The following is a 40646-nucleotide window of genomic DNA, read 5'->3' on the forward strand; positions in this document are numbered from 1 at the left end:
CTTTTTTAAGACAGCGTTCTCCGCACGTAAATACGCCAGTTCTTCTTTTAACTCTTCCAGGGTCATCTCATCATCAGATTTGGGTGGCGTTTGCGGGGAGTTCTTCATTGGAATAATCGCTCTTTTATGTTTCTCCAACCCAATAATGCCTTGCTTTTCATATTTTCGGAGCCAACTCGTTAACGTCGTAGGGAAAGAGAGGTTTAACACCGCGCTAGTGTGTCTGACAGACCAGCCCTTTGTCCACAATCATTGCAACGCTTCCAGCTTAGCTTCCGCACTAAGAGAATGGCCATCAATTAAAAATGAATTTGTACCATGCATAGTGAACACATGAGACCAATCACGAACATGTTTTGTTGGGACAGAATATATTTCAGCGAGCTCTAGAGGAGTGAAGACATCAAGATACTTTTTAGCTACTTTGAACTTTAACTCGCGACTGTATTTGGACATAAATAAAAGACCCCCAATAATTGGTTGTCCAACTATTGGGGGTCACTTCAATATGCATTCCCACGCATGGGAACGAGGATTCTCTTAACTGATTGGCATTAGGATCAAAGACTTCCTTCTTACTAACTAACTCTGCTTCTTACCAAAAACACCACCGGTTAAATACAAACCCACCGCCGCCAGTACCGGATAACCGAATGCATCGTTGATCATCACACTGAGCGTTTGCCACTCCAGCCCGTGCATACAACCGAGAATGACACTGACATGCAAGGTGACATAAGGAATGGTAAACAACAGCACAATATAACGCTGCACCAACTTAAACGGCTCATACGCTTTAAGCAGGTTGATTTTGTATTGCGATTTTTCTTCATCAGTAAAAAACATGGCATCTCCTGTTTTGGTCAGGGTATCTAAGCTTTTTTCCATGATGGATTGGCTGCCAAACATTCGTCCGAATAGACTCATGGTTTACTCCTTTTCGGCAATATTGCGAGCTAACAAGTCACCGCTGTTGATTTTTATCACTGGGCAAGCCTTGGCTGGGTTCCACTGTGAGTGCGCGGTAACATGTTGATCATCAATGTGATACTGTTTTTGTAACTGGCTTATCAAAGCAAATAAGTTTTTGCGTTGCGCCAGAGTAAAATTGTCTTGCGCTTGCATTTGGCTATCACAACCGCCGACTAAGCCGATCCCAAGGTTGCCTCGATTGTGAGCGGTAACATGAGCACCTTGCACATGAGGCTCACGACCGAATTCAATATCGCCATTACGGCGAATCACATAGTGGTAGCCAATATCATTCCAGCCGTGTTGCAGGTGCCACTGGCGAATCTCCTCTCTGCCTATATCCATCTCCGGCGGCGTAGCGCTGCAATGCACGGTTATCCAACGTGGTTGAAGGTGTGTGGTCATAAGTTCATCCCCCCAACTTCCCAACAAACCCCTCATACTGTGCTTTCAGTTCCTCATTCAGTTGCCGCACCTTATTTACACCTGCTTCCAACAAGTCCACTTCCTTGCTATGAAACCCATAGACCTGCAAAGCGTTCTCTATCAACAGTGATTCATGTTGTTTAATCACCATATACAAACAGGTGATCGCAATAGCCGTGACCTGATGGCTGGGCAAGGAAAGGGCGGGCGAGTAACAACGCTGTTTCAGCCACTCAAGTAGCAAGGCGAAGTAATCTGGCTGCGGTTGGATGTAGCGCAAATACGCAATGGCATAACCCACGGGCTCTTGCCGTTTTGCGCTGGCAAGCAGACAAAGAAACGTTTCCCTGCTGATATTGTCATCGTGCTCTTGCTGCGGCTGCGCAAACAGCGCTTTCTGCTGACAAGTTTCAATACTGCTGGTGGTTGGGGAATAAACTGCGATAAAACGCCGAATTGTCATACACATAGACTTATCTCCAGTTAGTGAGGAAGTGAACATAACTTTCTGGTGATTCACGGTTTATTCGCCGACTAAGGGCGGTTCAACCGAGCCTAAGGTTAAAGGTCAAAGCTAAGATGGGGTTAAAAAAACTATCTGAAATAACAAAAAGATGCGCATTTTTTCGAGCCACCTCGCTTTGTTGTTAACGCCATGACTTTATTCATAATTTATGACTCTTAAATATCGGCACTGAATCGAATTTTTTGCATAAATAGTGTCCCTAATTTGTGGTTCGTTGTTTAGGTAGAGGCTGATACATCAAATAAGGAGCTTCTATGAGTCATCAGTTAATCTCATCCATCATGTCGGTGAAAACCGGTTCCCCGATTAGTAAACTTATTTTATTAAAACTCGCCCACAACGCTGACAGCTACAACCTGTGTTTTCCTTCATGTCATTATCTTGCGCTGCATTGTGAAATTTCCTTACGCACGGTTAAAAGCCATTTGAGCACGCTAGAAAAGAATGGATTCATTACCCGAATTCAACGCTTTAATGAAAAAGGTCGACAGCGAAGCAATTTGTATCAACTGCGTATTCCAGAAAATTGCCACATTGAACAGTGCAACAGCTACACCCGGGAGGGGGATCATCTTGCACCTACTGAGGGTGATCAAACCGCACACATAAATGATCAAAAAGAAAAAGATCTTCAAGAGGGGTGCAATTCATCGTCTTCTCATTCACAAATCCATCAAACAGCACAAGCGGTGATCTGTTTGCTGACCAAAGAGGGGGAATGGGCGGTTTCAACTGAATTTTATCAACAACTGCAACAAAACTACCCAAATATCAATGTGCTTGAGCAGCTACGCGCAATGCAAACCTGGCTGCTGGTGAATGAAGAAAAGCGTAAACCGATGGAGCGTATCAAGCACTTCATCTATCACTGGTTAACGCGCAGGCAAGAGGCGGACTTAAAAAGGAAAAATTACTTAGCGCAGAATTCACGCAGCAGTGAACCGTGTCGAGGCGTTGACAAAATAGTGGAAGAGTACCGCCAAAGTGGCAAGAAACACCCATTAGAAGAACGTATTCATAACATGTTGAAAAAGCATAAAGCGAAACGCTAAGGGGAAAACTATGAATCAACAGATATTACTTGAACGAGTGAAACAAATGTTAGCGGCACACATCAGCGTTTGCACTGATAGAAAGGCACGGCAAGTGTTGGACTTACTGTTAGAAAATTACCCACAAGACTCATGCATTAAAGCGATGTGTTCGCAACTTGGGATCAGTCAAACCAATTTGCTTCACAGCATATTGCGTAATGCACGTATTTTTATTGAAATTGACACCCTGTATACCAACCGCAAACCCACTCATCTGGCGATAGGCAAGCAGATTGTGAAAGCCGTTAAATGTCAGTGTTTGTTAAACATGTGTTTTTGTAATAAGCCCTCACCCGATGAGGGCGAAGACAAAAAATAGATAACCATCAATAAAACAGGTTGGGTGATGTAAACGCCGTTAGGTGGCTGCATCACACCAACCTTATTCACGGTTATTCCTCCTCCGACCGCTGCCATTTCTGAACCCACCACTGTCATTCCTGCCTCCCTCGTCACGCCATTCCAGCCCTCCCGCATCGTGTCATTCCAGCCCTCCCACGTCATTCCTGCCCTCCCACGTCATTCCTGCGAAGGCAGGAATCTAAATCCCATACCGCCTCAACCAACGAATAATTCCCAAAAAATCAACATCCAATCACACCACATAAAGCTATACTGGTTAGTAGTCGCAACAGCAACCAGTTTGATGTAAACTCAGCGCACTAAAAAATGCACAAAGTAAATAGCATTTTATAAATTTTTAGCGCTTTTAGGGGCGATACCTAAGGGCGGTAGCGTGTCTATTTGTCTTATTGAGTTTTAACTTTTATGTATTCAACACAATTTAAAAGCACATTAGAGCTTATCTGGGTTAAGGCAAGTTTAAACCTGCGCTCAGAAGCTTCGGTTAACTACCTAAGTTACGCATGGTGGGTAATTGAGCCACTATTACATATGGTGGTTTATTACGTGGTTTTCTCATTCTTATTGGCAAGAGGCGGAGAGAACTATGTGGCTTTCTTATTAACAGGCTTAATTCCTTGGCTGTGGTTCTCAAAAACTATCAGCCATACGATGGGTAGCATTTTGCACGGTAAGCAATTGATGAATCAGTTGTATATAGCGAAAGTTTTTTTTCCATTAACCTTTGTCGTGCAAGATGCGGTGAAGCAGGTAATTGTATTTATGCTATTGCTGACTTTTCTGATCTTCTATGGTATTTCTCCATCGTTAGCCTGGCTTCATGCTATCCCTATTATATTGGTTCAGTTTTTACTGATAATAGGTTGTTCGTTAATTGCGGCATTAATTGTGCCTTTCGTACGTGATATGTCTTTTGTGATACCTACCGGGCTTCAATTTATGATGTTCTGTTCGGGGATCTTCTTTAGCCATCATGATATTCCAGAAAAGGCACTTCAATATTTCTTTTTAAACCCTATGGCGGTGATTTTAGCGGCATTTCGTGATGTGCTCGTGGACAGCGTTATTCCGAATTATGAACAGTTGAGCTTTGTTGCGTTATTCAGTTTGGTATTAATCATGTTCGCTGTTTTGGCGTACAAAAAATTAGAATATGTCTTGCCTAGAGTGGTATTAGAGTAATGACAGAGCAACAAGAAAAAATTATTGAGTTAAAGAATGTTGGCGTAACTTATAGAGAGCGTAAATCATTTTTTAAATCAGAAAGCTATGAAGCATTGAAAGACATCTCTTTTGATGTCTACAAGGGTGAAACCTTAGGTATTATCGGCCGTAATGGCGCGGGTAAATCAACCTTGCTGCGTTTGCTAGCTGGTATTATTAAGCCAGATAGAGGTGAAGTGATTCACCATACGAAAAGTGTTTCTTTAATGGCGCTAGCGGCTGGTTTCGATCCGAACTTATCTGGACGTCAAAATGCGGTGGTTAGTGGTATGCTACTTGGCTATAGTAAAAAACATATTACTGATAAACTAGAAGAAATTAAAACTTTCTCTGAGCTACAAAGTTTTTTTGAGAAGCCAGTTAAGACTTATTCTTCTGGGATGAAAACTCGCCTTGGTTTTTCTGTCGCCATGTTTGTTTCTCCTGACGTATTGTTGATTGATGAAGTCTTAGCTGTTGGGGATGCGAGTTTTCGACAAAAAGCTGAGAGGGCATTAGAAGAAAAAATCGCATCGGATATAACCGTTATTATAGTGAGTCATTCTGAGCCACAAGTTAGGCGTTTGGCACAAAGAGTTGTTTGGATTGACGGTGGTAAAGTTCGTCAGCAAGGTTTACCACCAGAAATTTTCCCTAAATATAATTTAAATAGTCAATTTTCAACATTTAACTTAAGAGTTGAACAATATATTAAAAGTAATGATTATTTATTTTGGTTTGAAGATATTAAACCCATGGGCGATAAAGTAAAATTTAGAGCAGTATTAATTGATTTAAAAGATAGAAAATTAAAGCAATTTATCACTAAATGTAACAATGAAATTATTTCTGAATTAAGTGGTCCTACAGAAACTATGGGGTATCACATTCGCTATGCTAAAATTGATCAAGCAAGTCATGCGCGTTATCACAATGGATTGTTATGTGTAGGTAAAAATATGGCGTTGACTATTGAAGCTGATAGTATCGAAACCGAAATATTGAGAATTAAGTTAGAGGCAAATTAAGGTACATTATGAAATTATTAGTAACAGGCGGTGCTGGTTTTATTGGTTCTGCTGTAGTGCGTCATATTATTAACAATACTCAAAATAGTGTAATTAACGTTGATAAGTTAACTTATGCTGGTAATTTGGAGTCTTTAACCTCTGTTGCTGATAATGAGCGTTACGTATTTGAACATGCAGATATTTGCGATAAAGCCGCAATGGAACGTATTTTTACTCAGTATCAACCTGATGCAGTGATGCACTTAGCTGCTGAATCACATGTTGATCGTTCTATTGATGGCCCTACTGCATTTATTGAAACCAACATTGTCGGTACTTACACACTCCTTGAAGCTACTCGTAGCTATTGGAATGAATTAGATAGTGAGAGAAAAGCAGCATTTCGTTTCCACCATATTTCAACCGATGAAGTGTATGGTGATTTAGAAGGGACAGATGGCCTATTTACTGAGGAGACATCTTACGAGCCTTCTTCCCCATACTCAGCATCAAAAGCCTCTAGCGACCATTTAGTTCGAGCTTGGTTACGTACCTATGGTTTACCAACAATTGTTACCAACTGTTCTAATAACTATGGCCCTTTCCATTTCCCTGAAAAGCTAATTCCATTGATGATTTTAAACGCCTTGGATGGTAAACCACTGCCTGTATATGGTGATGGTATGCAGATTCGTGATTGGTTATTTGTCGAAGATCATGCTCGTGCACTATATAAAGTCGTGACGGAAGGCAACGTTGGTGAAACATACAATATTGGTGGGCACAACGAAAAAGCCAACATTGAAGTTGTACAAACCATTTGTTCATTGTTGGAAGAGTTAGTGCCGAACAAGCCAGAAGGTGTTGCACAGTATCAAGACCTTATCACTTATGTGAAAGATCGCCCTGGTCACGATGTTCGTTATGCCATTGATGCTACGAAGATTGAAGGTGAACTCGGCTGGAAACCAGAAGAGACTTTTGAAAGTGGTATTCGCAAAACAGTAGAGTGGTATTTGAATAATAAAACGTGGTGGAGCCGTGTGTTAGATGGTTCATACAGCATGCAACGTTTAGGTTCAGGAGAATAATTAATGAAAGGTATTATTCTTGCTGGTGGTTCTGGTACTCGCCTATATCCTATTACTCGTGGTGTGTCTAAGCAGTTATTACCTGTTTACGATAAACCAATGATTTATTATCCGCTTTCAACACTAATGTTAGCTGGTATTCGTGATATTTTGATTATCACGACACCAGAAGATAATGACAGCTTTAAACGCCTGCTTGGTGATGGCAGTGATTTTGGTATTAACCTGCAATATGCAATTCAGCCTAGCCCTGATGGTTTAGCACAAGCATTTCTAATTGGTGAAGAATTTATTGGTGATGATTCAGTGTGTTTGGTTTTAGGCGATAATATTTTCTATGGTCAATCATTCAGTAATATCTTAAAGAGTGCCGCTTGCCGTGAACATGGGGCTACCGTATTTGGTTATCAGGTTCGAGACCCTGAACGTTTTGGGGTTGTTGAATTTGATGAAAGTATGAAAGCTGTTTCGATTGAAGAAAAGCCCTCTAAGCCAAAATCGAATTATGCTGTAACCGGGTTATATTTTTATGATAACCATGTTGTCGATCTGGCTAAGCAGGTTAAACCTTCGCACCGTGGTGAACTTGAAATTACCACTCTAAATGAAATGTACCTTAACGACGGTTCATTAAATGTGGAACTATTAGGTCGTGGTTTTGCTTGGTTAGACACCGGTACTCACGAAAGTTTACATGAAGCTTCTTCATTTGTTCAAACTATTGAAAATGTGCAGGGCTTAAAGGTTGCCTGTTTAGAGGAAATTGCTTGGCGTAACGGTTGGTTAAGTGATTCGGAACTAAACGCTATTGCTAAGCCTATGCTGAAAAATGCTTATGGTCAGTATTTACACTCTTTAATTAAGTAACAGGAAGTAATATGAAAATTTTAATTACAGGGTGTAATGGGCAAGTTGGTTATTGCCTTACTGAACGTTTAAAAAACAAAGCCGATGTTTTAGCTCTTGATTATGACGGGTTAGATATTACTGACCAGCAAGCTGTATTTGATACAGTGACTGGTTTTAAACCTGACTACATCATTAATGCGGCGGCACATACTGCGGTGGACCGCGCGGAGCAGGAAGTTGAACTTTCTTATGCGATTAACCGCGATGGTCCCAAATATTTAGCAGAAGCAGCACAACAAGTGAATGCTGTGATGTTACATATCTCTACCGATTATGTGTTTGATGGTGAAGGTGAACGACCTTATGCAGAAACGGATAAAACTGATCCTCAAAGTGTTTATGGCCGAACAAAGCTTAAAGGTGAACAAGCGGTAGCACAAAGTTGCGAAAAGCATCTGATTTTACGTACCGCGTGGGTATTTGGTGAACACGGTAGTAACTTCGTTAAAACCATGCTTCGTCTTGCACAAACGCGTGATGAATTAAGTATTGTTGGCGATCAGTTTGGTGGTCCAACTTATGCTGGTGATATTGCGGATGCACTTATTGCAATGGTTGAGTTTGTTGAACAAGGTAATCAACCTGAATGGGGTATTTACCACTTTGCAGGAATGCCTTATGCTAGCTGGTTCGACTTTGCAGCTACGATATTTAAGTTAGCTGAAAATAAAGCAGTATTAGCTAAACAACCAACTATTTCAGCTATTCCAACATCAACTTACCCTACACCAGCTAAACGTCCTGCAAGCTCTCGCCTTGATTGCAGTAAAATCAATAATCAATTCGGCATTAAGCCAAGTGATTGGAATGCGGCATTAGAAAATATTCAAGCTTACAAGTAGAAGATTATGAAAGTCATTGATACAAAAATTCCAGATGTAAAAATTATTAAGCCAGCAGTGTTTGGTGATGAGCGTGGTTTCTTTATGGAAACATGGAACCAAAAACGTTTTGAAGAACTAGTGACGGGCAAGCCAACGACATTTGTACAAGATAATCACTCAAAGTCGAAGAAAGGCATTTTACGTGGTTTGCATTACCAAACGGAAAACACCCAAGGCAAACTAGTACGAGTCGTTTCTGGCGAAGTATTTGATGTGGCTGTAGATATCCGTAAAGATTCTCCAACTTTTGGTCAATGGGTTGGCGAATATCTTTCAGCAGAAAATAAACGCCAGCTCTGGGTTCCTGAGGGTTTTGCTCATGGTTTTTATGTGACGAGCGATGAAGCTGAATTTGTTTATAAATGTACGGATTATTATAACCCTCAAGCAGAGCATTCTATTTTATGGAATGATACCGAGATAGGGATTGAGTGGCCTGTATTAGGACTACCACAACTATCTGGCAAAGATAGTGATGGTTTATTATTAAATCAGAGTATCAAACTGTAATTAAGGTTCATTTAAATTATGCATTACTCAGCTTATCAATTTGGTACTATATTTTTTGACAATTATTATAAACCTGGAATGAAAGTTGTTGAAATCGGCTCTCAGAATGTTAATGGTAGTCTTAAAGATGCGTTAGCTGAAATTGACCCTGAGTTAGATTATACCGGGGTTGATTTTGTATCTGGTAATGGCGTTGATGTTGTTTTAGATGATCCTTACCAATTGCCGTTCGCTGATGAGTCGTTTGATATGCTAGTGAGCAGCTCTTGTTTTGAACACTCTGAACTGTTTTGGTTGTCTTTTCTTGAAATGTTACGAGTTCTCAAACCTGAAGGTGTTTTATATTTAAATGTACCGAATAATGGTTGGGTTCATCGGTATCCTGTTGATTGCTGGCGTTTTTATCCTGATGCGGGAAAAGCACTGGAAACTTGGGGAAAACGAAATAATATTTCAGTTCAGTTAGTGGAATCGTTTGTAGGTAAGCAGTTATCGACAAAAGAGCATAAACCTGAGTTATTTGGTAAAGAATCAGGGAGATGGAATGATTTTGTAGCTGTTTTTGTTAAGGATCAGAAGCATTTATCTCTTTATTCTAATCGAATGTTTAATGATCTGCGTTCATTATATACATCTTTGAGACATGAAGCTGAAGATATTACTCTTAGATTGAGCGAAAAAACAGAAGATTTCTTAATTCAAGATCAGCTAAATCAAGAATACCAAGTATCTTTGAGAGAATTATCGGATAAAAATGAGCTTATTATTGAAATAGGAAAAAAAGCCATACAACAATCTCAAAAAATTGAACAGCTGATCAATGATAAGGATGAATTAACTTACCTATTGAATAAAGAAAAACAAAAAAATAGTGAGTTATTAAATAGTAAAATTTGGCGCTGTACTAAACCAGTTAGGATATTCTTGACGTATATCAAGAAAGTATTTAGTTTGTAGATTTAAATGGATAAGTAATGAAGACTGCCTTAATTTTTCATGTGTATTATATTGATGTTTTTGAGAGTGTTATTTCTAATTATAAGCTAAGTGATTTTGATTCTATTTATTTCACTACAAGCGAAGATAAAATAGACTCAGTCAAGAGAATTGTGGAAAAATACGATTTTAATACTGTAAACTATATAGTTGTTGATAATGTTGGCTATGACATAGTTCCATTTTTAACAGTATTACCCGTAGTTTTAAACGATGGTATTGATCTTGTGTGTAAGTTACATACAAAAAAAGGAGCCGGAAATCTTGAAGAACATTATGAAAATATTGAGCGAATATGGGCGGATAATCTTTATTCATCAAATTTATTTGATTTTTCTAAAATACAAACTGTCTTTACTCAGAACCCTGAATTATCAGTATTATTCCCAGCAGAGCTATATAAGTCGTCAAAATATTTAGGTTATGGCAACGAGCATTTGGTTACGAAATTACTTTCCGAGATTGCCTATAATAGTGATCCTGCGAAAGAAGTTGGTTTCGCTGCTGGGACAATGTTTTGGGCTAAAACTGAAGCTCTTAAACCGTTGTTAAAGTTAAATATTGATAACATCATTGTTAAAGAAACTAATAAATCTAGTTGTACTGGTCAATACGCTTCCTATTGGCATGCTATTGAACGGTTGTTTGGTTATCTTCCGATTATATCAAAAAGTAAAGTTGGTTTGAGTTTTGCTACAGATCTTGAACATTCTAAATTTGATTGGTTAGCAATAAATAATGATAACATCGCTACTTATGTTAATAGATCTGGTGTGGGTATAGGTTTAGTTTCTGAGCTTTATATTAAAAAAAATTATGAATTATTAAAAAGGAATATAGACCCTAATCAAATAATTAAGTCACCTAGTAATTCAATGGAAATAGACCCGATTATTTACTATTTAAGATATGGTGTATTTTTAGGCGAAGAATTGGTTAGTTGGTTTAATTCGTATAGTTATTGGCATGATTATCCAGAATCAATAAATCAGCGATATAACCCTATGGTACATTATTTCTTATTCAATCAAACTGATAAGATTTTACCTGCAACAATAAATATAAGAAAATCAATAGATTTGATAAAAGAAACAGGAAAATTTGACCCATCTTTTTATCTGAGAGAAAATCCAGATATAGCTAATGCAGGCGTTTCTCCTCTTAGTCATTTTTGCACTCATGGTTGGAAGGAAGGTCGTGACCCTAGTACTAATTTTGAATTGGTAAAATATCATCAAGATGTATTTAAACAGAAAGATATGAATATAAATCCACTTGTACATTATGCAATTTGGCAAGGAAAGACGACATTTATATCTAAATTAAAGCGTTTAATACCATTAAGATTTAAAATAATAATTAAGAATCTATTGAAGTAAGTGAATACTGATGAAAAATAAAGTTTGTCTTTTTGCGGGCTATGATGTAGACGGGATTATTGATTCTTATGTAATTTCATATGTTAAGGAATTGGCTAAGTTTTGTGATGTCTATTATTTGGCAGACTCCAATATATCCGAAAAAGAATTATCTAGACTATCTCCTTACGTCAAAAATGCATGGTCTTGTCGCCACGGAGAGTATGACTTTGGGTCATACGCGAGATTGATCATAAACTTTGTGGGTTGGGAAAATATTTCACAATATGATGATGTTTTGTTTGTTAATGATAGTTGTTATTTAATTAGGCCACTAGATGAGCTCTTTTCTGAAATGGATAGAAGGGACGCTGATTGGTGGGGGTTACAAGCAACTAAAGGTGTTGCTAAAACTCGTTACAAATCGTCTAATCGCTATAAAGAAAAAATATTATTGTCTGAGATAAAAAATAATTATTTAGAACAATATGATAATGAATATTTTTATGATTTTCTCGTTGGTTCTTATTTTTTATCTTTTTCAAATAGAGTAGTTAAATCAGATGTTTTTAGAAGCTTTGTGGAATCTATTGGAAAAGAAAAAAATAAACTAAATATTATTAGAAAATATGAAATAGGTTTAACTAGACTATTAATTAATTCTGGATTTTCTTTTGATACATATATGAAGTATTTGTATCCCTTTCATCCTATTTTTACAAATTATCATTTTGATATGATAGAAGAAGGTTTCCCATTATTTAAACGGTTTTTTCTTACCCAAAATCACTATCATGTACCAAATTTATATCTTTGGGAAGATAAGTTAGTCCGTTCGTGTCCAGAACTCAAATTGGATGAAATAAAAGAAAATCTTGCTAGAATCAGTAATCAGGCTACGTTAGATAACAATTTACATATAGCTAAAATACAAAAGCTTTCAATTTATAGACATTTCTTTAAATCTTTAATTAAGCGATTTAAATATCATCCCGTGATAAATTTCTTATTTAGAAAACTAAAGTTAAATAAAAAAATAAATGAAGCTAAACAGATTTATAAACGCCATGACCCTATTTTTAAAATAGCAGATAAAATTACTTCTAAAGATGAAAGCTTATGGGTATTTCCTGTTTGTGCTTACGATGGAACTTTATCGGGAAATGATCTTGCTATATTTGAAACAGTAAAAAACAATAATGAAATAAAAAAGGTTATACTTTATCGTAATCATAAAATTGATATTGATGGAGTAAATATAGAACAATTCCATATATCTAGTAAACTAGCTAAAAAATCTCTGCTTCGGGCGGGGGTTGTTTTAATTAAGCATGGTGTATTTGCTAATACATTGAGACCTCTTAATGGCAAGTTACGAAAGATTATTTGTTTATGGCATGGAATCCCTTTAAAACGTATTGGCTGCGCTTCAAGAGATTTTCAACATAGATTAAAAGATATATATTATATACATAAAGATTTTTATAGTGTTATATGTTCATCTGAGATAGATAGAATGGCTATGGCATCTGCTTATGTACCTTTAACATTTGAACAAGTATGGTTAACTGGCTTACCGAGAACTGACTTTATGGTTAAGCCTAAAAAAGAGCTTCCAAATTGTATTGTTAGTGAAATAGATAAACTCAAATTGCAATTGAAAGGACGTAAATTAATATTTTTCTGCCCTACATTTAAAAATGGGCAAAGTAGTAGTTATTACCATTTTAATGAGTCAGAAGTTAATAAATTAAATTTATGGTTGAAAAAGAATAATGCTGTTCTAGGCATTCGTGAACATATGGCATCAAGAGGTGCCTGTTATGCAAATTATTTATATGATGTTGAACCATTAGATTTATCTTCAAGGTATTATAAAAATATTGAAGCGATTTATCATGTTGCTGACCTGTTAATTACAGATTATTCTAGCGCCTATATAGACTTTATGGTAACCAAAAAACCGATTATTTCATTTGCATACGATAGAAATTCTTATTTAAATGAAGAAAGAGGTCTATTTTATCAATTTGAATCTGCAATGCCTGGTCCTATATGCGAAAGCTTTAACGAGTTAATGTCAGAGCTAGATAAATTTTCTGTACATAGTCAATTAATTGATGAAGATAAATATCAATCAATTCTATCTATGTTCTATAAATATTTAGATGGAAATAATTCAACCAGAGTTATAAATAAAATTATGGAGTGATAATAGATGACAGTATCATATAAAACTTGTGGCTTAGTTATTTGGTTTAATCCTAAAGAACAGGAGGTTGAAAACTTAAGTCAACATCTAAAGTATTTTGATGATTTTGTTATTGTTGATAATTCTGATATAGATAATAAAATTTTGCTCGATAGAATTGGAACTGATTGTCGAATTAAATATATACCTTTACTTAATAATGAAGGTATAGCTTATGCTTTAAATATTGGCTGTCAATCTGCTATAGATATGAAATATGATTGGATATTAACGTTAGATCAAGATTCATATTTTGATGTAGGGCAACTAGATAAATATTTTTGTTGTATTCAGAGCAAGTTGGATGATTCCTCTATTGCTGTGTTTTCATCTTCTCGCAAAGAAGATGTTAAAGAAGGTTATCAAAGTTTAGTTATTACTTCTGGGAATATTTTATCCTTGAAAGCTTATAAGGATGTCTCAGGATTTGATAATGCTCTTTTCATTGACGAAGTCGATTTTGATATGTGTTTTAAATTACAAAAATATGGTTATAAGATATTTCAGTTTAAAGATGTGATATTAAATCATAATTTAGGTGAAAATTATAATGAACGTATGCTGTTTAATAAAAAAGTAAGAGTTATGAATCATTCTCCATTAAGGAAATATTATATATTTAGGAATAGGTTGGTTATTCGGTCTAGATATCCCCAATATAGGGAATTATATACGCGGTCAGTTATTTTATTTTTTTTGACTACTCTTTTTTTTGAAAGAAAAAAACTAGTAAGTTAGTTGCAATGTTATTGGCATGCTGGGATTTTAAACGTAATAATTTATATAGATGTAAATATAAAATTTTAGAGTGATATTTATGAAAGTAGTTATAACATATGGTACATTTGATTTATTTCATGTCGGACATGTTCGTTTATTAAAAAGATTAAGCGGGTTAGGTGATAAACTAATTGTTGGTATATCATCTGATGAGTTTAATTCTGATAAAGGAAAAAAATCTTTTTTTTCTTATCAAGAAAGAGCGGAAATTGTTTCATCTTGTCGTTATGTTGACGAAGTTTTTCCTGAACATTGTTGGGAGCAAAAAATTGAAGATATAAAAAAATATGATGCTAAAATTTTTGCGATAGGTAATGACTGGCAAGGGAAATTTGATTTTTTGAGTGAATTCTGTGAAGTTGTTTATTTGCCAAGAACTGAATCTATTTCGACTACATCAATAAAAAAACAGTTATCTCAGTACAGTTCTACAGATTTAGATAAAATTGAAAACTCACTACATGATATTATCTCTTTAGTTAAATCATTATCTGAGCAAAAAATATAGTATGAAAGTTGCTGTTCTAATTGCTACATATCAGTGTGACTATTTTTTTGTTGAGCAATTGCAATCCATAATAAAATCAGATAAAAACAAATTTATTACTGATATTATTATTTCTGATGATTCATCTGATGACTCTATACTGTTTTACTTGAAAGACTTTAGTGATAATAGAATTAAAATTGTTTCAGGCCCTAAGATGGAGAATGCCAAATTTAATTTTTTAGCTTCACTTATTGATATTGAAAGTGACTGGGTGTTTTTTTCTGATCAAGATGATATTTGGCATGAAGACAAAGTAGAAGAATTTTCGTCAGTGATTAATAAAATTAAAGATGAATACGAAGAGGACATTCCACAAATAATATTTTCTGATGCATCATTAATCGATTCAAAAGGAAACTTAATAAGTGACAGCTTTTTTCGTTACTCAAGGTTATCGCCTGATATATTTTGTAATGATGATATTCTGTTTAAAAATTGTGTTCAAGGTGCAAGTTTATGTGTAAATAAACCCTTAATTAAACTATTGAGAAGAACATTAGAAAATAAAAATATTATTGATGATATCGCGATGCACGATTGGTGGATTGCCATTTTAACTAAATATTCAGGTAAGGCTTATTTTATTAATAAACCATTGTTATTTTATAGACAACATGAAAATAATTTAGTAGGAGCAAAAAAAAAGAGTGTTTTTAATTATTTTTTTAATATTCGAAGATATTATTATAGTTTGAAAATAATTAGAAAACAATATAAGGTATGGTGTAGTGTTAGTAAAAAAATCGATGTTAGTTTTGATAAGAAATCTTTGTCACTGTCTCCTATCGGACAATTGAAAAGGCTACTATCTAAATTTATTAGATGAATAATATTTTAAATAGCTATTTAAATAATAAAATACTTCCAATGAAAATAGGCTTCTATTTTTATGTTGCGCTAAATGTATTCCTTTAATTAAAGGAATATAGTATAAGTGATAATTGTTTCTTATTATTCTTTTACATATATCCACATCTTCAAAATACATGAAATATTTTTCATCGAAGCCATTAAGCTGTTTGTAAACATCATATTTAAATAGTAAAAATGAGCCAGCAGCCCAATCAACGGTTGTTGGTTCATTAATTTCATTTTTATCATAATGATCTGTGCGTTTTATTTTTAGTAAGCTCTTTATTGGATTCCATATTGATGGGAAGCGACGAATAGAGTTGTCATATTCGGTCAATTCTCTGTTTTTAAATAGATTAATTGTCGAGGTAGTATAATCATTAGTTTTTACAGTATCTAAAAGTTGATTAATAGATTCTAAAGAAACGTCTACATCAGGGTTTAGAACTAAGAAGTAATCATTCTGGCTAAGTTCTAGGTGCTGTTCAGCATAATGGAATACTTCGTTATTGTTTGTTCCGAATCCTTTTCTCTCCTTTCCCTGTATTAAAATAATTCCGTTATCTTTACAGTAATCCTGAAGTTTCGAGGTTGCTTGGGTATTCGATTTTAATAAAACAGTATGCTCTGTAGCTAGTTCTTTTAATGTTGAGTTGGTACAGATCATATCATCGTGATTATGATTAATTACAGAGACAAACAGAGCCATTAGTAGGCCCCTTTTTTATTTGGTTTATACCCAGCAGGCGCATTCAATATCGCCTGTTGGATGCTTTCAATATCATACTGGTGACAGCTACTATCTAATTCTTCCAATAGCTGCTCCATCTCTTCCCTGTTAAGCTTTTCTTCACAAGCTGTCATAATCTTTTGATGGCTTGTGCCTTGAACATTCTCACCAATCAATAACTCTTCATACAGTTTTTCACCAGGTCGTAATCCGGTGAATTTAATCTCAATATCACCGTCATCACTTTTTCCATCATAAAACTCTTTCATTCCCATCAAGTGAACCATGCGTAGCGCCAAATCAACGATTTTGACTGGTTCGCCCATATCTAATACGAAAACCTGTCCGTTTTTACTCATGGCTCCTGCCTGAATCACGAGCTGAGCTGCTTCGGGGATCAACATAAAGTAGCGAGTAATATCCTGGTGAGTGACCGTTACTGGGCCGCCATTACGAATTTGGTTTTTAAATAGAGGAACCACAGAACCGGACGAGCCTAACACATTACCGAAGCGTACCATGGTAAACGTTATATCGTTATTTTCGTCAGCTAAAGCCTGAAGTACTAATTCTGCTAGTCTTTTTGTCGCACCCATGATGTTGGTTGGTCGTACGGCTTTATCGGTGGAGATTAAAGTAAAGTTTTTAGCGCCGGAACGAATGGCGGCTTTCGCGCAGGCCAGAGTACCGAAAACGTTATTACGTACCCCCTCTACAATGTTGTCTTCGACAATAGGAACATGCTTATAAGCTGCTGCATGAAAAATGGTTTCAACTTTATGGGTGGTCATAATGTTGAACAAACGGTTTTCGTTTTGTACCGATCCTAATGCTGTGACAATCTCTGTTTTACTTTTGGTTTTCGTTTTGATGTTTCTGAGTTCCTGGTCAATCTTGTAGAGGTTATATTCATTTAGCTCAAACAAAACCAATTTGTTCGGCTTTTGTGACAGGATTTGACGGCAGAGCTCGGAACCAATAGAGCCACCGGCCCCGGTTACCAGAATGTTTTTACCTGCAATATTTTTTGCTAATAATTCTTTGTCCGGATCAACCGGAGCTCTGCCTAATAAATCTGCAACATCCAGATCCTGTACATCCGTTGCCTGAGCTCTGCCTGCAGCAATATCTTCTACTGAAGGCACCGATTGCACTTCTATCGGCCAACTTGAGAGTTTTTCAACCAAGCGTAATCGCTTACCTTTGTTAATGTTGTTTATTGCCAGTAGCAGTTTTACGGGTTGATACAGTGATTGAACGCGTTCAAATTCACTGGAGTGATGCACCCTGATACCGAACATGATTTGACCGACTTTGTTGGTGTCATCGTCCAGAATGGCGACGGGGTGATATTCTCCCCCCTGAATTAATGAATATGTTAAATCTCTGCCTGTTGAGCCTGCGCCATAAATCAGAACGTTGGGTTTTTGTCTTTTGTAATAATGATAATAAATGGTGCGGATAAAAATTCTTGGACCGCCGAGGGTTAAGGTGGCTAATCCGGCATAAATGAAAGGGACACTACGCGGAATGAATGCCTGAAAAAAGAAACCGTTGATCGTCAGTGCTAAAGCGGAGATAAGCACGGAAAGGAAAATATAACCAATGGCTGGTAGCGTCATGTAACGCAGAACAGCGCGATACATCCCAAGCTTAATGAAACAGACAAGAGTAATTAGAGTGGTGGTACCCATGGCTAGTAATTCCGGCGTACCCAGCTTAAAACTTATGGTATCTAAGCGCAGTGCATGCGCGGCAAGCAGTGAAGCAAAAATAGCTAAAGTGTCATAAATCAATGTAATCAGGCGTTTGTTGCGCCGGTTGGCGTTGAGAAGAATTTGGATTGGTGTAAACATCGCGCGATTGCTTGCCTTATAATTAATTGCCAATTATTTATTGTTATTTTTGATTATTCTTTTATATCGTCCAGATTGTAGAACTCTTGAGGGCTATAAGCCAGACTTGTGTGTGATAGACTTGCCATCAATGTGTAAATTTTCTCAACCTATTCACTTTTGATTTTATTGCGAGAATGACTTTGAAATTATTAATAACGGGGGCTTCGGGTTTAGTTGGTCATTCAGTGGCCAAAAAAGCATTAGAATGCGGTTTTGATGTTGTAGGGCAAACGCGTGAACAAGATCTTGGTTTTGTTGTTACGTGTAAAAGTGAAATAACCAGCAATAGTGATTGGAGCGCCGCGCTTGGCGGTGTTGACTGCGTTGTTCACTGCGCGGCACGGGTGCACCAAATGAATGAAGATGTACATTTAGCGACGGATGCTTATCGCGAAGTGAATACTTTTGGCACTCTTAATTTAGCGCGCCAAGCGGCAAAGCATGGCGTAAAGCGAATGGTTTTTATTAGTTCAATCAAAGTGAATGGTGAATTTACACCGCCTGGTAGCCCTTTTGTTCCCCAAATGGAACATATTCCTACAGATCCTTACGGCTTAAGTAAATATGAAGCGGAGCAAGGTTTATGGCAAATCGCTGCGGAAACTGGGTTGGAAGTCGTGGTTATACGCCCACCTTTGGTTTACGGACCCGGTGTAAAGGCTAACTTTGAGTCGATGATGCGCTGGGTGAAGAAGGGGATACCTTTGCCTTTGGGGGCAATCCATAACCGTCGAAGTTTGGTGTTTTTGGATAACTTGGTTGATTTGATCTTGACCTGCTGTACGCATCCGAATGCTAAAGGCGAAACGTCTAAAGGCGAAACGTTTCTAGTCTCTGATGGTTATGATGTGTCGACTTCTCAGCTTCTTGATAGCGTCGCGAAAGCTATGGGTAGATCAAATCGAATGTTACCAATTCCAATGTCATGGATAAATTTTGCTGCTCGATTGATTGGAAAACCCCAAATATCTCAAAAAATATGCGGAAACCTGCAAGTTGATATATCACATACCGAAGAAACACTAGGTTGGAAGCCACCTTATTCATTTGAGTATGGAATTCAGAAAACGGTGGATGCTTATTTAAAAAGCAATACAATATGAAACCGTTTAAGAATCTATCGATACCAGATTATTTTCCGTTTGGGGTTTAAATTTTGATCCGTATTTTTGACTTTTTGTTTTCTTTTTTTGGTTTACTGTTTCTTTGGCCGATTTTATTAATTATTTTCGTTCTGGGTTATTTTGACACCGGATCTCCAATATTTAGGCAAGAGCGAGTAGGTAAAAATCAGAAGCCGTTTACGCTTATTAAATTTCGTACAATGCCGGTAAATACTCAGTCGGTCGCTACGCACTTGGTTGGTGCTAGCTCTGTAACAAAACTAGGCAGCTTTTTACGCAAAACCAAATTGGACGAGCTTCCTCAATTAATTAATGTGGTTAAAGGCGAAATGAGCTTGGTTGGTCCTAGACCATGTCTTTTTAATCAAAAAGAGCTTATTGATGCCAGACAGGCTAGAGGTGTCTTTCAGGTACTTCCCGGTGTCACTGGCTTAGCTCAGGTTAATGAAATCGATATGTCTACTCCTGAGAAGTTGGCTGAATGGGATGAGAAGATGATTCAAACCATGTCATTGAAGAACTATTTCACTTATTTGATTCAAACCGCAACGGGCAAAGGGGCAGGCGATAGGGTTTAGTTTTTCCTCCGTTTGCTTTGAAGAACGATATCTAGGTGCTAAATCCGTTCTCAGTTCTCCTGCAATGTTGCGATTGCTTTGCTGGCAAACGCGCTTAATTCCAGCATGTTAGGTGTAGCCATTATGCTGATCCGCTTTGCGTTTCGTAAAGAAGAAGAGTAATTCTTTACAGAAGGTTCTTGCCGTTCTTTAGCGGTGGGCACCTTCATGCTTTTGCCCTGCATCGCCTGATAAGGCGGTGAGTAGTCACCGTCTATTCTTGATGCAAATGGATTGTTATGTGATGCCCAGATCATTGCGCAAAATGCGGTAGGAACCACAATAGGTATGAACACTATTAAACAGCGTCGACTCAACGAGTTAACGTTGGATAGTCATCCTGGTTTACATGTTGGACAATGTGTACCATTTTATTTCTGTCCACGCTCCATCATGTTGTATGTGATTTATCGAGCAGACAGTGATGAACTGGCTTACAAAGGCGGACAGGGACCAATAATTCACCTACAAGCTGATCTTCATGCAACCGTACAATGGGCGCAGCAGCAAGGGCATCGTTGGGCATTTACTCTTTCAAATGCGGGGTCGTACTTTTTTGAGGATAGGAACGATCTGGCTTTATTACATGAACTAAATTGACCAGCTATTCACTTATCAAAGGTGTTCATTCTTGGAACACAAGAAAGCAGCAATTTACCCCTCTAGAATCGCACTAAGAATCGCCAGAGCTTCGTTAACTACATCAACTGGAGCCTTTTCAACTTTCTTAGCTTTATGTGCGTTTAAATCAACAGAGCGAATAGCATTAGTTAAAATAACGCCTTGTGTTTCTGTTCCCGTTCCCATTAAAGGTACTGTGAACCCCTGAAATCGAGCGTAATTACCACCCTGAGAGATTGGAGCAATAAACGCTGACCCCAATTTATTAAATGCCTTTGGTGACAGTACAAGGCAAGGACGCATATCGCCTTGAATTTCGTTGCCAGCCGTAGGATTCAGACAAACCTTTACAATGTCACCTCGATCAAATACAGCCATTAAATTTCATTCCCTACGGGTTGAATATTGTCCCATTCGATCAATTCGTCCGGCATTGGTGCGGATTCATCACATTTCGCCAGAAGATCAGACAGTTTGTATTTCGGTTTTGTTTTAACCGGAGTCATTAATAATCGACCATTATCAATCGTCATATCTAGTGCATCACCAGTATCAGCATTAATTGCATCTAAGAATCTTTTAGGGATAACAACGCCCTTTGAGTTGCCAATATTTCTAATTAAAATTTGCATGATAACAACCTTGTTTGTTATAACATATTATAACTGTATCATCTAAAAAATGCGTGTCAACATGTTGCAACATTAACACGTTAATTCGGCTAGTTTAAGCATATCGACCCGATCGGTTTCAATAAGTCTCAATGTAGCCTCAAGTGTTTTGTTTCCAAGCATAAGGTGGATTGTCGGTACGTTTACACTACTGCGTCATCCTACCAATCGAGGGTTCTTCAATCCCTGCTTCAGCTAATAGTCGCTTAATAAAAATTAACATGTCATACTGAATTTTAGTTGACCACTACAAATAGTTACCTTGAGTCTATTGATAACCTAAGCGTGATAGAGCCTCGTCTGCAGCAGATTGATGCAAAATTGGAAATGTTGAAAGAGCTGAAAATTGACCGCAACATTCAGTTCCAAACGTTCCGTTTTCTGGAAAACGTAGAGCAACCCATTTCACGTGATAAGCCTAAACGTCCGTTAATTGCCGTGTTAGGTACTTTGCTTGGCGGTATGCTCGGCGTGGTAATTGTGCTGATCCGCTTTGCGTTCCGTAAAGAAGAAGAGTAATTCTTTAGAGAAGGTTCTTGCCGTTCTTTAACGGTGGGCACCTTCATGCTTTTGCCCTGCTTATTGAAAGGGTAAAAAGTCATTAGTGTCATAAGACATTAGCTGTAAAAGACGCGTATTAATGAATAATGTTTCTCGCCCGGCTGCTTTTGACTCTAATACGCCTAATTCTTCTAGTGATTTGAGCGTTGCTATCGCAGCCTGTCGAGAGCGGTACAGTCCTCTATCGATAAGATCTCGCGTTCTCAAATAAGGTTTCTCAAATAAAAGTTCAACTAATTCATATGAGTATGTTTTTTGAGAAGAGATTTTGATGTATTCCGAGGTTCGCTTTTGAAGATCGACAATCGCGTTGACTTTATCAATTGTCCATTGAGAGGTGATTGTTATGGCATCAAGCATAAAGCAGATCCACGGTTCCCAATCGCCTTTCTGGGTTACCTCCAATAACAGCCGATAGTAATCTTCTTTGTTTTGTACGATGTAGCGACTCAAATAGAGAATCGGCTGTGCTAGCAACTCGTTTTCGATCAGGAATAGAATATTGAGTATTCGTCCCGTTCGACCGTTGCCATCCAAGAATGGATGGATGGCTTCGAATTGATAGTGAGCTACCGCTAAGGCAATGAGTGGGTCTACATCATGATCATGGATGTAAGATTCCCAATTAGAGAGTTTATTTCTCAAGTTGTCTTCACCGACTGGGGGGGTGTAGATAACCTTGCCGGTACGTTGATTCTTTAAGTTTGTCCCTGTCACTTTTCGGACGTCGACCTGTTTATCAATAAGTTCGCTACAAATGTTGATCGCCGTATTGGTATTTAAAGGACGCGCATTTTCCCCCGATATGGCGTTGAATCCCAGGAACAGAGCTTTTTTGTATCTCAATGCCTCTTTGGTTGCAGGATCGGCATTTGATGAATCTGATTCATGCTGAAACAGAGCATCCGTTGTGGTCACAATATTTTCAATTTCAGAACTCGACTTCGATTCTAATATTGGTATTAGGTTAACCAGTAGATTTTGGTTGGTGAGAAGTCTGGCAACTTGATTTAGCGCGGATAGTGCTCTCGCAGCTGGTGTCAATTTCTTCAGGATCTTTACTGTTTCAATACCATCTACGGGTAATAGAGGGATATCGTAAGGCACTTCTGGTTTAAACATTCAAATCACCTAATGTCGACTATTTGTAGTGGTCAACTAAAATTCAGTATGACATGTTAATTTTTTATAAAAAAACGAACATGTTGCGCATTGTAGGTTATCTAAATGGACAATTAAAGTATATAGGTTAATTTATTTTGAAATTTTTAACATATTTTGTCTAAGTGGTGTTAGGAAGTGAATTGTGAGCTTACAAAAAGGTTCCATCCGTAACCGGAACCTCACTATGTCTCTATAGCCATTTCTCTCCATATTGTTGTATATGTTCGAGCAGAGCTTTGTTTTTAATTTTATGAGTAATGAGAATATCAACTTTGTAAGGTATGCTTGATTGTTCAATCTGATTCAATATATTGGCGATATCTCCAGAGGTTAATTGTTGGCCGACAAGGGCGATATCAATATCGGAATTCGTTCTGTAGTTGCCTGTCGCTCGGGAGCCAAATAGTAAAATATCTTCAACTTTGGGGTTAGCATTGATGATGTGCGTTAACGTATCCTGTTGTTGAGGTGTTAACCCATTATTCGTTGTGAGAGTTGTCATGAGCTTTCTCAGTTAAATAATGAACGATAGCTGTTATGGTTGGCTCAAATGTTTCGACGATCATGCTTTGAGCTTCAAGTGCATTTTCTTCATCGTAGGTGTGCGTGAGAAGATTTCGTTTACCTAATGCTTCTAACAGGGTTTCACATTGCTCGGGAGATATGTGGTTGGCTTCCAGCGCTGTACGTATAGTACTTCTTGGTGAGGCGGCGTCATAGCCTTCATATTCCAGTAAATCTTTTAGTGTTTTCCAGGTCAGTTCAAAGGAAAACTCAAATGTCTGCACCAGGCCGGCTAATTCCAACTCACTATAATGGTCGAGAGAACAGGCGTTTAACAAGCGTTTGTGTGCTTTTTGTAAGTTTTCCAAGCGGAGTTTCCAGCGATCGGGGTGAGCAGACATTTTGCCTCCATTTATTTTGATGGGCGATATTCGGTGCTAAATCCGTTCTCCGTTATTCTGCAATGCTGCGATTGCTTTGTTGGCAAACGCGCTTAATTCCAGATAAAGCTGTTGTTTGATGATACTTTCGACAATGAGTAAGTCGACATTGAGATAATCATGCACTAATCCATTACGCATGCCTATTATGCGCTTCCACGCCGCTAATTCTTGGCTGGTTATTTTTCCATGTTCAGTGAGTAGGGTGAATGTTTGATAAGCTTCGCTGCTGCTTTTCCCTTGTAGTTGTTTCACCCAGTGTTTTGCTAAACCAATACAGAGTTCAGTAAAAACTTGTAATATGCGTTCGGTAGCCCGGTAATCTCTGCTGCGAAAATGCCCTGCTAATAGATCGCTGCGTAGCTCATCCAATTCTTGCTGATAACGAATTTGATGTTTCTGAGCTTGCTGCAAATAAAGTTGTAGCCCTTCATTATTACTCATCGAATGCTTGCTCCTCGGCTTCCCTTATTTGAAACTCGTACATCGAGTTGATGCGATCTTGTTCATGTAACTCGCGTGAGGTGTGGGAGTGATAAATCACGTTACCGTATTCGACAACATTATACGCTAAATAGATAGGTGCCTGGTTTATATCAATAATACTGAGTTTGTCGCTTGGTAAACCGAGTTGCTGTGCCCAACTTAAAGCCAGTTCATTAGGACGAAGGTATTTATCAAACTGATCCAGTTGGAAGTTTTTAAATGCAATGGCAAGATCATAGTCACTTTCCGCATGCGCGGTATTTTGTGCTCTGGAACCGTAGAGCCAAACGACTTCCACATCGATATTATGTGCCGCTAGCGTCATTATTGCTTCAATGATCGCTTGTTGCGATTCTTGATATCGCGTTTTTGGGTAAAGAGCCACTGTATTCTAATCCCAACACCAATAGGTAAGATGATTCTATTATATAAAATGATTTTATTGTATAGCCTGCGAATCCAAGCTACCCCGTAATCTGACTCTAGGTTTACTTTTCAAGAATATAATCACGAAAATCGAGGTTCTCAATTTCCAGTTTGCCTCGCTCTTTCGCTTTGTACTCCAATTTATTAACAAAGTTGTTCCAACTTGCGTCGGCAATGTGCTTTGCCAGTTTGCGGTTTTTCATCATATTGGCTGATTTCAGAGTCTCTACGATTATTGCTTGGTTTTCGTCAACAAGGGTTCGACTGAGTTTATGTTGAAAATCAGCGCGAGCATTCGCTACTTTTTCGTGACACTTGGCAACCAACAAACGGGCTTTAACCCTGTTGGCACTGCCTTTTTTCTTTCTTGATAACTGACGTTGTTTACGTCTGAGGTTTTTCTAAGCGCGTTTTACAAATCGTGGGTTCGATGTTTTTCTGCATCCAGAAATCTACGTAGATAGGCAATATTCCAAGTTCACGAGCCATAGGCATTATGTCTTTTTGAATAAAGTGAGTTTGTGGTAGATTTTTTAACACAACTTACCACAAATATGAGTTAAGTCTAATGTCTACCCTCCAACGCTATGAGTGAAATGCACAATCGGCTTTTTTGTTATAACAAAGTTGATACTAATAAAGAAAGGTATATAATAACGAGTGTTATAACAATGTATGCACTAAAAAGGTGATGTATGCGTACTCAAGTACGAAAGATTGGTAATAGTCTCGGCAATATAATTCCCGCCGCTTTCATCAAACAGCTTGGTTTAGTTGAAGGTGCAGATATTGAGGTTAAAGTCGATGGTAAAAAAATCATTATTGAACCGCTTAAACGCCCGAAAAAACGTTTTCCGTTCAGTGAACGAGATCTTTTAAATGGTTTAGATGCCCATACAGCCCATGCCGACGAATTAGCTTCTGTGTCTGGTCAGGAGTTAGGTGAGTGATGGTTCAATATGTACCTAAACGTAATGACATTGTGTGGTTAGATTTCGAACCCGTGAAAGGCAAGGAAATCGGCAAATATCGCCCTGCATTAGTTCTTTCAAGCCAAGAATATAATCAGCAAACTGGGTTGCTGATCTGTTGCCCGATTAGTACCAGTATTCGAGGTCAAACGACCGAAGTCTTAGTCAATAACCTAGATAAACCGAGTGTTGTTGCTTCAAGTTTGATTCAAACGCTTTCCTGGAAAGACTGCAACGCGAAAAAGATAACCACGGCTGAAAATGGTGTTATGGAAGATGTGTTACTGCGACTGATCCCTTTGCTTGGAGCCGAGTCTTTATTTGATGAGTAACCGTTCTGCTGGTTTAAAAGTTACGTTAATTCAACCATCAGAAGTGACCTTGAAGAGGTTTATAACATCAAAAACGCTGATGCAGCAACTTTCTCTAGCGAAAAAGGAACAAGATACGTTCGCTATGTTGATGTTGGCACAAAGTTATCTGCCTGATTTCGAGCTGAACATGGATAAGCAAACTCTGGCAGGGTTAGAGTATTCTCTTAAAGAGAAAATTTTTCAGTTAAATCAAGCTCACCAACAGATGCAACAAGGGCAAACGTTGAAAAGTATGGTTTGGCAAAGGTTTGGTGGTGGCAGTAAGCAAGCCAGAGAGAAAGCGATCCAACAATATGTCTCGGACCTTCACCATGAGGTCGAACAGTTACAAGGCCAGATCTCTGAGCTGAAAACAGTGCAACAAATGCAGCTAGCTTTACGCGAAAGAAGCAATCAAAACACGATGTTTGATGTGCTTGAGAAACTGTTTATGGAGGGGCATTAAATAAAGTAGAAACGAATGACTACATGTTGCTCGGCATAGAATCTAGTGGTTCCACCCTCCCATCGGAGGGGGATCTAGTCGAAGTTAGTAAATACGACTAGGCCATTTAAATCGGCAGTTATTAATTTTCAGGCAACAGCTAGATGTAAGCCCATGGCATGGATTACTTTATGGATGGTATTCCACTTTGGCTGGGTCTTGCCATTGAAGGTTTTATATAGGCTTTCTCGACTTAGCCCGGTGATTTCTGCAATATTAGCAACACCATGTTTTTTTACTAGGTGACCAAGAGCAGACACAAAGACGCTAGGATCATCATCTTCTAAGCAATCTTGCAAAAAGTCGTTTATTTCATCTTGAGTTTCCATGTAATCAAACGGATTAAATAGCGATGTTTGGTTAGTCATGAGTATCCTCCAACTGTTTGAGTAGTTCATGGGCTTTTTCGATATCTTGCTGTTGCGTGCCTTTGTGTCCACCATTTAATAGAAGAATGATTTTGTTATTTCGTATGGTGAAATAGACGCGATATCCTTTACCAACGAATATACGCATTTCTTGTACTGGTGAACCAACAACTTTCACGTCGCCAAAATTGCCATTTTCCGCCCGCATGATACGGATTAAGATGGTTTTTAGCGCGGTTTTGTCTTTCAGTTTTGATAGCCACTTGTCAAAGACGGACGTTTTCTTAATGGTATATTTCATCGTTGAATTGTAGCCTTTAGGATACATTAGTCAACAGGTCTTTATTTTATGCGTAACCGTTCTGCATGATTTAGATCGTGAGCTTTGGCAAATTAAACGGCTATGAGGTTGTATAGCGGGGCTTTTCGTTAGACAACATCGAGGATGTTATGGCGTAGTTTCGGTAGCCTGTCTTTACCTCTTATTCTTTTTTGAAGATGAAGCAGGGGGGATGCGGTATAGGGTCTGATGGTTCCGCCCCTCCCATCGGAGGAGGGGGAACTTGTTTTTTTCTAGTCGAAGTCAGTGAATACCGGTAGGCTATTCAAATCGACAGGACCTGCGATAGCACCATTTTTGATGGTGATAGTGGCAGGGCCGTAAGCATCGCCACTTGCTGTCGAAGCGTAGATTTTGTAGCTACCATCTTTAACATGTTTACTGGTGTACAAAATCGATGCGCCATCAGCAGTTGCGGTCGCTTCGATATCCGGTTGGTAGATTGAATCGGTTTCAATATAGAAATCGATGTAGGATCTGTCGGCTGAGAAGGCGACGGTTTTGTCGTAGTTGCTTGCAATATAACTAATGATATGAGTATCAAAGCCATTCGCCGTTTGCAGATCGGACAATGTGAAACTGATGCCTTTTTGTGTCATCAAATTATTGAATCGAGTGGCAAGTGCGGTGGTATCTGTCAGTACATCGTAGTCACCGTACAGATATAGCCAATCTTTCAGCGCAAAATCCGTGCCTTGATCTTGGATGGCTTGCAGCATGGTGGCGTAGTAACTGTATTGATCATAGCCGTCATAACCACTCTCTACTTCTAGACCAGCGGCCAAACTTTCTGCATAACTATTAATTAAGGCAGGAGAGACGACCGTTGAGCCTGTTGCGCTATAGAAGGTATCTTCAATTTCAGAAGAGAATATGTTCGCCTGAGAAGCCGCCAGCGTTGCCATTGCTTCTTTAATCCAGCGCATGGTGGTCGAGCTTGTGCTATAGGTTTGACCATTATCGACAGCGTTTAGATAAGCAATGTTATCACCTAATACGTGCGTCATTTCATGCAGCATCAATGGGTAGTCATAGGCAACGTTTGCGGTATAACCCACTTCAAGTGTGTCATAATCTAACGCTGATCCTTTAAAGCCCGAATCTGACGCTGTTTTCAAACATACTGTCCACGCAGCCGTGGTGATGGTGGTGTCGTTGGCTGCATCAATATCGAACATCTCTGCCGAAATAAGATCTTGCCACACCACTTCAGCCAATTGTGCCGCACGTATAGCGTTGCTTTCTGTTACCTCATAGCCGGTTTCAGTCACAATGTTGAAATGTTCAGTTTCTATTAGGTAGCTAGCCGCTGCTGCATTCTCACATAGAGCGGTATCACTATTATCAGCCACATTATAGCTGATAGCATCCATACGGCTGTTTAATGCTGAGACCTCACTGGATGTTGTACCACCACCTGATGATTTGTTTGATGAATCATCGCCACCACAACCGGTTAAAATAACGGCTAAAGCTGATGCCACAAGGGATAGCTTTATATTTTGATGTTTACGTAAAACCACTACGAATCCTTAAAATTTTTAATTGTTATTATTTGCGTTAAAAACGCACACAACCTTTATATTTGCAATCTGAATTTCTTGGCGCTGTAGATATAAGATAAGTTGATGTGTGAGTGGTTGATTTAAATCAAGGGGGGAATGTGTTAGAGAAATTAACCGCTAGGGTGGTGGAAAAAATGTGTGTCACCTCTGAGATTTTACCTATTGCTGGGCATGATTCGCAGTTTTGAGCTTATAAGTTGTCAAGATCGACCTCGACAAAGTCACCATTTTCATAGGCTTGTTGTGCTATTTTCATCAGTTCGATATTTTCAAGCTCTTCAACCATATGCTCATAAAGGACGACAGGCACAGCATAAAACGCTCCCTATAAATACGTTTAAAAGACTTTAATAAGGTCATTATAACGTCTTTAAAAATGCTTTCATGGTTTGCTCAGTATGTTTTGATGTTAACTTTTCGCCTGCTTAATTTACTTAGATAAGTGAGGTATTGGACAAGTTCACTCAACTGATCAGGGCTTCACTCAGGTCGATGATCGTTGAGAAATAGTCATCTTCCGTCACTGAGTCTGAAACTAAATTGGCATGGATCAATACTGGGTGGTAGGTGATCGCTGCTAATTTCGGTAGTTTATCGATTTTATTTTTTACTTTGGTGATGATGTCCTTACCGATTTCGTTGCTATATAACTTGCATTCACAGACATAAACTCTGTTTTTGGTCTGGATCAGTAAGTCTACCTGACAGCCCTGGCGACGAGTGGTGGTCGTTTGAGTGTAATAGTCAGCGAATATGACATCTTCGATTTTGACGGCTAACTTCGCGAGTACAAAATGCAGGTTGTTGTGTACCAAGTTTTCAAACTGTAGCCCTAACAGAGAGGGTAGGTTCTTTGGTACCCCATGATGGATTAATCCTGCTGATTGGCGATTCAACATCGCTCGAAAGTAAAAGGCGGTATAGTTATCACAAAGCCTGACCACACCTTTATTGCCTAGCTTGTTACTTTTGATATCCCAAGTCGATTGCTTTCTGATAAACCCCACTTCTTGCAGAACTTTAAGCGCATCTGAATAGCGCCCAGAGTAGGTTAAGTTCATTTTTTCGGCGAGTTCTCTGGGTTCGAGTAGGCGATCAGAACACCCAATTTCGGTGAGGATATTGCGGTAAAATCGATTCTCTTTGGAGAACAGATCCTGAAACATTTTTTCAAACTCATCAAACAGAAAGCCGCTGTTAGTAAAGGCAAGCCGTTCCAGATTGACTTCAGCGTTTTTACTGAGATCAATCTCTTCAAGGTAACGAGGAACCACCCCCAAAGCTGAGAGCAATTTGATTAAATCGAAACTCGGTATTTTATTAATACTGCTGCCAAAGAAAGTGGGTAAATCTTCAAGATGAAGCTCTTTAAGGTGGAGGGAAACGGACACTCGTCCCACAAACCCTTTATTCATGATGATGTTTTCTTCTATCCATGATGACAAAGAGCCGGACAAGATAAGCATAAACTGGCTTTTTTGTGTTAATTGATTTTCCCAGATTTCCCAGATGACATTCACTATGGTCGGTGATTTTGTCGCTAACCAGTTAATTTCATCAATGGCTAATATGGTGCGTTTTTGTGAACACATATCGGCGATAAAGGAGAAAAGTTCACGCCAGGTGCTATGAGGTGGCATATAGCTCAATGAAAACTCAGTTTTGACCTGCTCGGCATAAAGTTGGCGTTCATCGTTGTCGCTAACATCCGGATGCGGGGGCGAGGAGGTTAAATACCTTAAAATGATGTCTTTTTTTTGCCGTGGCAGTTCTTTGATTAAACGGGTCTTGCCAATTCGACGTCGGCCCCGAATCACATTAAGCGTACCTTTGGTTTTGTTGAAAGAGTTGAGCAGGGTTTCAATTTCTCTCTTTCTGCCAGCAAACATCAATCCTTCCTCTTATTGCAATATGATGATGTTTTATGTATAGCAAATAAAGTAACAAATTGAAATTTTTCTATACATAAAATGTGCATTATGCATATTTTATGTATAGTGATAGAGCGCGTTTTTACTATACATAAAATGTGCATTATGCATATTTTATGTATAGCATGATAGGAGAGAGCTCGTATTTATCCGTTGATCAGCTTAAGGTCGTTGTTTCGTTGCTTTTTTAGGTCGCAATAAAAGTTCTCATGCGAGCCAAGGCTCAACAGGTAAAGCCTTAATTCATTATCAACCCAAGAGTAACCGAGTAGCAGTTCTTGCTGGTTCACTTTGAATTTATGTACTCGCAAATGTGATAGGTCGCCTTTCTTTTGCTGCCCGATTTCCGGATTGGCAATAATCTTTTCTATTTCATCTTCCACTGCGCTGAGTTGTTTTGTTGGTAGTTTACTTAGCGCTTTGGTGAAGCGGCGGGCTTCAAAGACCTCAATTTCTCTTTGTTCTTCGCTCATATGGTTTCACCAACCCTTGTTTGACCTCTTCAGTCGCTAACAGTGATTCACGGACAAATTCATAGGAAAGATCTGGATTCTCCATCATGATTTTGCCTATTTTTGCCCAGTACTCTATCTGCATAGGTACGGAGCGATTTTCAGCGATCCCGTAAGCTTTGGCTTCGGAAACAAAGTCATCATTTAATCGAACACTGGTTGCCATTGGTCAATCTCCTATATAGTGTGATTTGATTATAGGCATAATGGCGCACAACGCAATCATTTGTCGCATTGTCTTGCTTGCCACCTATTCAACATCTAAAGTAAAAAATTTAAGCTATTTTACCTTTCTGAAGAGTATGTTTTTGCCCATTACTGGACATATTTCGCAATATAATCTGTTTGTTTTTCTTATAGTTTCTGAGAGAGTTTCGAACGAGACAGAGGGGCACTGCTGATGCAACTTATCCACCATGGCGGCAAAAATACGGTGACGGGTTCGTGTCACGAACTGGTGTTTGGTGACCGTTCCATTCTTATTGATTGCGGTATGTTTCAAGGGGCGGATGAGCAGCAACTTGTGGAACCCTTTCCGTTAGATAATGTGAAAGCGTTAGTGCTTACTCACGCGCATATCGACCATATTGGTCGCTTGCCCTGGCTTATTGCTCAAGAATTTAATCAACCGATCTACTGCACTAAAGCAACCGCAGAGCTGGTGCCTTTGATGCTTGATGACGGGCTTAAAATTCAGCAGGGGCTGACGTTAGAGGCTCGCAAACCGATCATAGAAGCGATAACTCGCTTGCTGCATCCGGTCGATTATTACCGCTGGATTGATGTTGATACTTTCCGTTGTCGCTTTAACCCTGCTGGGCATATTTTAGGTTCCGCCTATTTAGAAGTGGAACAGCCCAATCAGGAATTAGTGGTGTTTTCCGGCGATTTAGGTCCAAGCAATACGCCTTTGTTGCCTGATCCTGTGTCTCCTAAGCAAGCTGACTATCTGGTTATCGAAACCACGTATGGTGATAGCAAGCATGAAGGGGTAGAGCATCGCTCGCAGCAGCTTAAAGCGATCATCGACCGTTCGTTGGTTGATGGTGGCACAATTCTCATCCCCGCTTTTAGTGTTGGCAGAACTCAAGAGCTGCTGTTTGATATCGAGCAACTGATTTATCAGCATCAACTTGATGCTAAATTGCCGATTATTCTTGATTCGCCAATGGCACAAAAAGTCACTTTGTCTTATCAGAAATTTCGCAGCCTGTGGGGAGAAGAAGCCAAGCAGCGTTTGAAAATGCATCGTCATCCTTTGGCGTTTGAACAGTGTATTACCGTTGGTGATCATCAGGCTCATCAAGAATTGGTCAATCGCTTAGCTTCAACCGGGGAGCCTGCGATTGTCGTCGCCGCGTCGGGCATGTGCGAAGGTGGGCGAATCATGGATTACCTCAAAGCGCTGTTACCCGATGAGCGCACCGATGTGATCTTCGCCGGTTTTCAAGCCGAAGGCACACTGGGCAAATGTATTCAGCAAGGCAACAAGACAGTTTGGATCGATGAAGAGGAAGTGTCAGTGAACGCTCACATTCATAGTATGTCAGGTTATTCGGCTCACGCTGACAGTGATGATTTGCTGAAGTTTGTTGCAGGGATCCCCGTTAAACCTAGACAAGTTCATTTTATTCACGGCGAAGGTGACGCTAAGCTGGCGTTTGCTGCGTTATTACGTAGTAAAGACTATGAGGTGGTGGAGTGAATGATTTTTCCTGTCATTGTGGAAAATGCGTGGGTCTCACTGGCGTCATCCTGGAAAATGCGTAGCATTTATCCGGGATCTGGTTCTTGTCCATGTGGTGGAGTTCAGATTCCTGCCTTCGCAGGAATGACGAAAAAATAAGCAGGAGCGATGAAAAAACAAGCAGGAGCGATGAAAAAATAAGCAGGAATGGTGAAAAATCAGCAGGGGCGACTGACTGTAGAAGTGTAGCCGTGACGAGTGGTGCCGAATGATGAGAAATAGAGGTAATTTTTGTGATTTCTGACAAGCAGCCATGTGTTTATATTCTTTCTTCCAGTAATAAGAATACTGTGTATATCGGTGTTACCAGTTGTTTGCCTAAGCGAATTTGGCAGCATAAAAATGGATTTGTTGAGGGTTTTACTCAACGATACCGAGTTCATTATCTTGTTTATTATGAAGTACATGACAACATGGAAAGCGCGATTGTTAGAGAAAAGCAACTAAAACGATGGAAAAGGGCATGGAAAAACAAGTTAATTTCTAGTTTTAATCGTGGTTGGCTTGACCTATCAAGCAGTATTTAACCTGCCATATGACGTGGGTGATTTATAATCAGTTCCCTAGGTTTGATTCTGGTGATGGAATACGGAACAACTGGTCTCAGGCTTCCATTGAAGTGACTACTTCTCTAACGAATGCTATAAAGTCGTTTTAATGATTATCTAAAACGGCAATCACAATACCCAAATTGAGATTTTGGTAGTCATGCACCGCGATATTGCGTAATCCCACCATTTTTTGCATCGAGTTTGATAGTTGAGGACTTAATGCCTGCATTCTTTCTAATTGTACAAATGAATCTCGGCTGCTTTGCGGGATAGGACCGTTGTTTAATTTTAGGTAACGGTTAGCGATATCAATTGAGGCTTCACATAAACGTTGTAGGTTCAGGATCACTGAGTCTTGCTTTGTGACGTTTCTTCTTAACTCCTCGTGATCGTTTTGATATTCCTCTGCAATACGTTTTAAACAGCGTTCGATGATAGATATTTTATTGATAATCACGTCATCCATAAATGTTTCCTTAACGGTTTGTTTCTATCCAACGTTGTTTGAATGCATCAAGGTTGCCTTGCCTGCTAAATTGTAAATCCTGGTACATTCTATAGGTATCTGTTTCGAATGACGGCGCTTTATTATTGCGATCCAACAATAATTGGCCTTCCTGAACAATTTGCATACGGAGTACGGTGTTGCAATCCATGAGATTGATTAAGTCAACATCTTTGCCTAATTGTGCAGCCATATGTTGAGCCCATTGCCAGATTGTTTCTGCTGTTACTGGTGCATGGGGGAGGATAGCTATATCAATATCACTATGCTTATTTGCTCTATTTATCGCATGAGAACCAAACAGATAGGCCAGTTCGATATCTTTGCCGACAACGTGTTCTAATGTCTCGACTATCTGAGCAATACTTATGTTCATGCTGAGTTTCTAAATGATTGGGTTATAGTGATTGTAAAGCGTTGGATAGGGGTTGGCTAGTTGAAGTGCATAATGTGACTCTCCCTCTGAGTTGAAGGAAGGAGAACCAGTCCTCCCTTTTGGCAAGGGAAGGCTGGTAGGGGTGTTTTTGAATTAACAGCTTAATGGCTAATCAACTGAAACTCTGATTTAGTCAAAATGGCATCTTCTAACGCAGATAATCCCAAAGAGCTGTAACCGTAGAAGTTAGGTGTCAGCGTTTGGCGTAGTGCTTGTGCCGATTCTGTCACATCGTCGCCAAGGGTGAGTTTGTCGACCAAGGTTTCCAGTAATTTATGCTGGGTGTTGCCGAGTTGTTGCTCAAATTCAGAGTAGCCACTAACGGATGTATACAGGTTAGTAAACTCACCACCGGCATTTTCTTCGATATAGTAAGTCAGAATTCGCGATAGCGATGCGCGTAAGTCGCTGACTTCTTCTTGATCGGCAATCGGTGTGGTCAGTAAATCACTGCCACCTGCGGAAAGTGACGTGTCTGGCATAAAGCCTTGATTTGGGAAAATAAGATAGGCAGCAATCGCGTCATCTTTAATGACCGCAGATAAAACAAAGCGTTTATCCAGGTAATATTTGATCAAATCGCCATCGGTAGAGCGTTTGATATAGACCGGTGCGCCAAGCGCTTCGTCTAATACGTCGGCGGATGCGCGCACGTAAATTTTCGCGAGCTTTTCCTGCGACGGAATATCGGTGAACTGAGAAAGAGAGAAATCATAGATTTTCTCTAATGCATCGGTACTGTCATTAAAGCTACCGAGCGCAATGGCGACAATCGACACCAGTGCAATGGCTCGTCCCCAGTGCTCTTTTAGTGACGCTTTTTCGCCACTTTTTGCTGCTGAGTTTGACTCATCAATAATTTGTTCTGTTTGCGACATGTTAACCCTGCACTTGTTCTAATTTATCGACGATAGCTTGTTTGCCATCTTTTAATACGTCTTCCACATGATCTAATGAATCCTGCCCCAGCAGTTCCAAGATGGGTTCTTTGTATTGCATGCCGATGTAGATACCTGAAACGACAAGTAATAACGAAATAATACGTAACATAGTTCACTCAGCCTCTTTCTAAATTTTCGGTTTTTCTGCCTGATAGAGCGCCATCCGTGAAGAAACTTTCTTTAAATAGTTCTTCGTTTCGTCGTAAGGCAGGTTATTGATTAATTGTGTGTAGACTTGCTCTGGCGTCATGTCATTAATCTTTTCTGCGGCGGTATTGATGTTGGTTGAGCGGTTTGAATTAAACGCTCGCGCTACGTTACCTGCGCCGGTGTTGTAAGCTGCGATGGTGCAGTACAAACGGCTTTGGTCATTTTCAATATTTTTTAAATACTTAGAGTTCAGTATGTGTAAGTAAGCGGTGCCCGTTTCCACATTGACTGGCGGCTGATACAGATCGGCCACTGCCATGGGTGCATCAATATTACGTACTTGTTTGTTGACATCTCGCCCTGCTGAAGAGGGCACGATTTGCATCAAACCGAATGCAGGAACGTGAGATTTTGCATCAGGGCGGAATGCCGATTCACTATGCATAATCGCCATGACCAGCGCAGGGTCGACAGACCATTTGTCACTTTCTTGCAATGCCATTGGCTGATATTCACTTGCTCGCTTAGCAAGGCTGTTGTTTGGCAAATTGATTTTGTAGCTAATGACTTTCTTAGGTGCGGTTTGAGCTACAGTCGCATTTGCAGCAGGCGTTTCGAGCGGCGTTTCTTGTATCAATGCTTCAGTTGATTTCTCTTTTGCTGGTCGCTTCTCTGTTAGGGGCTTCTCTGTTAGCAGAGCAGTTGTTGGCTTTTGCTCTGCAACTGATGATTGCGGCAAGCCCGATGCTTGTGAATCCGCCACAGAAACCATGCCTAACTCTTCACGCTTGGATTGATACAGTTTGTTGATCACTGCCATACGCTTTTTGGCTTCATCGATCAGCGCCATTTTTTTACCGTAGGCTCTTTGATAGATAAAGTCGTCCGGTATGCCGGTGTTGGCCGCGATTAAGCGTTCAGCCTGCACGTCGTATTCGTTCATTTGTTGCTGCGTTTGCGCAACAATAAATGATTTTTCCTGATCTTCGCGTTGTGGCGAGTAATCAACCGCTTCTTCTGTCACCTGTGCGTTGCTGACATCAAAAGTGGCTCCGTCAGGCAGTTGGGTATTGGTCAACTGTTGTTTCGCTTGATCTTCAGAGACAGAGGAATCAACCAACACTGAAACCGTGGCGGTATTGTTATCGTAGTCGATAACTTTCTTCACTGTGTTGTCTGAGCTGTATTCAACATCCGTTGCTTTGTCAGAGATCTCAGCGCTGCCCCATTGATTGATGAGTGCTTGTCTTTGCTCGTCTAAATCTTTTGTATAGTCTTCGCGCCACTGTTCATATTCATCTAAGCGTTGGTTGATATAGCCAATGAACTCTTGGTTGATCTCATCTTGAGAACGATTCGCTTTTTTTGTTGCTTGATCGAGCTCGGCAAAAGCACTGTCGCTACTTTTTGTATAAGTGTCCGTTGCATAAGCGTGGGTGGTAAAAGCTAAGCTATAAAAGGAGATGAGTGAAAGGGCAATGGTTGTTTTTTTGAATAAGCGCATGCAGATTTCCTAGCCAAGGAGAGCAGGGAAGCGAGGCTTCCCTGTTAAGTTTACTTACATAAATCTTAGTACTTACATAGATTTCAATGCTTACATCGTTTTCAACGAGTTAAGGGCGCTGGTTAAATCTTCAGCCGCTTTTTCACTATTGAACTGCTTCCATAAGCTTTCTTCTTTTGAAGCGCTATCAACTACTTGGTTGACGTTTGCCTGGTAGGCTTCTTTATCCATACCAACCAGAACGTATAAGCCGCCAGTAGGGCTGACTTGGCTCACAATCAGTTTGCTGTTAGATAGGCTACGAGTTACCACGTTTTTAGTGACGTTCTCAAACGTTTCCATCACGTTTTCGATTTCACCTTCGGTAGTCGAAGTGCTTACTGAGCTTTCTACTGCTTGCTTGAACATGTTGTTCACATCAGTTTGGAACTGAGAGGCAAGTTGTACACGAGCATCGTTGATGGCCACTTTGCGCATTACGCTCATGCCCGCTGCGCTTTTCTTCGCATAACCCATTGCGCCTGCGGCTAAATCTGTTGGCATTACGTCACAGATCCATGCTGGAGCTTCAGTGGTTGGTGCGTCAGGGAAAGTGCATTGCGCAAATTGCTGCGCTTGTTCAACGGTTTGATTGCTTGAACACGCTGAAACAGAAGCCACAATCGCCGCTAATAGTAGAGCCTTTTTCATGGTTTATAGTCCTGCTTTCTTCATGGTTTCTTGTGTGTGGCATTCAAGGTCAAGTAAGCCTGAACATGCTGAATCATGTACCAGTTTCGCTGCATCACCTTTTTGCACTTTAAGTGCGGTTTCTTCGTCAATGCCAACCCAAGAGTATTTCGCTTTGATGCCATGATCAGGGATGTTGACCACGGTACCTTCACCAACCGCAAATGTTTCCAGCTCACCTTCACTGTTTTTCAGGATTTTAGAGAAAGCAACTTTGGCATTTGGCTGCACGTTCTTATCTGAGCCGATAGCAATTTTAACCATGCTGCCTGCTTCACATTGACGAAGTTCCATAATTGGAGCACTTGCCGCCAGTAGCGATTTAAGCTCAGAACTGTAGTTGACCGCTTCTGCGGCAGCTTTACTTGCTAAACCTTCGTAAGTCGCGTTCGAGATTGGGCAATCAGATTTATTGGTATCTGTTGTCATTGACTCGTCGCCTTTCAGCTCGATACGTTTAACCAGTGCCATGTCTGGTAAGGTGACGATTTTAGCCACTGCGGTAAAATCAACATCAAACTTACAACGTGCCGGAACAAACATATCTTTGCCAGTGAGTAGGTTGGTCGCGGTATGTGCTTCGGTATGTTTGTATGACAGATCGCTGCTGGTGATTTCTGTGATAACTGCGTAATCGGCAATTGGCACGCCTTTGGTGTTGTAACGACCACTTTGCTCAGCAAGTTTAATTTCTTTGGTCAGCTTGTTGGCGATCTTGCGATCGACAAGTTGAGTACCGGTATCAGTCACATGTGTTTCAAGCGCATTACGAACCACAGACTGTAGTTTGTTCTTTGCACTGTCTTTAAAATCAAGATCAACAGGCAGTACGATCACTTTGATCTCTTCACTGTTTTTCGCTGGGACTTCTGCCTGAGGAATATTCACTACTGTATCTGGTGTACAAATCTTATCTGGCCCAGTCATCATACAGCCTGATAATAGCGTAGTTAATCCTAGCGCCACCGCACTTTGTTTAAACATAATAGACAACTCCATATTGTTGTATTTTAGTTATTTAATTCCAAGGGAGTTCCAAAGCCCCTGGTTTCCGACGATTTCAGAGAAATGTCGTTGTGCACCTTCTTTTGATAGCGCGTAATTAGATAGGGAATTTCCACTAGAGATGATTTCATTGCTCGCTAATGTATTTCCTTTACGACCTTGGAGTTTGAGGGTCGTTAATTGCGTCGATACGTAGGCATTACCCACTCTGCTTTGTCTGAGTTCGGTGTCCATACGTAAAATGTGCGTGACTTGCGATGAGTTTTTCGCTGTTGTTTTAAGTCGTTCTGTTGAAAACTGGTCGGCAAGAAGTTGTGCGGATTTTTGATCTGAGCTTGAATGGATGAAACGGATAACCAAATGGGACTGAACTTCAGCGATTTTGCTTATCAGTGCCGTTACCGAAGGTGCCGCAGGTATGTCAGCGACATTCATCGATTGCAACATTGCCTGTCGCACGGAAATCAACTCAGCCTGATTGGTGAGCTCGCGGTTTTCAAGCCACCAAATAAGCTGATCCTGATGCTGAAACTTTGCTATCTGCTGTTCGGCTCTGGTATTGGTTTGGCGAATGTCCGTTTGTAGCTGGTTGATCACCGATTCGCGCTTCACTTTCGCTTGTACGTAATAACCAATATCGTTTTTATCCACTAGCGGGTATTCGATATCGGTAAAGGTCACCGTCGCTGTTTTGCTGTTGATCTTGTTGTCGACCAGTGAACTGGATGAAGAGTTGGCATTTTGAGTTTGATAAACATCGCGCGAGGCAAAGGTAGAATCAATTTGAGTCCAAAGCTGAGCATTGATTTGGCTAAGTGCGGATTTCTTTGCTTGATCTAAGCTGCGCCCTTGTCCGACAGAAACAAGATAAGCAGGATCATTGGTTGGAGGAGCGTTATACCAATCAGGAGCACTTGTTGATTGACAAGCCAATAATGTGAAACTCAGTGAGCACACAAGAATTATCTTGTTCATTGACAGCATTAATATGATTACCGTTATTTATCTATATGTGTAGGCTCATATCTTATAGTTATTGTTTTGGATATAAATTTATTTTTTGGTATAAGTTCACATTTCTATGACAACGATCAGGTTTTTGTCTCAAAAAGTTTGCAAATGGTCTATATTTGATTGTTTTTTGTTCGATTGTGTACGTTTAGGGAATGTTTTTTAGGCTTGAATGGTTTGGTTTGATGTTTTGCTGACATGGAGTTGACATAACAAAGAGCCGTTCCTGCTCGTTTTTTGTTATTCCTGCTCGTTTTTTCGTCATTCCTGCGAAGGCACTGAGGGATCCCCATTTATTGGAGTGGTCGACTTATTATTGAAGGGTAACCTATCGATAAAGCGGCCACTCCATTTCGAAACCATTGAAGTACACGCCTCAAAGGCGTGTCTTTTAAAATATTCTTCGCCAAGCTAAGGAATGATAAAACCCTCTTTGTTTTTAGTGAGTTAGCCTGATATCTATAGTGCTGATTCTGTCTTTCTGCTTCAAAACCAACTATCCAAA

50 protein-coding genes and 3 pseudogenes are annotated in these 40646 nt (G+C 39.5%); 23 read left to right on the plus strand and 30 right to left on the minus strand.

Annotated features, from left to right (window positions below; translation table 11 throughout):
• The 5 genes from ACK5MF_RS05780 to ACK5MF_RS05800 form a co-directional block, all read right to left on the minus strand.
• On the minus strand, positions 1-249 hold a 249-nt coding region (locus tag ACK5MF_RS05780; RefSeq protein ID WP_416920257.1), incomplete at its 3' end, for a helix-turn-helix domain-containing protein.
• Positions 250-456, minus strand: a complete 207-nt coding sequence (locus ACK5MF_RS05785) for a hypothetical protein (protein ID WP_416920259.1) — start codon at positions 454-456, stop codon at positions 250-252.
• 126 nt (positions 457-582) lie between these two features.
• Positions 583-927, minus strand: a complete 345-nt coding sequence (locus ACK5MF_RS05790; protein ID WP_416920261.1) for a hypothetical protein — start codon at positions 925-927, stop codon at positions 583-585.
• A 3-nt stretch (positions 928-930) separates the two neighbouring features.
• Positions 931-1377 (minus strand): N-acetylmuramoyl-L-alanine amidase, encoded by a 447-nt coding sequence (locus ACK5MF_RS05795; RefSeq protein WP_416920263.1) that lies wholly within the window; start codon positions 1375-1377, stop codon positions 931-933.
• Between the two features lie 4 nt (positions 1378-1381).
• Positions 1382-1867, minus strand: a complete 486-nt coding sequence (locus tag ACK5MF_RS05800) for a hypothetical protein (RefSeq protein WP_416920265.1) — start codon at positions 1865-1867, stop codon at positions 1382-1384.
• A 311-nt stretch (positions 1868-2178) separates the two neighbouring features.
• Here ACK5MF_RS05800 and ACK5MF_RS05805 point away from each other — a divergent pair, with 311 nt between their 5' ends.
• The 14 genes from ACK5MF_RS05805 (at position 2179) to ACK5MF_RS05870 (ending at position 15749) form a co-directional block, all read left to right on the plus strand.
• Positions 2179-2976 (plus strand): helix-turn-helix domain-containing protein, encoded by a 798-nt coding sequence (locus ACK5MF_RS05805; RefSeq protein ID WP_416920267.1) that lies wholly within the window; start codon positions 2179-2181, stop codon positions 2974-2976.
• Between the two features lie 10 nt (positions 2977-2986).
• Complete coding sequence (locus tag ACK5MF_RS05810) at positions 2987-3337, plus strand: hypothetical protein (RefSeq protein WP_416920269.1); 351 nt, start codon at positions 2987-2989, stop codon at positions 3335-3337.
• Between the two features lie 449 nt (positions 3338-3786).
• A complete protein-coding gene (locus tag ACK5MF_RS05815) occupies positions 3787-4563 on the plus strand; it encodes an ABC transporter permease (protein WP_416920271.1) in 777 nt (258 codons plus the stop codon).
• Positions 4563-5612, plus strand: a complete 1050-nt coding sequence (locus ACK5MF_RS05820; RefSeq protein ID WP_416920273.1) for an ABC transporter ATP-binding protein — start codon at positions 4563-4565, stop codon at positions 5610-5612. Before ACK5MF_RS05815 ends, ACK5MF_RS05820 begins: the two co-directional genes overlap by 1 nt.
• 8 nt (positions 5613-5620) lie before the next feature.
• Positions 5621-6685: a dTDP-glucose 4,6-dehydratase gene (gene rfbB / locus ACK5MF_RS05825; protein WP_416920275.1), complete on the plus strand. Its 1065-nt coding sequence runs from the start codon at positions 5621-5623 to the stop codon at positions 6683-6685.
• A gap of 3 nt (positions 6686-6688) precedes the next feature.
• Positions 6689-7552 carry a glucose-1-phosphate thymidylyltransferase RfbA gene (gene rfbA / locus ACK5MF_RS05830; RefSeq protein WP_416920277.1) on the plus strand — a complete coding sequence of 288 codons (864 nt, stop codon included), beginning with the start codon at positions 6689-6691 and terminating at the stop codon, positions 7550-7552.
• An 11-nt stretch (positions 7553-7563) separates the two neighbouring features.
• Positions 7564-8436: a dTDP-4-dehydrorhamnose reductase gene (gene rfbD, locus ACK5MF_RS05835; protein WP_416920279.1), complete on the plus strand. Its 873-nt coding sequence runs from the start codon at positions 7564-7566 to the stop codon at positions 8434-8436.
• A 6-nt stretch (positions 8437-8442) separates the two neighbouring features.
• Positions 8443-8988, plus strand: coding sequence for a dTDP-4-dehydrorhamnose 3,5-epimerase (rfbC, locus tag ACK5MF_RS05840; protein ID WP_416920280.1), 546 nt, complete (start codon positions 8443-8445; stop codon positions 8986-8988).
• Positions 8989-9006: 18 nt separating this feature from the next.
• Complete coding sequence (locus ACK5MF_RS05845; RefSeq protein ID WP_416920282.1) at positions 9007-9945, plus strand: methyltransferase domain-containing protein; 939 nt, start codon at positions 9007-9009, stop codon at positions 9943-9945.
• A 17-nt stretch (positions 9946-9962) separates the two neighbouring features.
• A complete protein-coding gene (locus ACK5MF_RS05850; RefSeq protein ID WP_416920284.1) occupies positions 9963-11363 on the plus strand; it encodes a rhamnan synthesis F family protein in 1401 nt (466 codons plus the stop codon).
• 10 nt (positions 11364-11373) lie between these two features.
• Complete coding sequence (locus tag ACK5MF_RS05855; RefSeq protein ID WP_416920286.1) at positions 11374-13554, plus strand: CDP-glycerol glycerophosphotransferase family protein; 2181 nt, start codon at positions 11374-11376, stop codon at positions 13552-13554.
• A gap of 6 nt (positions 13555-13560) precedes the next feature.
• Positions 13561-14331 carry a glycosyltransferase gene (locus ACK5MF_RS05860; protein WP_416920288.1) on the plus strand — a complete coding sequence of 257 codons (771 nt, stop codon included), beginning with the start codon at positions 13561-13563 and terminating at the stop codon, positions 14329-14331.
• 79 nt (positions 14332-14410) lie between these two features.
• A complete protein-coding gene (tagD, locus tag ACK5MF_RS05865) occupies positions 14411-14881 on the plus strand; it encodes a glycerol-3-phosphate cytidylyltransferase (RefSeq protein WP_416920290.1) in 471 nt (156 codons plus the stop codon).
• Position 14882: 1 nt separating this feature from the next.
• Positions 14883-15749: a glycosyltransferase gene (locus ACK5MF_RS05870; RefSeq protein WP_416920292.1), complete on the plus strand. Its 867-nt coding sequence runs from the start codon at positions 14883-14885 to the stop codon at positions 15747-15749.
• Here ACK5MF_RS05870 and ACK5MF_RS05875 read toward each other — a convergent pair.
• Together ACK5MF_RS05875 and ACK5MF_RS05880 are read right to left on the minus strand one after the other, a co-directional pair.
• Positions 15729-16484, minus strand: a complete 756-nt coding sequence (locus ACK5MF_RS05875; protein ID WP_416920293.1) for a glycosyltransferase family 2 protein — start codon at positions 16482-16484, stop codon at positions 15729-15731. The two genes, ACK5MF_RS05870 and ACK5MF_RS05875, sit on opposite strands and share 21 nt — an antisense overlap.
• Positions 16484-18361: a polysaccharide biosynthesis protein gene (locus ACK5MF_RS05880; protein WP_416920295.1), complete on the minus strand. Its 1878-nt coding sequence runs from the start codon at positions 18359-18361 to the stop codon at positions 16484-16486. Before ACK5MF_RS05880 ends, ACK5MF_RS05875 begins: the two co-directional genes overlap by 1 nt.
• Positions 18362-18537: 176 nt before the next feature.
• On the opposite strand from ACK5MF_RS05880, the gene ACK5MF_RS05885 reads away from it, so the two are divergent.
• The 3 genes from ACK5MF_RS05885 (at position 18538) to ACK5MF_RS05895 (ending at position 20744) form a co-directional block, all read left to right on the plus strand.
• On the plus strand, positions 18538-19506 hold the full coding sequence (locus tag ACK5MF_RS05885; protein ID WP_416920296.1) for a UDP-glucose 4-epimerase family protein: 969 nt from the start codon (positions 18538-18540) through the stop codon (positions 19504-19506).
• Between the two features lie 50 nt (positions 19507-19556).
• Positions 19557-20105, plus strand: coding sequence for a sugar transferase (locus ACK5MF_RS05890; RefSeq protein WP_416920338.1), 549 nt, complete (start codon positions 19557-19559; stop codon positions 20103-20105).
• A 255-nt stretch (positions 20106-20360) separates the two neighbouring features.
• Entirely contained in the window at positions 20361-20744 is a 384-nt protein-coding gene (locus ACK5MF_RS05895) for a DUF4433 domain-containing protein (protein ID WP_416920340.1), read from the plus strand.
• Between the two features lie 54 nt (positions 20745-20798).
• Here ACK5MF_RS05895 and ACK5MF_RS05900 read toward each other — a convergent pair whose 3' ends face one another.
• Positions 20799-21143, minus strand: coding sequence for a type II toxin-antitoxin system ChpB family toxin (locus ACK5MF_RS05900; protein WP_416920297.1), 345 nt, complete (start codon positions 21141-21143; stop codon positions 20799-20801).
• The gene (locus ACK5MF_RS05905; protein ID WP_416920298.1) at positions 21143-21397 is read right to left on the minus strand and encodes an AbrB/MazE/SpoVT family DNA-binding domain-containing protein; all 255 of its coding nucleotides are present in this window, start codon (positions 21395-21397) and stop codon (positions 21143-21145) included. Before ACK5MF_RS05905 ends, ACK5MF_RS05900 begins: the two co-directional genes overlap by 1 nt.
• A 300-nt stretch (positions 21398-21697) precedes the next feature.
• Between ACK5MF_RS05905 and ACK5MF_RS05910 the strand changes: the two are divergent.
• Positions 21698-21955, plus strand: a pseudogene (locus ACK5MF_RS05910) (GNVR domain-containing protein); the annotation flags it as partial.
• Between the two features lie 60 nt (positions 21956-22015).
• On the opposite strand, the gene ACK5MF_RS05915 reads toward ACK5MF_RS05910, so the two are convergent.
• From ACK5MF_RS05915 to ACK5MF_RS05940, 6 genes and pseudogenes are all read right to left on the minus strand, one after another.
• Complete coding sequence (locus ACK5MF_RS05915) at positions 22016-23119, minus strand: Fic family protein (protein WP_416920300.1); 1104 nt, start codon at positions 23117-23119, stop codon at positions 22016-22018.
• Positions 23120-23351: 232 nt separating this feature from the next.
• Entirely contained in the window at positions 23352-23663 is a 312-nt protein-coding gene (locus tag ACK5MF_RS05920; protein WP_416920302.1) for a nucleotidyltransferase domain-containing protein, read from the minus strand.
• A complete protein-coding gene (locus ACK5MF_RS05925; RefSeq protein WP_416920303.1) occupies positions 23641-24066 on the minus strand; it encodes an HI0074 family nucleotidyltransferase substrate-binding subunit in 426 nt (141 codons plus the stop codon). Before ACK5MF_RS05925 ends, ACK5MF_RS05920 begins: the two co-directional genes overlap by 23 nt.
• Before the next feature lie 36 nt (positions 24067-24102).
• Positions 24103-24549, minus strand: a complete 447-nt coding sequence (gene hepT, locus ACK5MF_RS05930) for a type VII toxin-antitoxin system HepT family RNase toxin (protein ID WP_416920305.1) — start codon at positions 24547-24549, stop codon at positions 24103-24105.
• Positions 24542-24976 (minus strand): type VII toxin-antitoxin system MntA family adenylyltransferase antitoxin, encoded by a 435-nt coding sequence (mntA, locus tag ACK5MF_RS05935; protein WP_416920307.1) that lies wholly within the window; start codon positions 24974-24976, stop codon positions 24542-24544. Before mntA (ACK5MF_RS05935) ends, hepT (ACK5MF_RS05930) begins: the two co-directional genes overlap by 8 nt.
• Before the next feature lie 103 nt (positions 24977-25079).
• Positions 25080-25406 (minus strand): annotated as a pseudogene (locus tag ACK5MF_RS05940) (RNA-guided endonuclease InsQ/TnpB family protein); the annotation flags it as partial.
• A gap of 306 nt (positions 25407-25712) precedes the next feature.
• Between ACK5MF_RS05940 and ACK5MF_RS05945 the strand changes: the two are divergent.
• The 3 genes from ACK5MF_RS05945 to ACK5MF_RS05955 are packed head-to-tail and all read left to right on the plus strand — an operon-like array spanning position 25713 to position 26807.
• Complete coding sequence (locus tag ACK5MF_RS05945) at positions 25713-25967, plus strand: AbrB/MazE/SpoVT family DNA-binding domain-containing protein (protein WP_416920309.1); 255 nt, start codon at positions 25713-25715, stop codon at positions 25965-25967.
• Positions 25967-26320 (plus strand): type II toxin-antitoxin system PemK/MazF family toxin, encoded by a 354-nt coding sequence (locus tag ACK5MF_RS05950; protein WP_416920342.1) that lies wholly within the window; start codon positions 25967-25969, stop codon positions 26318-26320. The genes ACK5MF_RS05945 and ACK5MF_RS05950 overlap by 1 nt, the downstream gene beginning before the upstream one ends.
• Positions 26313-26807, plus strand: a complete 495-nt coding sequence (locus ACK5MF_RS05955; protein ID WP_416920311.1) for a hypothetical protein — start codon at positions 26313-26315, stop codon at positions 26805-26807. The genes ACK5MF_RS05950 and ACK5MF_RS05955 overlap by 8 nt, the downstream gene beginning before the upstream one ends.
• 128 nt (positions 26808-26935) lie before the next feature.
• On the opposite strand, the gene ACK5MF_RS05960 is transcribed toward ACK5MF_RS05955, so the two are convergent.
• From ACK5MF_RS05960 to ACK5MF_RS05985, 6 genes are all read right to left on the minus strand, one after another.
• Positions 26936-27214, minus strand: coding sequence for an addiction module antidote protein (locus tag ACK5MF_RS05960; protein WP_416920312.1), 279 nt, complete (start codon positions 27212-27214; stop codon positions 26936-26938).
• Positions 27207-27515, minus strand: a complete 309-nt coding sequence (locus ACK5MF_RS05965) for a type II toxin-antitoxin system RelE/ParE family toxin (RefSeq protein ID WP_416920313.1) — start codon at positions 27513-27515, stop codon at positions 27207-27209. Before ACK5MF_RS05965 ends, ACK5MF_RS05960 begins: the two co-directional genes overlap by 8 nt.
• Before the next feature lie 272 nt (positions 27516-27787).
• Entirely contained in the window at positions 27788-29077 is a 1290-nt protein-coding gene (locus ACK5MF_RS05970; protein ID WP_416920314.1) for a hypothetical protein, read from the minus strand.
• A 506-nt stretch (positions 29078-29583) separates the two neighbouring features.
• Complete coding sequence (locus ACK5MF_RS05975) at positions 29584-31008, minus strand: AAA family ATPase (protein WP_416920315.1); 1425 nt, start codon at positions 31006-31008, stop codon at positions 29584-29586.
• Between the two features lie 188 nt (positions 31009-31196).
• Positions 31197-31523 (minus strand): type II toxin-antitoxin system RelE/ParE family toxin, encoded by a 327-nt coding sequence (locus ACK5MF_RS05980; RefSeq protein ID WP_416920316.1) that lies wholly within the window; start codon positions 31521-31523, stop codon positions 31197-31199.
• Complete coding sequence (locus ACK5MF_RS05985) at positions 31498-31728, minus strand: TA system antitoxin ParD family protein (RefSeq protein WP_192015079.1); 231 nt, start codon at positions 31726-31728, stop codon at positions 31498-31500. Before ACK5MF_RS05985 ends, ACK5MF_RS05980 begins: the two co-directional genes overlap by 26 nt.
• A gap of 234 nt (positions 31729-31962) precedes the next feature.
• Between ACK5MF_RS05985 and ACK5MF_RS05990 the strand changes: the two genes are divergently transcribed.
• Together ACK5MF_RS05990 and ACK5MF_RS05995 are read left to right on the plus strand one after the other, a co-directional pair.
• A complete protein-coding gene (locus tag ACK5MF_RS05990) occupies positions 31963-33267 on the plus strand; it encodes an MBL fold metallo-hydrolase (RefSeq protein WP_416920319.1) in 1305 nt (434 codons plus the stop codon).
• 275 nt (positions 33268-33542) lie between these two features.
• Entirely contained in the window at positions 33543-33836 is a 294-nt protein-coding gene (locus ACK5MF_RS05995; protein ID WP_416920321.1) for a GIY-YIG nuclease family protein, read from the plus strand.
• Between the two features lie 127 nt (positions 33837-33963).
• On the opposite strand, the gene hepT (ACK5MF_RS06000) is transcribed toward ACK5MF_RS05995, so the two are convergent.
• The 9 genes and pseudogenes from hepT (ACK5MF_RS06000) to ACK5MF_RS06040 all read right to left on the minus strand — a co-directional run.
• Positions 33964-34326, minus strand: a complete 363-nt coding sequence (hepT, locus tag ACK5MF_RS06000; RefSeq protein ID WP_416920323.1) for a type VII toxin-antitoxin system HepT family RNase toxin — start codon at positions 34324-34326, stop codon at positions 33964-33966.
• Positions 34327-34336: 10 nt separating this feature from the next.
• A complete protein-coding gene (gene mntA / locus ACK5MF_RS06005; protein WP_416920325.1) occupies positions 34337-34741 on the minus strand; it encodes a type VII toxin-antitoxin system MntA family adenylyltransferase antitoxin in 405 nt (134 codons plus the stop codon).
• Between the two features lie 161 nt (positions 34742-34902).
• Positions 34903-35679, minus strand: coding sequence for an ETEC_3214 domain-containing protein (locus ACK5MF_RS06010; protein ID WP_416920327.1), 777 nt, complete (start codon positions 35677-35679; stop codon positions 34903-34905).
• A gap of 1 nt (position 35680) precedes the next feature.
• Positions 35681-35851 (minus strand): hypothetical protein, encoded by a 171-nt coding sequence (locus ACK5MF_RS06015; RefSeq protein WP_416920329.1) that lies wholly within the window; start codon positions 35849-35851, stop codon positions 35681-35683.
• Positions 35852-35869: 18 nt separating this feature from the next.
• Positions 35870-37396 (minus strand): transglycosylase SLT domain-containing protein, encoded by a 1527-nt coding sequence (locus ACK5MF_RS06020; protein WP_416920331.1) that lies wholly within the window; start codon positions 37394-37396, stop codon positions 35870-35872.
• A 90-nt stretch (positions 37397-37486) separates the two neighbouring features.
• Entirely contained in the window at positions 37487-38086 is a 600-nt protein-coding gene (locus ACK5MF_RS06025; RefSeq protein WP_416920333.1) for a hypothetical protein, read from the minus strand.
• A 3-nt stretch (positions 38087-38089) separates the two neighbouring features.
• Positions 38090-39109 (minus strand): hypothetical protein, encoded by a 1020-nt coding sequence (locus ACK5MF_RS06030; RefSeq protein WP_416920334.1) that lies wholly within the window; start codon positions 39107-39109, stop codon positions 38090-38092.
• Positions 39110-39139: 30 nt separating this feature from the next.
• The gene (locus ACK5MF_RS06035) at positions 39140-40105 is read right to left on the minus strand and encodes an LPP20 family lipoprotein (RefSeq protein ID WP_416920336.1); all 966 of its coding nucleotides are present in this window, start codon (positions 40103-40105) and stop codon (positions 39140-39142) included.
• A gap of 329 nt (positions 40106-40434) precedes the next feature.
• Positions 40435-40646: pseudogene (locus ACK5MF_RS06040) on the minus strand (hypothetical protein); the annotation flags it as partial.

This window comes from Vibrio sp., assembly GCF_047973365.1.
In the GTDB taxonomy this organism is placed as follows: domain Bacteria; phylum Pseudomonadota; class Gammaproteobacteria; order Enterobacterales; family Vibrionaceae; genus Vibrio.

Excerpts from the sequence above, each read along its gene's own strand:
- ACK5MF_RS06030 (WP_416920334.1), bottom strand. The coding sequence starts at position 39,109 with ATGTTTAAACAAAGTGCGGTGGCGCTAGGATTAACTACGCTATTATCA.
- tagD (WP_416920290.1), top strand. The coding sequence starts at position 14,411 with ATGAAAGTAGTTATAACATATGGTACATTTGATTTATTTCATGTCGGA.
- ACK5MF_RS05925 (WP_416920303.1), bottom strand. The coding sequence starts at position 24,066 with ATGTCTGCTCACCCCGATCGCTGGAAACTCCGCTTGGAAAACTTACAA.
- mntA (WP_416920325.1), bottom strand. The coding sequence starts at position 34,741 with ATGAACATAAGTATTGCTCAGATAGTCGAGACATTAGAACACGTTGTC.
- ACK5MF_RS05975 (WP_416920315.1), bottom strand. The coding sequence starts at position 31,008 with ATGTTTGCTGGCAGAAAGAGAGAAATTGAAACCCTGCTCAACTCTTTC.
- ACK5MF_RS05960 (WP_416920312.1), bottom strand. The coding sequence starts at position 27,214 with ATGACTAACCAAACATCGCTATTTAATCCGTTTGATTACATGGAAACT.
- rfbB (WP_416920275.1), top strand. The coding sequence starts at position 5,621 with ATGAAATTATTAGTAACAGGCGGTGCTGGTTTTATTGGTTCTGCTGTA.
- ACK5MF_RS05855 (WP_416920286.1), top strand. The coding sequence starts at position 11,374 with ATGAAAAATAAAGTTTGTCTTTTTGCGGGCTATGATGTAGACGGGATT.
- ACK5MF_RS05920 (WP_416920302.1), bottom strand. The coding sequence starts at position 23,663 with ATGACAACTCTCACAACGAATAATGGGTTAACACCTCAACAACAGGAT.
- ACK5MF_RS06025 (WP_416920333.1), bottom strand. The coding sequence starts at position 38,086 with ATGAAAAAGGCTCTACTATTAGCGGCGATTGTGGCTTCTGTTTCAGCG.
- ACK5MF_RS05880 (WP_416920295.1), bottom strand. The coding sequence starts at position 18,361 with ATGTTTACACCAATCCAAATTCTTCTCAACGCCAACCGGCGCAACAAA.
- ACK5MF_RS05845 (WP_416920282.1), top strand. The coding sequence starts at position 9,007 with ATGCATTACTCAGCTTATCAATTTGGTACTATATTTTTTGACAATTAT.
- ACK5MF_RS05875 (WP_416920293.1), bottom strand. The coding sequence starts at position 16,484 with ATGGCTCTGTTTGTCTCTGTAATTAATCATAATCACGATGATATGATC.
- ACK5MF_RS05990 (WP_416920319.1), top strand. The coding sequence starts at position 31,963 with ATGCAACTTATCCACCATGGCGGCAAAAATACGGTGACGGGTTCGTGT.
- ACK5MF_RS05980 (WP_416920316.1), bottom strand. The coding sequence starts at position 31,523 with ATGAGCGAAGAACAAAGAGAAATTGAGGTCTTTGAAGCCCGCCGCTTC.
- ACK5MF_RS05810 (WP_416920269.1), top strand. The coding sequence starts at position 2,987 with ATGAATCAACAGATATTACTTGAACGAGTGAAACAAATGTTAGCGGCA.
- ACK5MF_RS05785 (WP_416920259.1), bottom strand. The coding sequence starts at position 456 with ATGTCCAAATACAGTCGCGAGTTAAAGTTCAAAGTAGCTAAAAAGTAT.
- ACK5MF_RS05820 (WP_416920273.1), top strand. The coding sequence starts at position 4,563 with ATGACAGAGCAACAAGAAAAAATTATTGAGTTAAAGAATGTTGGCGTA.
- ACK5MF_RS05950 (WP_416920342.1), top strand. The coding sequence starts at position 25,967 with ATGGTTCAATATGTACCTAAACGTAATGACATTGTGTGGTTAGATTTC.
- ACK5MF_RS05885 (WP_416920296.1), top strand. The coding sequence starts at position 18,538 with ATGACTTTGAAATTATTAATAACGGGGGCTTCGGGTTTAGTTGGTCAT.
- ACK5MF_RS05900 (WP_416920297.1), bottom strand. The coding sequence starts at position 21,143 with ATGGCTGTATTTGATCGAGGTGACATTGTAAAGGTTTGTCTGAATCCT.
- ACK5MF_RS05905 (WP_416920298.1), bottom strand. The coding sequence starts at position 21,397 with ATGCAAATTTTAATTAGAAATATTGGCAACTCAAAGGGCGTTGTTATC.
- ACK5MF_RS05795 (WP_416920263.1), bottom strand. The coding sequence starts at position 1,377 with ATGACCACACACCTTCAACCACGTTGGATAACCGTGCATTGCAGCGCT.
- ACK5MF_RS06010 (WP_416920327.1), bottom strand. The coding sequence starts at position 35,679 with ATGTCGCAAACAGAACAAATTATTGATGAGTCAAACTCAGCAGCAAAA.
- ACK5MF_RS06035 (WP_416920336.1), bottom strand. The coding sequence starts at position 40,105 with ATGAACAAGATAATTCTTGTGTGCTCACTGAGTTTCACATTATTGGCT.
- ACK5MF_RS05805 (WP_416920267.1), top strand. The coding sequence starts at position 2,179 with ATGAGTCATCAGTTAATCTCATCCATCATGTCGGTGAAAACCGGTTCC.
- ACK5MF_RS06015 (WP_416920329.1), bottom strand. The coding sequence starts at position 35,851 with ATGTTACGTATTATTTCGTTATTACTTGTCGTTTCAGGTATCTACATC.
- rfbC (WP_416920280.1), top strand. The coding sequence starts at position 8,443 with ATGAAAGTCATTGATACAAAAATTCCAGATGTAAAAATTATTAAGCCA.
- ACK5MF_RS05870 (WP_416920292.1), top strand. The coding sequence starts at position 14,883 with ATGAAAGTTGCTGTTCTAATTGCTACATATCAGTGTGACTATTTTTTT.
- ACK5MF_RS06020 (WP_416920331.1), bottom strand. The coding sequence starts at position 37,396 with ATGCGCTTATTCAAAAAAACAACCATTGCCCTTTCACTCATCTCCTTT.
- rfbD (WP_416920279.1), top strand. The coding sequence starts at position 7,564 with ATGAAAATTTTAATTACAGGGTGTAATGGGCAAGTTGGTTATTGCCTT.
- ACK5MF_RS05955 (WP_416920311.1), top strand. The coding sequence starts at position 26,313 with ATGAGTAACCGTTCTGCTGGTTTAAAAGTTACGTTAATTCAACCATCA.
- ACK5MF_RS05790 (WP_416920261.1), bottom strand. The coding sequence starts at position 927 with ATGAGTCTATTCGGACGAATGTTTGGCAGCCAATCCATCATGGAAAAA.
- ACK5MF_RS05945 (WP_416920309.1), top strand. The coding sequence starts at position 25,713 with ATGCGTACTCAAGTACGAAAGATTGGTAATAGTCTCGGCAATATAATT.
- ACK5MF_RS05850 (WP_416920284.1), top strand. The coding sequence starts at position 9,963 with ATGAAGACTGCCTTAATTTTTCATGTGTATTATATTGATGTTTTTGAG.
- ACK5MF_RS05985 (WP_192015079.1), bottom strand. The coding sequence starts at position 31,728 with ATGGCAACCAGTGTTCGATTAAATGATGACTTTGTTTCCGAAGCCAAA.
- ACK5MF_RS05915 (WP_416920300.1), bottom strand. The coding sequence starts at position 23,119 with ATGTTTAAACCAGAAGTGCCTTACGATATCCCTCTATTACCCGTAGAT.
- ACK5MF_RS05815 (WP_416920271.1), top strand. The coding sequence starts at position 3,787 with ATGTATTCAACACAATTTAAAAGCACATTAGAGCTTATCTGGGTTAAG.
- ACK5MF_RS05860 (WP_416920288.1), top strand. The coding sequence starts at position 13,561 with ATGACAGTATCATATAAAACTTGTGGCTTAGTTATTTGGTTTAATCCT.
- rfbA (WP_416920277.1), top strand. The coding sequence starts at position 6,689 with ATGAAAGGTATTATTCTTGCTGGTGGTTCTGGTACTCGCCTATATCCT.
- hepT (WP_416920323.1), bottom strand. The coding sequence starts at position 34,326 with ATGGATGACGTGATTATCAATAAAATATCTATCATCGAACGCTGTTTA.
- hepT (WP_416920305.1), bottom strand. The coding sequence starts at position 24,549 with ATGAGTAATAATGAAGGGCTACAACTTTATTTGCAGCAAGCTCAGAAA.
- ACK5MF_RS05800 (WP_416920265.1), bottom strand. The coding sequence starts at position 1,867 with ATGTGTATGACAATTCGGCGTTTTATCGCAGTTTATTCCCCAACCACC.
- ACK5MF_RS05965 (WP_416920313.1), bottom strand. The coding sequence starts at position 27,515 with ATGAAATATACCATTAAGAAAACGTCCGTCTTTGACAAGTGGCTATCA.